Source organism: Janibacter terrae NBRC 107853, assembly GCF_001591405.1.
Classification (GTDB): domain Bacteria; phylum Actinomycetota; class Actinomycetes; order Actinomycetales; family Dermatophilaceae; genus Janibacter; species Janibacter terrae.
The window spans coordinates 449,874-491,439 of the sequence record NZ_BCUV01000002.1; the positions used below are offsets into that span (position 1 = coordinate 449,874).

Annotated in this window: 45 protein-coding genes, 3 tRNA genes and 1 other RNA gene (1 of these 49 running past the window's edge); 27 read left to right on the top strand and 22 right to left on the bottom strand. The window is 72.7% G+C overall.

What is annotated here, in order from left to right; all coding sequences use genetic code 11:
- Both smpB and ssrA read left to right on the top strand, forming a co-directional pair.
- A protein-coding gene (smpB, locus tag JT1_RS02215) for an SsrA-binding protein SmpB (RefSeq protein WP_068322283.1) crosses the window boundary here: on the top strand, positions 1–351 show its 3' portion. The gene continues 126 nt to the left of window position 1, outside the view; only the last 351 of its 477 coding nucleotides appear in the window; its start codon lies off the left edge, out of view; the stop codon is at positions 349–351.
- Positions 352–430: 79 nt separating this feature from the next.
- Positions 431–797: a transfer-messenger RNA gene (ssrA, locus tag JT1_RS02220) on the top strand.
- Positions 798–881: 84 nt separating this feature from the next.
- Here ssrA and JT1_RS02225 read toward each other — a convergent pair.
- Together JT1_RS02225 and trxA are read right to left on the bottom strand one after the other, a co-directional pair.
- Positions 882–1,052 (bottom strand): CsbD family protein, encoded by a 171-nt coding sequence (locus tag JT1_RS02225; protein ID WP_068322285.1) that lies wholly within the window; start codon positions 1,050–1,052, stop codon positions 882–884.
- A gap of 98 nt (positions 1,053–1,150) precedes the next feature.
- The gene (gene trxA / locus JT1_RS02230; RefSeq protein ID WP_068322290.1) at positions 1,151–1,525 is read right to left on the bottom strand and encodes a thioredoxin; all 375 of its coding nucleotides are present in this window, start codon (positions 1,523–1,525) and stop codon (positions 1,151–1,153) included.
- 61 nt (positions 1,526–1,586) lie between these two features.
- Between trxA and JT1_RS02235 the strand changes: the two genes are divergently transcribed.
- The 7 genes from JT1_RS02235 to JT1_RS02265 all read left to right on the top strand — a co-directional run bounded on the left by JT1_RS02235 (position 1,587) and on the right by JT1_RS02265 (position 7,886).
- Positions 1,587–1,958, top strand: coding sequence for a VanZ family protein (locus JT1_RS02235; RefSeq protein WP_255218228.1), 372 nt, complete (start codon positions 1,587–1,589; stop codon positions 1,956–1,958).
- A gap of 88 nt (positions 1,959–2,046) precedes the next feature.
- Positions 2,047–3,966 carry a DEAD/DEAH box helicase gene (locus JT1_RS02240; protein ID WP_255218229.1) on the top strand — a complete coding sequence of 640 codons (1,920 nt, stop codon included), beginning with the start codon at positions 2,047–2,049 and terminating at the stop codon, positions 3,964–3,966.
- A 9-nt stretch (positions 3,967–3,975) separates the two neighbouring features.
- Positions 3,976–4,533, top strand: coding sequence for a YqgE/AlgH family protein (locus JT1_RS02245; protein ID WP_068322293.1), 558 nt, complete (start codon positions 3,976–3,978; stop codon positions 4,531–4,533).
- 22 nt (positions 4,534–4,555) lie between these two features.
- The gene (locus tag JT1_RS02250; protein WP_068322297.1) at positions 4,556–4,864 is read left to right on the top strand and encodes a DUF3039 domain-containing protein; all 309 of its coding nucleotides are present in this window, start codon (positions 4,556–4,558) and stop codon (positions 4,862–4,864) included.
- An 8-nt stretch (positions 4,865–4,872) separates the two neighbouring features.
- Entirely contained in the window at positions 4,873–5,667 is a 795-nt protein-coding gene (locus JT1_RS02255) for a thioesterase family protein (RefSeq protein WP_068322301.1), read from the top strand.
- 73 nt (positions 5,668–5,740) lie between these two features.
- Complete coding sequence (locus JT1_RS02260) at positions 5,741–7,501, top strand: DEAD/DEAH box helicase (protein ID WP_068322304.1); 1,761 nt, start codon at positions 5,741–5,743, stop codon at positions 7,499–7,501.
- Positions 7,502–7,568: 67 nt separating this feature from the next.
- Positions 7,569–7,886 (top strand): hypothetical protein, encoded by a 318-nt coding sequence (locus tag JT1_RS02265; RefSeq protein WP_068322307.1) that lies wholly within the window; start codon positions 7,569–7,571, stop codon positions 7,884–7,886.
- A 12-nt stretch (positions 7,887–7,898) separates the two neighbouring features.
- On the opposite strand, the gene JT1_RS02270 is transcribed toward JT1_RS02265, so the two are convergent.
- Positions 7,899–8,393: an Lrp/AsnC family transcriptional regulator gene (locus JT1_RS02270; RefSeq protein ID WP_245634774.1), complete on the bottom strand. Its 495-nt coding sequence runs from the start codon at positions 8,391–8,393 to the stop codon at positions 7,899–7,901.
- Between the two features lie 108 nt (positions 8,394–8,501).
- Between JT1_RS02270 and hppD the strand changes: the two genes are divergently transcribed.
- From hppD to JT1_RS02285, 3 genes are all read left to right on the top strand, one after another.
- Positions 8,502–9,722: a 4-hydroxyphenylpyruvate dioxygenase gene (gene hppD / locus JT1_RS02275; RefSeq protein ID WP_068322309.1), complete on the top strand. Its 1,221-nt coding sequence runs from the start codon at positions 8,502–8,504 to the stop codon at positions 9,720–9,722.
- Between the two features lie 93 nt (positions 9,723–9,815).
- Positions 9,816–10,271 (top strand): DedA family protein, encoded by a 456-nt coding sequence (locus JT1_RS02280; protein WP_082807408.1) that lies wholly within the window; start codon positions 9,816–9,818, stop codon positions 10,269–10,271.
- 12 nt (positions 10,272–10,283) lie between these two features.
- The gene (locus JT1_RS02285; RefSeq protein ID WP_068322310.1) at positions 10,284–11,123 is read left to right on the top strand and encodes an RDD family protein; all 840 of its coding nucleotides are present in this window, start codon (positions 10,284–10,286) and stop codon (positions 11,121–11,123) included.
- 16 nt (positions 11,124–11,139) lie between these two features.
- Here JT1_RS02285 and JT1_RS02290 read toward each other — a convergent pair whose 3' ends face one another.
- From JT1_RS02290 to JT1_RS02345, 12 genes are all read right to left on the bottom strand, one after another.
- The gene (locus JT1_RS02290; protein WP_169701803.1) at positions 11,140–11,985 is read right to left on the bottom strand and encodes a hypothetical protein; all 846 of its coding nucleotides are present in this window, start codon (positions 11,983–11,985) and stop codon (positions 11,140–11,142) included.
- 10 nt (positions 11,986–11,995) lie between these two features.
- The gene (locus JT1_RS02295; RefSeq protein ID WP_068322315.1) at positions 11,996–12,838 is read right to left on the bottom strand and encodes a uroporphyrinogen-III synthase; all 843 of its coding nucleotides are present in this window, start codon (positions 12,836–12,838) and stop codon (positions 11,996–11,998) included.
- On the bottom strand, positions 12,835–13,431 hold the full coding sequence (locus JT1_RS02300; protein ID WP_068322317.1) for an isochorismatase family protein: 597 nt from the start codon (positions 13,429–13,431) through the stop codon (positions 12,835–12,837). The genes JT1_RS02295 and JT1_RS02300 overlap by 4 nt, the downstream gene beginning before the upstream one ends.
- A 27-nt stretch (positions 13,432–13,458) precedes the next feature.
- Positions 13,459–14,577 (bottom strand): serine hydrolase domain-containing protein, encoded by a 1,119-nt coding sequence (locus tag JT1_RS02305; protein ID WP_068322319.1) that lies wholly within the window; start codon positions 14,575–14,577, stop codon positions 13,459–13,461.
- 60 nt (positions 14,578–14,637) lie between these two features.
- The gene (locus JT1_RS02310) at positions 14,638–16,290 is read right to left on the bottom strand and encodes an HNH endonuclease signature motif containing protein (RefSeq protein ID WP_169701804.1); all 1,653 of its coding nucleotides are present in this window, start codon (positions 16,288–16,290) and stop codon (positions 14,638–14,640) included.
- A 98-nt stretch (positions 16,291–16,388) separates the two neighbouring features.
- Positions 16,389–17,498, bottom strand: coding sequence for a uroporphyrinogen-III synthase (locus JT1_RS02315; protein ID WP_068322325.1), 1,110 nt, complete (start codon positions 17,496–17,498; stop codon positions 16,389–16,391).
- Positions 17,495–17,887 (bottom strand): nitrite reductase small subunit NirD, encoded by a 393-nt coding sequence (locus JT1_RS02320; protein ID WP_068322328.1) that lies wholly within the window; start codon positions 17,885–17,887, stop codon positions 17,495–17,497. Before JT1_RS02320 ends, JT1_RS02315 begins: the two co-directional genes overlap by 4 nt.
- Positions 17,884–20,475 (bottom strand): nitrite reductase large subunit NirB, encoded by a 2,592-nt coding sequence (gene nirB / locus JT1_RS02325; protein WP_068322330.1) that lies wholly within the window; start codon positions 20,473–20,475, stop codon positions 17,884–17,886. Before nirB ends, JT1_RS02320 begins: the two co-directional genes overlap by 4 nt.
- A gap of 10 nt (positions 20,476–20,485) precedes the next feature.
- Positions 20,486–22,024, bottom strand: a complete 1,539-nt coding sequence (locus JT1_RS02330; protein ID WP_068322334.1) for an FAD-dependent oxidoreductase — start codon at positions 22,022–22,024, stop codon at positions 20,486–20,488.
- Positions 22,021–24,210 carry a molybdopterin oxidoreductase family protein gene (locus tag JT1_RS02335; RefSeq protein WP_068322337.1) on the bottom strand — a complete coding sequence of 730 codons (2,190 nt, stop codon included), beginning with the start codon at positions 24,208–24,210 and terminating at the stop codon, positions 22,021–22,023. The genes JT1_RS02330 and JT1_RS02335 overlap by 4 nt, the downstream gene beginning before the upstream one ends.
- A complete protein-coding gene (locus JT1_RS02340) occupies positions 24,210–25,565 on the bottom strand; it encodes an MFS transporter (protein WP_068322340.1) in 1,356 nt (451 codons plus the stop codon). Before JT1_RS02340 ends, JT1_RS02335 begins: the two co-directional genes overlap by 1 nt.
- 97 nt (positions 25,566–25,662) lie before the next feature.
- Entirely contained in the window at positions 25,663–26,985 is a 1,323-nt protein-coding gene (locus tag JT1_RS02345; RefSeq protein WP_068322343.1) for a nicotinate phosphoribosyltransferase, read from the bottom strand.
- A gap of 15 nt (positions 26,986–27,000) precedes the next feature.
- Here JT1_RS02345 and clpS point away from each other — a divergent pair, with 15 nt between their 5' ends.
- From clpS to rdgB, 7 genes are read left to right on the top strand one after another with little or no spacing between them, the layout of a single operon-like run.
- Positions 27,001–27,291, top strand: a complete 291-nt coding sequence (clpS, locus tag JT1_RS02350; protein WP_068322346.1) for an ATP-dependent Clp protease adapter ClpS — start codon at positions 27,001–27,003, stop codon at positions 27,289–27,291.
- A complete protein-coding gene (locus JT1_RS02355; protein WP_068322349.1) occupies positions 27,292–27,921 on the top strand; it encodes a DUF2017 domain-containing protein in 630 nt (209 codons plus the stop codon).
- Positions 27,918–28,748: a glutamate racemase gene (murI, locus tag JT1_RS02360; RefSeq protein ID WP_068322352.1), complete on the top strand. Its 831-nt coding sequence runs from the start codon at positions 27,918–27,920 to the stop codon at positions 28,746–28,748. The genes JT1_RS02355 and murI overlap by 4 nt, the downstream gene beginning before the upstream one ends.
- Positions 28,745–29,512, top strand: a complete 768-nt coding sequence (locus tag JT1_RS02365; protein ID WP_068322355.1) for an MBL fold metallo-hydrolase — start codon at positions 28,745–28,747, stop codon at positions 29,510–29,512. The genes murI and JT1_RS02365 overlap by 4 nt, the downstream gene beginning before the upstream one ends.
- Positions 29,513–29,553: 41 nt before the next feature.
- A complete protein-coding gene (locus tag JT1_RS02370) occupies positions 29,554–30,585 on the top strand; it encodes a S66 family peptidase (RefSeq protein ID WP_068322358.1) in 1,032 nt (343 codons plus the stop codon).
- Between the two features lie 60 nt (positions 30,586–30,645).
- Positions 30,646–31,404: a ribonuclease PH gene (rph, locus tag JT1_RS02375; protein WP_068322361.1), complete on the top strand. Its 759-nt coding sequence runs from the start codon at positions 30,646–30,648 to the stop codon at positions 31,402–31,404.
- A complete protein-coding gene (gene rdgB, locus JT1_RS02380; RefSeq protein WP_068322364.1) occupies positions 31,401–32,036 on the top strand; it encodes an RdgB/HAM1 family non-canonical purine NTP pyrophosphatase in 636 nt (211 codons plus the stop codon). The genes rph and rdgB overlap by 4 nt, the downstream gene beginning before the upstream one ends.
- Before the next feature lie 16 nt (positions 32,037–32,052).
- Here rdgB and JT1_RS02385 read toward each other — a convergent pair.
- Positions 32,053–32,134: transfer RNA gene (locus JT1_RS02385), tRNA-Leu, on the bottom strand.
- A gap of 20 nt (positions 32,135–32,154) precedes the next feature.
- Between JT1_RS02385 and JT1_RS02390 the strand changes: the two genes are divergently transcribed.
- Positions 32,155–32,613, top strand: a complete 459-nt coding sequence (locus JT1_RS02390) for an OsmC family protein (protein WP_068322366.1) — start codon at positions 32,155–32,157, stop codon at positions 32,611–32,613.
- Positions 32,614–32,800: 187 nt separating this feature from the next.
- Positions 32,801–33,838, top strand: coding sequence for an IS481 family transposase (locus tag JT1_RS02395; RefSeq protein WP_068321680.1), 1,038 nt, complete (start codon positions 32,801–32,803; stop codon positions 33,836–33,838).
- Between the two features lie 13 nt (positions 33,839–33,851).
- Here the strand turns inward: JT1_RS02395 and JT1_RS02400 are convergent, their stop codons facing one another.
- From JT1_RS02400 to JT1_RS02415, 4 genes are read right to left on the bottom strand one after another with little or no spacing between them, the layout of a single operon-like run.
- Positions 33,852–34,610, bottom strand: a complete 759-nt coding sequence (locus JT1_RS02400; RefSeq protein ID WP_068322370.1) for an energy-coupling factor ABC transporter ATP-binding protein — start codon at positions 34,608–34,610, stop codon at positions 33,852–33,854.
- Positions 34,607–35,371, bottom strand: a complete 765-nt coding sequence (cbiQ, locus tag JT1_RS02405) for a cobalt ECF transporter T component CbiQ (RefSeq protein ID WP_068322373.1) — start codon at positions 35,369–35,371, stop codon at positions 34,607–34,609. Before cbiQ ends, JT1_RS02400 begins: the two co-directional genes overlap by 4 nt.
- Position 35,372: 1 nt before the next feature.
- Positions 35,373–35,678, bottom strand: coding sequence for a PDGLE domain-containing protein (locus JT1_RS18195; protein ID WP_068322376.1), 306 nt, complete (start codon positions 35,676–35,678; stop codon positions 35,373–35,375).
- The gene (locus JT1_RS02415) at positions 35,675–36,409 is read right to left on the bottom strand and encodes an energy-coupling factor ABC transporter permease (RefSeq protein WP_245634853.1); all 735 of its coding nucleotides are present in this window, start codon (positions 36,407–36,409) and stop codon (positions 35,675–35,677) included. The genes JT1_RS18195 and JT1_RS02415 overlap by 4 nt, the downstream gene beginning before the upstream one ends.
- Before the next feature lie 44 nt (positions 36,410–36,453).
- Between JT1_RS02415 and bcp the strand changes: the two genes are divergently transcribed.
- The 4 genes from bcp (at position 36,454) to JT1_RS02435 (ending at position 38,686) form a co-directional block, all read left to right on the top strand.
- Positions 36,454–36,924, top strand: coding sequence for a thioredoxin-dependent thiol peroxidase (gene bcp, locus JT1_RS02420; RefSeq protein ID WP_068322382.1), 471 nt, complete (start codon positions 36,454–36,456; stop codon positions 36,922–36,924).
- 15 nt (positions 36,925–36,939) lie between these two features.
- The gene (locus tag JT1_RS02425; RefSeq protein ID WP_068322385.1) at positions 36,940–37,242 is read left to right on the top strand and encodes a DUF3618 domain-containing protein; all 303 of its coding nucleotides are present in this window, start codon (positions 36,940–36,942) and stop codon (positions 37,240–37,242) included.
- 134 nt (positions 37,243–37,376) lie between these two features.
- Positions 37,377–37,452: transfer RNA gene (locus tag JT1_RS02430), tRNA-Lys, on the top strand.
- A 100-nt stretch (positions 37,453–37,552) separates the two neighbouring features.
- Entirely contained in the window at positions 37,553–38,686 is a 1,134-nt protein-coding gene (locus tag JT1_RS02435; protein WP_068322388.1) for a glucose-1-phosphate adenylyltransferase family protein, read from the top strand.
- Between the two features lie 6 nt (positions 38,687–38,692).
- Here the strand turns inward: JT1_RS02435 and JT1_RS02440 are convergent, their stop codons facing one another.
- The gene (locus JT1_RS02440) at positions 38,693–39,538 is read right to left on the bottom strand and encodes a copper resistance CopC family protein (RefSeq protein WP_068322391.1); all 846 of its coding nucleotides are present in this window, start codon (positions 39,536–39,538) and stop codon (positions 38,693–38,695) included.
- Positions 39,539–39,646: 108 nt separating this feature from the next.
- Between JT1_RS02440 and JT1_RS02445 the strand changes: the two genes are divergently transcribed.
- A tRNA-His gene (locus JT1_RS02445) sits at positions 39,647–39,722 on the top strand.
- Between the two features lie 94 nt (positions 39,723–39,816).
- Positions 39,817–40,902 (top strand): phosphatase PAP2 family protein, encoded by a 1,086-nt coding sequence (locus JT1_RS02450; protein WP_082807422.1) that lies wholly within the window; start codon positions 39,817–39,819, stop codon positions 40,900–40,902.
- Here the strand turns inward: JT1_RS02450 and orn are convergent.
- Entirely contained in the window at positions 40,818–41,444 is a 627-nt protein-coding gene (gene orn / locus JT1_RS02455; RefSeq protein ID WP_211596861.1) for an oligoribonuclease, read from the bottom strand. The genes JT1_RS02450 and orn overlap by 85 nt on opposite strands.
- Positions 41,445–41,566 lie beyond the last annotated feature (122 nt).

Consider the following 41,566-nt stretch of genomic DNA (forward strand, 5'->3'; position numbering starts at 1 on the left):
CGCATGGGCCGCGCCAGCCTGGTCGACGGGTACGCCATCTTCTACGGGGACGAGCTCTACCTCGAGGGCGTGCACATCCCGGAGTACGTGCAGGGCACCTGGACCAACCACACCCCGCGCCGCCGGCGCAAGCTGCTGCTCCACCGCGCCGAGCTCGACAAGATCGCCGCGAAGGTGCAGGGGAGCGGGCGCACGATCGTCCCACTGTCCCTGTACTTCAAGAACGGCCGGGTCAAGGTCGAGATCGCGACCGCCACCGGCAAGAAGGCCTACGACAAGCGGCACGCGCTGCGCGAGCGGCAGGACCGGCGGGAGACCGACCGGGCCGTCTTCGGTCGCGGACGCGACTGACGGGAATGCGTTTGGCCTCTCGCGTCGTTGAGGGGATACTGAGAGAGCACAACTGAACAGCGTGACGTGTCCCTCCCATGGGGGTGATCGGTTTCGACATTGGCCGGTCCTTCAGGAGAAGCGGGTCGAGGATGCACGGTCATCTCGTCAACGCCCCGTGCAAAACCCATAGGTGCCAACTCCAAGCGCACCGACTTCGCCCTCGCCGCCTGAGCGAGCCCGAAGTCCGTTGGCCTAGGCTTGATCTCGGCCTAGATCCCAGCGTCAGCTAGAGATCTTGCTGCAGTGCCATGTCACGGGGTACTGCGGGACTCTTACGTGACTGGGCCTGTCGGGGAACGTGTGCGCGCGAGCCCCGGGGCCGAGAAAATCCATAGCGCACTGCACCCGGAGAAGTCCTGATTGTCTGCCAGTGGACGCGGGTTCGATTCCCGCCACCTCCACCACCTGGGCCACGTCACGCAGCACGCACGACGAAGGGCGGGACCATCGCGGTCCCGCCCCTCGTCATGTGCGTGGGGTTCAGCGCCTCACTTGAAGGCGTCCTTGACCTTCTCGCCGGCGGCCTTGAGGTCGCCCTTGGTCTCCTGGGCCTGGCCCTCGGCCTGCAGGTCCTCGTCGTCGGTGGCGTCGCCAGCGGCGCCCTTGGCCTTGCCCGCGAGCTGGTCCTTGGTGTTCTCGATCTTGTCGTCGATACCCATGGAGTCCTCCTGGTCGTGGTTGGTCTCTCCACCTCACCACAGGTCGCGCCGACGCGCCAGTGCTCCTCGCGGAGGACGGGTCGACGCGGTGGGGAGCGTCAGCCCGCGGAGCCCTCACGGGCCGCGACCTGGGCCTTGACCTCGTCCATGTCGACGTCCTGGACGGCGTCGAGCAGCTGCTCGAACTGGGCCTTGGGCAGGGCGCCGGCGCTCTGGTGCAGCAGGATGCCGTCGCGGAAGGCCATCAGGGTCGGGACCGACGAGACATTGGCGAGGGAGGCCAGCTCCGGGTTGTCGTCGATGTCGACCTTGGCGAAGGTGATGTCCTCGCGGTCGTCCGCGGCGGCCTCGAAGACCGGGGCGAACTGACGGCACGGGCCGCACCACGACGCCCAGAAGTCCACGACGACCGTGCCGTCGCCGGTGACGGTGGAGCGGAAGGTCTCGAGATCGAGGTCGGTGATCTTGCTCATGACATCAACTGTAGGCCGACCTGGGCGCGGGTGCTTCGGGGTGGTGTGCTGTGCTGGCCCGGTGCCCGTACCGCAGACCCGCCGTCGGCTCCTCCGGGTGGCGTTCGCGCTCGTCGTCCTCCTCCAGCTCGTGGTCCTCTACGCGCCGCAGGTGCCGGGGCCGCCGTCGCCGGTTCCCCACGGGGACAAGGTGGTCCACGCCTTCGTCTTCGGCCTGCCCGTGCTCGTCGCCGGTCTGGCCCGCCGCAGACGGTGGCCCGCCGCAGCCCTGCTGTGCGCCGTGCACGCACCTGTGAGCGAGGTCATGCAGCACGCGGTCCTCGCGCACCGCTCCGGTGACCCGTGGGACGTCCTCGCCGACCTCGTCGGTGTCGGCCTCGCAGCAATAGCGGTACCATTGGTGATTCGGCGACCGCGTCGTCGCCGCTCCTAGGAACTCGCACGATCGCTTTCGACTCTGGTGTCGCCCGCGCCCCACGTGTGCGGGTTTGCCCATTCACCAAGAGATTGAGAGCACCGACGTGCCCCCGAAGAAGAAGCCCCGCTGGACCACCTCGCAGAAGAGCTCGGCGAAGAAGAACGCTCCCGTCAAGGGACCCAAGAAGCCCCACCACCGCGGCCAGGCGCCGACCGACGCGCCCCGCGCCAAGGAGCGCTGGCGCGACCGCGACGAGTCCTCCTCCGGCGACCGGCCCAAGCGCGTGCGCCGCGACGGCACCGAGGACCGCGGCCAGCGGACGTGGGAGCGTCGCGAGGACCGCGGCCGTTTCCAGCGCCGTGACGACCGGGACGACCGTCGTGGTGGCGGTTTCCAGCGCCGCGACGACCGGGACGACCGCGGCTTCGAGCGCCGCGAGGACCGCCGGCGCGGCCCCGCCCCGCGTTTCGACCGCGAGCAGACGGGTGGCCGCCCGTCGCGCGGCCACCGCGACAACGACGACCGTCGGCGCGGTCCCGCACCCCGCTTCGAGCGCGAGCAGAACCGCCGCGGCGCCGCCCCCCGCTTCGAGCGTCCCGACCGAGCGGACCGCTTCGAGCGCACCGAGGACCCCGAGGCCCTGCGCCAGGAGGCCGACACCTGGACCTCCTCCGCCCGCACCTCGCTGAGCGGACCCGTCGACGTGGCCGAGGACAACGGCTTCGCCGCGCTCGGCGTGCCCGAGGTGCTCGTGGAGCGACTCGCGCGCGACGCCATCACCACCCCCTTCGCCATCCAGGCCGCCGCGATCCCGGACGCCCTCGCGGGCAAGGACGTGCTCGGCCGCGGCCAGACCGGCTCCGGCAAGACGCTGGCCTTCGGCCTGCCGATGCTCGCCCGTCTGGCCGGCGGCCGCGCCCGCAGCCGCAAGCCCCGCGGTCTCGTCCTCGTCCCGACCCGTGAGCTGGCCATGCAGGTGAGCGACTCCCTCGAGCCGCTCGTCCACGTCAGCGGCCTGCGGATCAAGCTCGTCGCCGGCGGCCTGTCCTACACCGGCCAGACCGCGGCGCTCGACAAGGGCGTCGACGTGCTCGTCGCGACCCCGGGTCGCCTCGTCGACCTGCTCGACCGCGGCGCGCTGACGCTCGACGAGGTCGAGGTGGCCGTCCTCGACGAGGCCGACCACATGGCCGACATGGGCTTCCTGCCCTCGGTCACGCGGATCCTCGACGACTGCCGTCCCGGTGGCCAGCGGTTGCTCTTCTCCGCGACGCTCGACCGCGGCGTCGGCGACCTCGTCGCGGCGTACATGAGCGACCCGGTGACGCACAGCACCGACGAGGCCTCCGCGAGCGTCTCGACGATGGAGCACCACCTCATGCTCATCGAGCCCAACATCAAGAAGCAGATCACCGCGCGGATCGCCTCGCGTCCCGGTCGTACCGTCGTCTTCGCGCGGACCAAGCTCGGCTGCGAGCGGATCGCCGGCGAGCTGCGGGAGGCCGGCGTCGCCGCGGCCCCGCTGCACGGTGGCCTCAGCCAGTCGCAGCGCAACAAGACGATCGGTGCCTTCCGCACCGGCTCGCTGCCGGTCCTCGTCGCCACTGACGTCGCCGCCCGCGGCATCCACGTCGACGACGTCTCGCTCGTCATGCAGGTGGACCCCCCGGGTGACCACAAGGACTACCTCCACCGCGCCGGTCGTACCGCCCGCGCGGGCGAGAAGGGCAGCGTCGTGACGCTCGTCCTCCCGCACCAGCGCAAGGAGGTCACGCGCATGGCCGCGGAGGCTGGTCTCGAGGCGCGCCCGGTGAGGACCGAGCTCGACCACGAGGTCCTCTCCGACGTCGGTGCCGTCGAGCCGAGCGGGGTGCCGATCTCCGACGCGGACTTCCGCAAGCTCGTCGACCCGCGCCCGGCGCGTCGTCACTCCGGCACCCGCGGGCCGCGCGGCGCGCGGGACCACCGTGATGGTGGCCGCGGCGGTCGTCAGGGCGGGTACCGCGGACGCCCCCGGGACTAACCTGAGGGCATGGAGACCTCGCTCGCCGGCCGCCTGCTCGTGGCGACCCCCGACCTGACGGACGATCTCTTCGCCCGCAGCGTCATCCTCGTGCTCCAGCACGACGAGCAGACCGCCGAGGGCCTCATCCTCAACCGACCGCTCGACACCCCCGTGGACCACGTGCTGCCCGGCTGGCAGGCCGGCTCCAGCCAGCCGCAGCGCGTCTTCCAGGGTGGGCCTGTCCAGCTCGACTCGGCCATCGGCCTGGCCGGGCTGCCCGGCGACGTCGAGCCGCCGCCGGGGCTCAAGCGCCTCTTCGGGGCGATCTCGCTCGTCGACCTGGACTCCCCGCAGGAGATCATCTGGCCGCAGGTGAGCGCGCTGCGCATCTTCGCCGGGTACTCCGGGTGGAGCGCCGACCAGCTGGCCGACGAGCGGGCGCGTGGCGGCTGGTACGTCGTCGACGCCGAGATCGGTGACGTCTTCGACGGCGACCCGGGCACCCTCTGGCGACGCGTCCTGCGTCGGCAGGCCGGGTCGCTCGCCTTCGTCTCGACCTACCCGGTGGACCCGGACCTGAACTAGGGCCCGATCTAGGATGGGTGGCATGAGCACGCCTGCCGACCCCACCCAGCCCGGCTCCCCGGTCACCGAACCCGGTGGCCCGTCGACGTCGACCTCGCTGCTCGAGCGCACCGAGCCGACCCCGCAGCTGGCCGAGCCCGGCGACCACGAGCGCTTCAGCCACTACGTGCGCAAGGAGAAGATCCTCGAGAGCGCGCTGTCCGGCGAGCCGGTCAAGGCCCTCTGCGGCAAGACCTGGGTGCCCGGGCGCGACCCGGAGAAGTTCCCCGTCTGCCCGATCTGCAAGGAGATCTACGACGGTCTGCGCGACCCGCAGGACGGGGAGGACTGATCCCCACGGTGGAGGCCTTCTACCGGCAGCTCGACGACGCGACCTTCGACTCCCTTCCCGCCACGGCCGGCCCATGGACCCCGCATGCCCAGCACGCCGGTCCGCCGGCGGCCCTGCTCGCGAGGGCGATGGAGCGGCACGATCCGCAGCCCGGCACGCGCCTGGCCGACGTGCGCCTGGACATCCTCGGGCCGATCCCCGTGGCTCCGCTGGCCATCGACGTCCGGGTCCTGCGAAGCGGGCGGTCGATGCAGCTGCTCGAGGCGAGCGCCGGTGTCGCCGGCCGCCCGGTGGCGGTCGCCAGGGCCTGGCGCATCGTGCGCGCCCCCGAGGACTTCCCTCGGCTGCAGGGCCGGCGCACCGGCGGTCCCGACCCGGTGCCGGAGGGTGCGGGGGACGGGCGGCTCGAGATCCCGGGCATGCACCTGGACGGCTACGTCAGCGCGATCGAGTGGCGCACCGTCGAAGGGGGAGTCGGCACCGGCGGCACGGCCGTCGCGTGGGGGCGCCAGCTCATCCCGCTGCTGCCCGACGAGGAGCCGACACCGTGGGAGCGTGCGCTCGTCCTCGCGGACTCCGGTGGTGGCATCACGATGACGCTCGACCCGCGCCGGCACACGTACATCAACTGCGACCTGCACGTGGCGCTCGACCGGGACCCCGAGGGGGAGTGGGTGCGTCTGAGCTCCCAGGCGCTCGCGACCCCCGGTCACGGCGGCACGGTGCACACGACCCTGTCCGACCGGCTCGGCGACCTCGGCACGGGCGTGCAGACCATGGTCGCGATGGACGCGAGGGCGTGAACAGGCCCCTCGCCGGTCCCATGCGCCACCGGTTTTCGGTCCTGTCGGCGCGGCGATCTACAGTGGTCCCGCGATGAGTCAGTCTGCTGCTTCCCACCTGTCACCCGCCTTCCCGAGACGGGCCGCGTGGGGCACCGCCGGCGCCCTGCGCGCTTGGCAGGCCGAGGCGCTGCAGCTCTACCTCGACTCGGGCCGCACCGACTTCCTCGCGGTCGCCACCCCCGGCGCCGGCAAGACGACCTTCGCCCTGCGGGTCGCCGCCGAGCTGCTGTCCACGGGTGAGGTCACCAACATCACCGTCGTGGCGCCGACCGAGCACCTCAAGACGCAGTGGGCCGACGCGGCGGCCCGCGTCGGGATCCACCTCGACCCGAGGTTCTCCAACACCACGGCCGTCACCTCGAGCGACTACGACGGGGTGGCGGTCACCTACGCGCAGGTGGCCTCGCGCCCCTCGGTCCACGAGCAGCGCACCCGGGCCGAGCGCACCCTCGTCATCCTCGACGAGATCCACCACGGCGGGGACAACAAGTCCTGGGGCGACGGCATCCGCCAGGCCTTCGAGCCGGCGACCCGTCGACTCTCCCTCACGGGCACGCCCTTCCGCTCCGACACCAACCCCATCCCCTTCGTCGGGTACGAGTACGGCGACGACGGGATCCTGCGCTCGAGCAGCGACTACACCTACGGGTACGCCGAGGCGCTGCGCGACGGGGTCGTGCGGCCGGTGCTCTTCATGGCCTACGGCGGCGCGATGCGCTGGCGCACCCGCGCCGGTGACGAGGTGGCCGCGCGGCTCGGCGAGCCGATGACCAAGGACCTCGTCGCCCAGGCCTGGCGCACCGCACTCGACCCGAAGGGGGAGTGGATCCCCTCGGTCCTCGCGGCCGCGGACAAGCGACTCACCGAGGTCCGTCGCGGGGTGCCGGACGCGGGGGCGATGGTCATCGCCACCAACCAGACGCAGGCCCGCGCCTACGCGCGCATCCTCACCGAGCTGACGGGGGCGAAGCCGACGGTCGTCCTGTCCGACGACAACGGTGCATCGCAGCGAATCGAGGACTTCTCCGCGAGCACCTCGCGCTGGCTCGTCGCCGTGCGCATGGTGAGCGAAGGGGTGGACGTGCCCCGACTCTGCGTCGGCGTCTACGCGACGTCGACGTCGACCCCGCTGTTCTTCGCGCAGGCCGTCGGACGCTTCGTGCGCGCCCGCGGCCGCGGCGAGACCGCGTGCGTCTTCCTGCCCAGCGTGCCGGTGGTCCTCGCCCACGCCGGTGCCCTGGAGGAGCAGCGCGACCACGCCCTCGACCGGCCCGACGCCAGCGAGGACGAGGCGCCCCTGTGGTCCGAGGAGGAGGGCATGCTCGCGGCGGCCAACCGCGAGGAGGGGACGAGTGATGACCTGCTCGGGTCCTTCGAGGCGCTCGAGTCCGACGCCCACTTCGACCACGTGCTCTACGACAAGCAGCAGTTCGGGCTGCACGCCGAGGTCGGCTCGGAGGACGAGCAGGACTACCTCGGCCTGCCGGGGCTGCTCGAGCCCGACCAGGTGCACGCCCTGCTCAGCGAGCGGCAGACGAAGCAGTCCAGGCGGACCGGCCGCACCCGTCAGGACGACGACGCGCCCATGGCCGCCCACCGGGCACTGGCCGCCCAGCGCAAGGAGCTCAACAAGCTCGTCGCGGCGTACGCGACGAAGACCGGCTCCCCGCACGCCAACATCCACATGGACCTGCGCCGTGCCTGCGGCGGACCGGAACTCGCGCAGGCCACGAGCGAGCAGGTCACCGAGCGGATCGAGCGGATCCGGCGCTGGTTCGTCGGGCGGAAGTGATGGACAACTCGCTCGCGGTCCATCCGGGTGGCCCTCATGACCAACAACGCACTGTCTGCGTGACCTGATGAGGATCAAAGACTTCGGGCGCAGTGCCTGGTCCGATGACCACAGGGGGTTCGCCTTCGTCATCGGCATGTGCATCTTCTGGCTCGGCCCCCTGATGTTCGGGGCGATGGCCGTCATGGGGCCCCGGGTGATCTGGCCGATGCTGGCGGGTGCGGTCATCACGGGTGTCGGGTGGGTCCTGGCGTGGGTGGTCATGATCCGACAGGTGCGCCGCTCGCCACCCGGGGCGAGCGTCGACCTGACGCCGACCGTACCGCTCGTCGCTCCAGCCGTCCTCATGGTCGGCGGCGTCGTGCTGAGCCTGCTCTCCTTCTGACCCTGCGTCCGATCATCCGCCGGCGGCGGCCTGCACGAGCGCGTCGGTACGCATCTCCAGGTGGGTCACCAGGCAGATCGAGGTGCTCGCGCGCACGACGTGGACGTCGTCGATGATGTCGTCGATGACCCGGCCGAGGTCGGCGTTGTCGGTGGCGACGATGCGGATGATGAGGTCGCCGACGCCGGTCGTGCTGTGGATCTCGAGCACCTCGGGGATCGCGGTCAGGTGGTCGACGACGGCCTGGTGGCCGAGGCGCTGACGGATCTCGAGGGTGCACAGCGCCGTGACCGGGTACCCGAGCGCCGCCGGGTCGACCGTCGGCGCGAAGCTGCGGATGACCCCCTTCGTCTGCAGCCGGTCGAGGCGCGCCTGCACCGTCCCCCGGGCCACGCCGAGCTCCCGGGAGGCGCCGAGGACACCGATCGACGGGCGCTCGGAGAAGAGCGCGATGAGGCGGGCGTCGAGCTCGTCGATGACCGGGCGTCGGGACCGAAGCATCTTCATGGGCACATTGTCGCCCTCGACCCGGTGGTCCGGCAACAGATTGTGCAGGGTGCGCAGGGGCCGTTGGTCCTCTTGCCCACGCCCGTGAGCCCCGGCCACGCTGGGCGCATGTCCGACACCGTTGTTGAACTCACCAGGCAGGAGCGCGAGGCCCAGCTCGACCTCGCCCAGCTCAAGCAGCTCGTCGGGCTCGTCGAGTACGACGAGAGCACCGACCCCTTCCCGGTGACGGGATGGGACGCGATCGTCTTCGTCGTCGGCAACGCGACGCAGACCGCGCACTACTACCAGTCCGCGTGGGGCATGGAGCTGGTCGGCTACTCGGGGCCGGAGCACGGCAACCGGGACCACAAGGCCTTCGTCCTGAGGTCCGGCTCGATCCGCTTCGTCGTCAAGGGCGCCGTCAGCCCCGACAGCCGCCTCATCGCGCACCACACCGCCCACGGCGACGGGGTCGTCGACATCTCGCTCGAGGTCCCCGACGTCGACAAGTGCGTCGCGCAGGCCAAGGCCGCCGGGGCCAGGGTGGTCCGCGAGCCGGAGGACGTCTCCGACGAGCACGGCACCGTCCGCATCGCCGAGATCGCGACCTACGGCGAGACGATCCACTCCCTCGTGCAGCGGACCGTCGACGGCCGGACCTACGGCGGCGTCTACCTGCCGGGGTACGTCGCCAAGGAGTCCACCTTCGTCAAGCGCGACGGTGCGCCCAAGCGGCTCTTCCAGGCGCTCGACCACATCGTCGGCAACGTGGAGCTGGGCAAGATGGACGAGTGGGTCGCCTTCTACAACCGGGTCATGGGCTTCGTGAACATGGCGGAGTTCATCGGTGACGACATCGCGACCGAGTACTCGGCGCTCATGTCCAAGGTCGTGGCCAACGGCAACCACCGGGTGAAGTTCCCCCTCAACGAGCCGGCCATCGCCAAGAAGCGCAGCCAGATCGACGAGTACCTCGACTTCTACCGCGGTCCCGGCGCGCAGCACCTCGCCCTGGCGACGAACGACATCCTGCGGACCGTCGACGAGCTGCGCACGGAGGGCGTCGAGTTCCTCGACACCCCGGACGCGTACTACGACGACCCGGAGATGCGCGCCCGCATCGGCGAGGTCCGCGTCCCGATCGAGGAGCTCAAGGCGCGCGGGATCCTCGTCGACCGCGACGAGGACGGCTACCTCCTGCAGATCTTCACCAAGCCCCTCGGGGACCGCCCGACGGTCTTCTTCGAGATCATCGAGCGGCACGGGTCGCTCGGGTTCGGCAAGGGCAACTTCAAGGCGCTCTTCGAGTCGATCGAGCGGGAGCAGGACAAGCGCGGCAACCTCTGAGTCGATGCCGAAGGGGGGCGGTCCACCGGTGGTGGGGCGCCCCCCTTCGTCATGGGCGTCGATAGACTCAGGTGACCCTCACCAAGGAGCCTCGTGACCTGGTCGCACTTCCTGCCCACCTTCGGGGGGCTCTTCGTCATCGTGATGCTGCGGGCCAACGCGACCTACTGGATCGGGCGTGGCGCGGCGGCGGGCACGCGGCGCTGGCGCGGATCAGCGTCACCGCCGTCCCGGAGCGTCACGAGGGCGCAGGACCTCGTCAACCGGTGGGGCCCGGTCGCGGTCGTGCTGTGCTTCCTGACGATCGGGATCCAGACGGCGGTCAACGCGACGGCGGGCGTCACGCGGATGCCGCTGCGCCGCTACCTGCCGGCGGTGACCGTTGGGGCGCTCCTGTGGGCGGCGATCTACGCGAGCGTCGGCCTGGCGGCCGCGCAGGCGTGGCTGGCGGCCGCCGCACGCTCGCCCGTCGGGGCGACGACCGTGACCGTGGTGCTCGTCGCCGCCGTGCTCGCGGTGGTGGTGCACCGGCGCGTCCGGGCGTCGTGAGATCGTGAGCGCATGAGCACCCCCGAGCGCGCCGGCTGGTACGACGACCCGGAGGACGAGTCCCGGTTGCGGTACTTCGACGGGATCATCTGGAGCGATCGCACGGTCCCGAAGCAGACCCGCTGGGCGCAGCCGGTGACGGACCCGGCGCAGCCGGCGACCGGACCGGCACAGCCGGGGACCGACGTCTTCGGTCGACCGACGCCGCCCGGCGGCGCCCAGCCGCCGTACGGTCAGGCACCCCACGGTCAGGCGCGCTACGGCCACGCGGCGGCTGCGACCCCCGAGGCCACGACCACCGACGGCCAGCCGCTCGCCGGCTACGGCGTCCGGGTCGCGGCGTACATCCTCGACGGGTTCATCCTCGCCATCATCAACCTGGTCGTCGCCGGCTGGGCCCTGTGGCTGTGGGTCGCCGACTACTGGGGCTTCGCGTGGGACGCGGCCGTCTCCGGCAACCAGGACGCCGTCCGCGACCTGTCCCCGGACGAGCTGTGGGGCCTGTTCGACTGGCAGTACTTCTACATCGCGCTCGGGCTGATGCTGCTCGTGCAGATGCTGTACCACGTCGGGTTCCTCGCCGCCCGCGGCGCGACCCCGGGCAAGATGGTGCTCGGCATCTCCGTGCGGCGTCTGGACCGGCCGGGCCCGATGGGCCTGGGTGTCGCCTTCATGCGGGTGCTGCTGCCCCTCACGGTCGGCGTCTTCCAGACCGTGCCACTGCTCGGCTACCTGCTCGGGCTCATCGGCGTGGTCGACCTCGTGTGGCCACTGCGGGACCGCAACCGTCAGGCGCTCCACGACAGGATCGCCGGTACCCAGGTCGTCGTGGGCAAGCGCTCACCGCGCTGACGACGGCCGGCGCCGGTCACCCGGCGAGCAGCCCGAGGTCGGTCAGTTCCCCGATCGGGTCCGTGACGTCGCAGCACCCGTAGCCGGCGAAGGCCGAGCGCACCGCCGCCACGTCGGGGCTCGACCACTCCGCGACGATCCCGGCGAGCGCCTCGGCCTCGCGCACCTCGAGCAGGTCGCGCACCGTCCGCGCATCGGCGCCACCCGCCGTGGCGTGCACCGCCACCAGGACGTTGAGCAGCCCGTGCTGCTGCTCGCTGGTGCCGTCGACGGTGTGCTCGCCGCGCACCACGTGGTGCAGGCCGCCCGTGAGGACGAAGGGGAGGTACCGCCGGGCAGTCCCGAGCAGGACGTCCGTGAGCTCCTTGGCGTCCGGCCAGGCCCACGTGGTGGTGGCCCCGGTACGGAACTTGGCGCGGACGTCGGCGATGTCGTGGGCCGCGGCGATGTCGTCGAGCGCGGCGTCGCGGTCCCGACGCCCGACCTCGAGGTGCAGCGGGAGCTCGCCGGGGTCGAGCTCGCGCCAGCCCGGGTACCAGCCGGCGTCCAGGGAGACGAGCCGGACGCGCGGGTCCGCGCGCAGGGCGCGGATGGCTCCCTTCGTCTCCTCGACGGGGATGCCGGGGCGGGCGACCAGGCCGATGCCCGGCGGGACCGGGGCCCCGGCGTCGAGGGCGGACAGCAGGTCGGTCACGGCGGGCACGCCGACGAGGAAGGGGCCGACGAGGTCGGCGTCGCGGCCCGCGCGGTGGGTGGCGTGGCGGTGCAGGGCGTCGGCCATCGGCAGCGCCGCCGGCGGGAAGAGCGCGGCGTCGTTGACCAGTGAGATGAAGAGCGCACGGTGCGCGGGGCTGCTCGGCATGGTCGGCACGCTACCGGCCGTCGGCCCCCGCCCCCGGCGAGCGGTGCTGCAGGACGGCGCGCACGAGCGCCCCCATCCGGCTGCGCTCGGGGACGAGCGGCTCGACCCCCTTCGCCCGCAGCGGTGCCGCGGTGACCGGGCCGACCGCGGCGAAGAGCACCGAGTCCGCCGCGCGGCGCACGATCTCCGCCGTGGCGCCGACGGCGTCCGCGGCCGCGAACCACGCCTCGACGGCCCCCGCGGAGGTGAAGACGACCGTGTCGATCTCGCCGGCGGCGACGGCCTGTGCCGAGGCGGTGACGGCGGCGGGGTCGGGCGCCGGTCCCCAGCGGTAGATGACGAAGGGGGAGACCCGCGCCCCGGACGCGGCGAGCGCGGCGTCGATGCCGTCCGAGCCGTTGCCGTGGTGCTGGACCGCCACGTGGGTGCCGGTGAGGTCCTCGCCCGCGAGGTGCTCGATGATCTCGGCGGCGGTCTCCGACTCGGCGACCCATGCGGGGGCCAGCCCCTGCGCGATGAGCGCGCCCTTGGCCTTGGGTCCGCGGGCGAGGATCCGGGCGCCGTCGAGCACCCGGAGGAGGTCCGCGTCGAGGCCGGCGACTTCGGCTGCCTCGATCCATCCACGCAACCCCTGCCCGGTGGTGATGACGACGATCTCGGGCGGGTCGGCGAGGAGCGCGCGCGTGTCGTCGAGGAGCCGCTCGTCGTCGGCGTGCGGGACGATCGAGATCGCCGCGGCGTGGCGGATCGTGGCCCCGCGGCGGATGAAGGCGTCGGCGAGGTCCTCGCTGCGCCGGTCGGCGGTGATGAGCACGGTGCGGCCGGCCATGACCGCGGGCAGCGGGGTGCTCACGAGAGGGTCGCCCCGGCGGCCGTCATCTCGGCGAGCGCGGCCTCGGTGGTGTCGGGTGCGACGCCCGCGATGGTGTCGGTGAGCAGCCGGACGCCAAAGCCCTCGCGGAGGGCGTCGAGCACCGTCGCCCGCACGCAGTGGTCCGTCGCGATGCCGCCGACGTCGAGGTCGGTGACGCCGCGCCGTCGCAGCCAGGTGGCCAGGTCGGTGCGGCCGTCCCCGGCAGCGACGCCTTCGAACCCGCTGTAGGCGGCCTCGGTCAGGCCCTTGCGGAAGACCTCGGCGACGTGCTCCAGCGCGGGCTGGAGGGCCGGGTGGAACTCCGCTCCCGGGGTCCCCGCCGCGCAGTGCACCGGCCAGCTCGTCGCGAAGTCGGGCTCGGCCTGCGTCGCCCAGTGCCCGCCGGGGTCGAGGTGCCAGTCCGCGGTGGCCACGACGGCGACGTACTCGCGGTGGCCGAGGTCGTGGGCCGTGGGATCGGCCAGGACGCGCTCGGCAGCGCGGGCGGCGACGGCTGCGCCGCCGACGACGGCGAGGCTCCCGCCTTCGCAGAAGTCTTGCTGGATGTCGACCAGGACGAGTGCTCTCCCCATGCCCACAGAGGATGCCACGGACGGGCGTCACCCGGCACTGGCGAGGAGGCCCCAGAACCGGTCGAAGGCGCGAGAGGTCCCGCCCGCGTCGAAGCTGACCTGCGTGGCGAGGAAGGCGGCCCGGCCCGTCGCCGGGTCCGCGTAGCCGATCGTGCCCAGCCCGCCGGCCCACCCGATCCACCCCTCGGGGCGGATCTCGACGTGCCGGCCCCAGCCGCAGCCCGGCTGGAGGAACCCGGTCGCGGTGCGTCGCTGCTCCGTCGTGAGGTGGTCGGTGCGCAGGTCGCCGAGCGACGCGGGGGAGAGGACCGCGGGGGAGGAACCGACGAGGGAGGAGAGGAAGGTCAGCTGGTCGGGCACGGTCGAGACGAGCCCGGCCGCGAGCGACTCGAAGACGGGGACGTCGACGTAGGTACCGGGCGGGACGGGGAAGGGAGCGAGCCCGGGCTCGTCCGGGCCGGGGGCCCCGTAGGCCGTGGCCATCCGGTCCGCGTCCCCGTGGAAGGCGGTGTCGGTGAGGCCGAGCGGCCCGAGGACGTGCTCGGTCAGCAGGTGCCCGACGCTTTCGTCGGTCGCGCGCGCGAGCAGGACGGAGAGGACGTCGCTGCTCGTGTGGTAGCGCCAGGCGGTCCCGGGCTGGTCGGCGAGGGGCAGGGCGGCGATCCGGGCGACGAACTCGTCGGGCGGCAGCGGCGGGCCCCAAGGGCCGGGGGCGATCTCCGGCTGGGCGGCGATGGCGTCGGCGAGGGGGCCGGGCTCGGCGACCCAGCCGAAGCCGGGGACCATGCCGAGCAGGTCCGCGACGGTGATGGCGCGGTCCGCCGGTCGGGTGTCGTCCAGGTCGGCTCCCGGTGAGGACAGCACCCGCGGTGTCACGAGCTCCGGCAGCCAGCGCGCGACCGGGTCGTCTAGGGAGAGCACCCCGATCTCCGCGAGCCGGAGCGTGAGCACCCCGGCGAAGGGCTTGGTGCTGGAGCTCAGCGCGAACTGCGTGTCCTCGCTCATCGGCGGACCACCGAGCGACCGGTGCCCACCGGTGAGGACGGTCTGGTCGTCGGCGTCGGCCAGACCGGCCACCCAGCCGGCGAGCAGGCCCTCGGCGACGAGGCGGTCGAGGTCGGTGGCGAGGTCCTCCAGCGAGGTCATCCCCCCAACCTGACAGGTCGGTGCTCCCGCGTCGAGGGGCCGACGGTGGGACGGGTGGTGTCAGACCGAGAGCGAGTGCGCGGCGTCCGGGCGGGTGACGTGGGTCCGACCGGTCGGTGCGGTCCACGTGCAGGTCCCGTCGGGCGTCATCGTCAGGCGCCAGCCCGCATGGTGCTTGAACCCGTGGTGCGTGGTGCACAGGCAGACGAGGTTGCCCACCTCGGTCGCGCCGGCCGGGTAGGGGGTCACGTGGTCGAGCTGGGCGCGCTCGGCGGGTGTGCCGCACCCGGGGAAGCGACAGGTGCCGTCCCGCCGCCGGACGCGGCTCGCGACTGTGCGGCCCGGTCGGTAGGCGTGCGTGCTGTCGGTGACGACGGTGCCCGTGAGGGGGTCGGCCCCGACGACCCGGATGCGGGTCGCCGGGTCGGCGAGCAGCGCGGTGAGGTCGTCGGGCAGGAGGGCTCCCACGCGGCGGGCGTCGACGTGACCGGGCACGAACCAGGCTCCGACCCGTGCGGCGGCTCCGTCGGGTGGCCGGCCGGGAGGAGGGGCATGACCCAGGTGGGGGTTGCCACGGACGGTGAGCTCACGCGTCAGCTGCAGGGTGAGCTCGGCCTCGAGCTGGGAGGCTCGGTGCAGGTCGACGCCGCTGACCCACCGCAGGATGATGTCGTCGCGGCCGCTGCCCCCGCGCAGCACGTCGGCGGGCGAGCGGCGCTCGCCCCTCCGGTAGGTCCCGAGGCCACCCGGCTCCACGTCGCTCTCGTCGTCGACGAGCGCGGCCACGGGGACGACGAGCTCGACGGTCGTCTCCACGGTGGCGCGGGCCAGCACGAGGTCGACGAAGGCGTCGGCCCGCGCCTGGTCCATCGTCACCGGCTCGCCGGCATCGCGCCGGGCGCGGTGGTACTCCCGCGCCAGCTCGTCGACGGCGGCCCACACCTGCCGCGAGGGCTCGGTGGGCAGCCGCAGGCGCCAGGTGGTGAGTCCCGGCAGGTCACGGTCCGGGGAGCAGGTCACCGAGCGCTTGCGCCGGGCCCGGGCCGCGGCCTCGTCGACGCACGTGCGGTCCGTGGCCACAGCGGCCCGACGAGCCCGGCGGGTGAGGTCCGCGACCGGTAGACCGAGGACGTCGTCCGCGAAGAGGCGAGCCTCGAACTCCTCGAGCTGGTGGTCGTCCAGCGGTTCGCTCGCCCGCACGATCGCGTCGGTCCGGTACGGCTCGAGGTCGCCGCGGCGCGCGCTCTCCCACGTGCCGGTCATCTCGTGGTCGACCCGGCGGGCCCGGTGGATGCGTGAGGACATCGTCCGCGGGGACACGTGCAGCAGCGGAGCCAGCGCCGCCGCCGCGAACTGCTCCTCGCCCGGGATCGGGAACCATCGCTCGCTGAACCCGACGCCCCTGGCCTGCGCCTCGGCACGCCGCGCCTCGAAGTCCCGTCGGCGCTCCTCGCGGTAGCGGTCGAGATCGCGGTCGGTCTCGTCGGCGAAGGTCGTCACGGCTGCGGTCTGCACCGCAGCGAGCGCGTTGGTGAGCCGCTGCGTCGCGGCCACGACCACCTCGGCCTCGGCGGCAGTCATCGCGACCAGGTCCTCACGCGTCAGAGCACCCAACGGCGCTGCGAGGGAGAAGGGCTCGGCCTCGAGCACGGCAGCGACATCCACCCCGACGGCACCGACTGCCGAGGTGGTGGAGACGCCCTTCGTGTCCATGACCACGACTCTAGGTGCGACCACCGACAACGCCCCGGACAACTCTGAAGAGCCGCCGGCTCAGCCCTCCGCCCAGCCGGTGTCGCAGCCCGAAGGGTTCAGGCCAGGGCCAGCCTGTAGCCGCGCTTGACGACGGTCTCGACGACGCGACGGTCACCGATGGCCTCGCGCAGCCGGGCGACGGCCACCTCGACGGCGTGACCGCTGGCGGAGTCGCCCGGCAGCACCTCGAGGACGTCGGCGCGGGTGACGACGTCCCCCTTCGCGGCGACGAGCAGGTGGAGCACGGACATGCCGCTCGGGGAGACGGCGAGCACGCGATCACCCAGGACGGCGGCGGTGCTGCGCAGCTGCAGCGGTCCGGCGACGGTCTCGACGGCCGTGGACACCATCGCCTCGTAGTGACCGACGACGGCGCGCACGAGCGACCCCAGCCGCGCCCGCTCCGGGAGCAGCGGGGCGATGCCGACGTGCTCGAGCGGACGTGCGGTGACCGGCCCGACGGCGGCGACGACGAGGCGCCCGGTGCGGGCCCGGCCGATGATCGACGGCAGGACGCCGGCGTCCTGCGCGGCGTCGAGCCAGGCCGCGGCGGCGGGGGCGGAGGTGAAGACGACGACGTCGACGTCGCCGACCGCCGCCTGCTCCACGCCGCAGGTCACCGCGGCGGTGTCCGGCGGTGGGCCCCACCGGTAGACGACGAGGGGAGTCACCGAGGCGCCGGCGGCGGCGAGGTCGACGTCGAGCTCTTCGCACCCAGCGCCATGGTGCTGGACCGCGATGCGTTGTCCGGCAACGCCTTCGGTGATGAGGAAGTCGCGGATCTCGACCGAGGTCTCCGACTCGGCGACCCAGTCGGCGTCGTGCCCGGCGGCCTGGATCGCCCCCCGGGCCTTGGGCCCGCGGGCGATGATCCGGGTGGCGTCGAGCACGTCGTGCAGCTCCTCGCCGAGCCCGGCGGCGTCGGCCGCCTCGACCCACCCGCGGAACCCGATCGCCGTCGTCACGACGACGATGTCGGGTGGCGCGGCGAGCAGTGCCCGGGTCCGCTCCACGAGCTCCGCGTCGGCGGTGTGCGGCACGATCGTCAGCGCCGGGGTGTGCACGACCCGGGCACCGCGCCGCTCGAGGGCGGCGCGCAGGTCACCGGCACGCCGGTCCCCGGTGACGAGGACGACGCACCCGGCGAGCAGCTGCGGCAGGCTCACGTGACGCTGCGGTCGAAGGGGGAGCCCGTCACCTCGTCGCCGGACGGCTCGATCCAGACCTCGCCGTCGACGACCGCCACGGGCCAGGTCCGCAGGTCGACCGGGTCGCTGCCGGCGCCGTCGAGGCAGGCGCCCGTGCGCAGGTCCCACACCTGCTTGTACATCGGCGAGATGACCGTCGGGACCCCGCCCCGCGTGCCGACGAGCCCACGGGCGATGACGTGGGCGCCGCTGTAGGGGTCGAGGTTGGCGATGCCGTGGACGAGATCGTCGTGCGTGCGGACGAGCGCGACCTGCAACCCGTCGACGAGGGCGACGGCGCCACGCTCGGGGACGAGATCGGTGAGGGCGCACAGATGCACCCGGGTCTGCGGGGGAGCAGTGGTCATGAGCGGACCTCCAGTGTCGTGCCGGCGATGAGGACGGACTCGTCCGAGCGCTCCTGCGGGGTGGCCGGGCGGGCCTGGCCGCGCTCGCCGACGTAGGCGAGCGAGTCGTCGACGGCGTCCGGGGCATTGACGAAGGACGCGAAGCGGGCCAGCTTGTCGGGGTCGGCGAGCGTGGCTGCCCACTCGTCGCGGTAGTTGCCGACGTGCGCGGCCATGGCCGCGTCGAGGTCGTCGGCGATGCCGAGGCTGTCGTCCATGACGACGGCGCGGATCGCCTCCAGACCCCCTTCGTGCTCCTCGACCCAGGGCGCGGTGCGCTGCAGGCGGTCGGCGGTGCGCACGTAGTACATGAGGAAGCGGTCGATGGTGCGCACGAGCGTCTCGGTGTCGAGGTCCTCGGCGAGCAGGCGTGCGTGCTTGGGGGTGAATCCGCCGTTGCCGCCGACGTAGACATTCCACCCGTGGTCGGTGGCGATGACCCCGACGTCCTTGCCGCGGGCCTCGGCGCACTCGCGGGCGCACCCGGAGACGCCGAGCTTGATCTTGTGCGGCGAGCGGAGCCCGCGGTAGCGCAGCTCCAGGTCGATCGCGAGTCCCACGGAGTCCTGAACGCCGAAGCGGCACCAGGTCGAGCCGACGCACGACTTCACGGTGCGCAGCGACTTGCCGTAGGCGTGCCCCGACTCGAAGCCCGCGTCGACCAGCCGCCGCCAGATGCCGGGCAGCTGGTCCATCCGGGCGCCGAAGAGGTCGATCCGCTGGCCGCCGGTGATCTTGGTGTAGAGGCCGTAGTCCTTGGCGACCTCACCGATCGCGATGAGTCCTTCGGGCGTGACCTCGCCACCGGGGATGCGCGGGACGACCGAGTAGGAGCCGTCCTTCTGCAGGTTGGCCATGACGTGGTCGTTGGTGTCCTGCAGCGCCGCCTGCTCGCCGTCGAGGATGTGGCCGGTCCCGAGCGAGGCGAGGATCGAGCCGATGACCGGCTTGCAGATGTCGCACCCTCGGCCGGTCCCGTGGCGCTCGATGATCTCGCTGAAGGTCCGCAGGCCCTGGACCCGCACGATGTCGAAGAGCTGGGCCCGCGACTGCTCGAAGTGCTCGCACAGGGCACTACTCACCTCGACGCCGGAGGCGGCGAGCTCGCTCGTCACGAGCTTCTTGACCAGCGGCAGGCAGGAGCCGCAGCTCGTGCCCGCCCTGGTGCACGCCTTGACCCCGGCGAGGTCGGTGCAGCCCCCTTCGCCGACGGCACAGCGGATCTCACCTGCGGTGACGTTGTTGCAGGAGCAGACCGCGGCCTCGTCCGGCAGGTCCCCGGCGGGTGCCGCGGCGGCCCCCTCGGGCAGGAGGTAGGCCGCGGGGTCGCCGCCGAGCTCACGGCCGACCATCGGGCGAAGGGAGGAGTAGGCGCTGGCGTCGCCGACGAGGATGCCGCCGCGCAGGGTGCGGGCGTCGTCGCTCATGACGAGCTTCTTGTAGACGCCGGCCACCGGGTCGGAGATGACGACCTCGAGCGAGCCGGGCTCCTGCGCGAAGGCATCGCCGAAGCTCGCGACGTCGACACCGAGGAGCTTGAGCTTGGTCGACAGGTCGGCCCCGGGGAAGGTCCCCGCGCCGCCGAGCAGCCGGTCGGCGACGATCTCTGCCATCGTGTAGCCGGGAGCGACCAGGCCGAGGCAGCGACCGCCGATGCAGGCGACCTCACCGATCGCGTGGATCGCGGGATCGGCTGTGGCACAAGCGTCGTCGACGACGACTCCGCCGCGCTCGCCGATCTCCAGACCGGCCTCGCGGGCGAGCTCGTCGCGCGGGCGGACACCCACGGCGAAGACGACGACGTCGACGTCGAGCGAGGGGCCCTCGCTGAACCTCATCCGGGAGACGGCTCCGCGCTCGCCGACGATCTTCGACGTCGCGGTCGAGGTGCGCACCGAGACGCCGAGGCCCTCGATGAGCCGCTTGAGGCCCTCGCCGCCCCCCTCGTCGACCTGCAGCGGCATGAGGCGCGGCGCGAACTCCACGACCGTCGTCTCGACCTCGAGCGCTCGCAGGGCCCCGGCCGCCTCGAGGCCGAGCAGGCCGCCGCCGACGACCGCGCCGCGGACCGGCCGGTCGAGCTCCTCGCGGCGGGTCTCGACGAACTCGCGCAGGTCGGCGACGTCGTCGATCGTGCGGTAGACGAAGGCCCCGCGCAGGTCCTTCCCGGGCACGGGCGGCACGGCGGCGTAGGAGCCGGTCGCGAGGACGAGGGAGTCGTAGGGCAGGACCTGGCCGGTGCTCGTCGTCACGGTCCGGGCCTCGCGGTCGATGCTCTCCGCCCGGACGCCGCGGCGGAGCGTGACGAGCGGGTCGTCCCACAGCTCCTGCCCGCCGAGGGCCAGGTCTTCGGGGTGCCGTCCGGTGAAGTAGGAGGTGAGGGCGACGCGGTCGTAGGGTGCGCGCGGCTCCTCGCACAGCAGCGTGACGGCCCACCGGCCGGCGTCGTCGCGGGCACGCAGCGCGTCGACGAGTCGGCGCGCGACCATGCCGCCGCCGACGACGACGAGCTGCTGCGGCTCGGTGGTGGGGGTGGTGGTCTCTGACATGGCGCTCAACTTAGACAGCCCTCGTTTCGGCTCGGTCTTGGTCGTGTTTCCCCGGTGTGAACCCGCCCTCACCGGGCGTGGTCGCGCGCTGTGAGGGGCCTGCGTCGGCGCCGAGCCAGTCGAGGATCCCGCACACCGCGTCGGTGCACCCACCGCAGCCGGTCGTCGCCCGGGTGCTGGCGGCCACCTGCTCCAGCGTCGTTGCGCCGGAGGCGAACTCGGTGCGGATGTCCCCCTTCGTCACGCCGTTGCAGCGGCAGATCGTCGCCCGGTCCGGGATGAGCGAAGGGGAGTCCCGTCGCGTCGTCGTGACGGCAGGCGCGATGGCCGGCAGCAGCAGGTGCGCCGGGTCTGCGGGCAGGGGAGTGCGACGGGTGTAGGTGGTGATCAGGTCGGTGCCGACGCGACCCGCGCCGACGGTCGTGGCGCCCACGAGCAGGCCGTCGCGCACGACGACCTCGAGGTGCCGTCCGGCGGCGGGGTCGCTGAGCTGCACGACGCGCAGGCCGGGGTCGTCGACCCGCCCGCTGCCGCACACACCCATCGTCACGATGTCGACACCGTGGGTCTTGGGCTTGACGACGTCGCCGACGCCGGTGGTCACGGCCCCGGGGTCGCGGCCGGTGAGCAGGTCGGCGAGACGACGGGCCTGCTCCCACCCCTGGGCGACGAGTCCGGTGGCGCCGCCGGGAGGTTGGGCGCAGTCACCGATGGCGTGCACGTGCGGGTCGCTCGTCGTCATGTCGGCGTCGACGAGGATGCCGCGGTCGACGTCGATCCCGGCCGCCTCGGCCAGCTGGGTGTTGGGCACGGTGCCGGTCGACAGCACGAGCAGGTCGGCGGCGAGCACCTCGCCGTTCGTCAGGTGCACCCGTCGCAGCCGGCCCTCCTCGATGACGACCTCCTGCGCCCCGACGCCGACGCGCTGGTCGACACCGGTGCGGCGCAGCGTCGACTCGACGACGCGGCTGGCGGCCTCGTCGAGCTGACGCTCCATGAGGGCGGGGGAGGGGTGGACGACGGTGACGGCGAGGTCGCGTCGGGCGAGCCCGCTCGCGGCCTCGAGACCGAGCACGCCGCCCCCGAGGACGATGGCGCGTCGGGCGTTGAGCGTCGCCGCGATGATCTCGCGGGCGTCGTCGATGGAGCGCAGCACGTGGACGCCGCTCGGCAGGTCACCGCCGGCTGGATCGTCACCGAGACCCGGGACCGTCGGGACCCGGGCGGCCGCCCCGGTGGCGATGACGAGCTCGTCGTAGGGGACCAGGGTGTCGTCGGCGAGCAGGACGTCGCGGCGCTCGCGGTCGATCGCCCGCACCGCGACGCCGCGCTGCACCGTGACGCGCGGGTGGTCGGGCGCGGGGAGGGCGATCGCCGAGAGCCCGCGCGTGCCCGCGACGACGTCGCTGAGCAGCACCCGGTTGTAGGGCTCGCAGGCCTCGTCGCCGAGCACCGTGACGAGGTGTTCGCCGGCGTGGTCGGCGGCCGTGAGGTCCTCGACGAATCGGGACCCGACCATCCCGTAGCCGATGACGACGATGTGGCTCATGCGCTGACCTCCAGCGGCTCGGGGACGAGATCGGTGGTGCTGGCGGCGACGTCGACGGCGCACACCTTGAACTCCGGCATCGACGAGATCGGGTCGACCGCGTCGTTGGTCGCCCGGTTGACGCTCCCGGCACCGGCGAAGTGGAAGGGCATGAAGACCGTGTCCGGCCGGACCCGGTCGGTGATCCGCGCGGGCGCGCTGACCGTGGCCCGCGCGGTGCGCAGGTCGAGCTGGTCGCCCTCCTCGATGCCCAGGCGGTGGGCGAGGAGTGGGTGCACCTCGACGAAGGGGGTCGGTTGCGCCGCGAGGAGCGCTGCCACCCGGCGGGTCTGTGCCCCCGACTGGTAGTGCTCGAGGACGCGCCCGGTGATGAGGAAGAGCGGGGCATCGCGCCGCAGGTCCTCGGCCGGGCCGACGTGGTCGACGGGCACGAGCCGGGCACGGCCGTCGGGCGTGGGGAAGTCGTCGAGGAAGGCGCGCGGTGTGCCCGGGTGAGGTGCCTCCCCTTCGCCGCTGGCGGGGCAGGGCCAGTGCAGGTCGCTCTCGCGGTCGAGGCGGGCGTGGCTCAGCCCGGAGTAGTCGGCGCGGCCGCCGACGCTCGCCCTGGCCAGCTCGTCGAAGACCTCCGACGGGACCGTCGACCACGTGCCCGGGGCATCGAGGCGAGCGGCGAGCTGCGACCACACCCACAGCTCCGAGACGACTCCCTCGGGCGGGTCGATCGCCTTGCGGCGGCGGATGATTCGGCCCTCGAGGTTGGTCATCGTGCCCTCCTCCTCGGCCCACTGCGTGACGGGCAGGACGACGTCGGCGAGGGCGACGGTCTCGGAGGGGACGACGTCGCAGACGACGAGCAGGTCGAGGGCACGCAGCCGCTCGGCGACCGCGTCGGCACGCGGCGCGCTGACGACGGGGTTGGCCCCGTGGACGAGAAGTGCCCGGGGTCCGCCGGGGGTGCCGAGGGAGCGCAGCAGCTCGACGGCCGGCAGGCCCGGGCCGGGCAGGTCGTCGGCGTCGACGCCCCAGACCGCGGCGACGTGTTCGCGGGCGGCCGGGTCGGCGATCATCCGGTAGCCGGGCAGCTGGTCCGCCTTCTGCCCGTGCTCGCGCCCACCCTGGCCGTTGCCCTGACCCGTGAGGGCGCCGTAGCCGCTCCCTTCGCGTCCGACGAGGCCGAGCGCGAGGGCGAGGTTGATCGCGGCGGTGACCGTCGCGGTGCCCTGGGTGGACTGCTCGACGCCGCGCCCGGTGAGGACGTGGACGCCCGCGCCTCCCCGTGCGGGGCTGGCCGCCGCGAGCAGCCGAGCGGTCGCCCGCAGGTCGTCAGCGGGCACCCCGCAGACCTGCTCGGCCCGCTCGGGCCACCACGCGGCGACGGAGCGGGCGACGTTGTCGAGCCCGCTCGTCCGCTCGGCGAGGTAGGCCTCGTCGGCGAGCGACTCGGCGAGGACGACGTGCAGCAGCGCCTGGAGCACGACGAGGTCGGTCCCGGGGACGGGCTGCAGGTGGACGCCCTGCCCGTCGTCGGTGAGGTCGGCCGTGGCCGAGCGGCGCGGGTCGACGACGACGAGCCCACCGGCCGCGCGAGCTCCCGCGAGGTGCCCGACGAAGGGAGGCATCGTCTCGGCGACATTGCTGCCGAGGAGCAGGATCGCGCCGGAGGTGTCCAGGTCGGTGATGGGGAAGGGCATGCCCCGGTCCATACCCAGCGAACGGTTGGCGGCGGCCGCGGCAGAGGCCATGCAGAAGCGGCCGTTGTAGTCGATGTGCTTGGTGCGCAACGCGACCCGGGCGAACTTGCCGAGCTGGTAGGCCTTCTCGTTCGTCAGCCCGCCACCGCCGAAGACGGCCACCGCGTCCGGCCCGTGCTCGGCCGCGATCGACCGCAACCGGTCGGCGAGGAGGTCGAGCACCTCGTCCCAGCCCATCGGGTGCAGCTCGCCGTCGGAGCCGCGCACCAGGGGAGTGGTGAGCCGGTCGGGTGCGCGCAGCACCTCGGCCGACGTCCACCCCTTGCGGCACATGCCGCCCCGGTTGGTCGGGAAGTCGCGGCCCTCCACCTCAATTCGCTGGTCGAGGTGGGAGGCCGTCCGCGGCCGACCCTCGAGACCTGCCGTCCCGAGACCCACCGGCTCCATCGTCATCGCGCACTGCAGCGCGCAGTAGGGGCAGTGGCTGTCGACCATCAGATGCCCTCGCCGGCCAGGCGCGCGCCGCGGCGGACGTAGACCGCCCACGTGAGCGTCGCCATGAGGACGTAGGCCGCGATGAAGACCCCGATCGCCGGCACGAGCGAGCCGAAGCCCGTCGTCGACATGGCGAAGCCACGCGGCACGAGGAAGCCGCCGACGGCACCGACCGCACCGGCGATCCCGATGCAGCCGGCGGCACTGCGGCGGGCGATCGCGAGCTCGGCCCCGTCACGCACCCCGGCCCGGAAGACGGCCGGAATCATCCGATAGGTCGCGCCGTTGCCGATGCCGGCCCCGGTGAAGAGCACGAGGAACGCGAGCAGGAAGAGGACGAAGGAGTGCGCGGAGAGGGCGAGGATCGCCAGCCCCGCGGCGAGCCCCATGACGACGAAGGCCGCGATGGTCACCCGCGCGCCGCCGAGCCGGTCGGCGACCACCCCGCCGAGCGGGCGACTCGCCGCGCCGAGGACGGCGCCGAGGAAGGCGAGCGTGGTCGGCGCCTCGGGGAACTGGGTCTGAAGGAGCGTCGGGAAGGCCACCGAGTAGCCGATGAAGGACCCGAAGGTGCCGATGTAGAGGGTCGAGATGATCCACGTGTGCGGGTGGGACGCGGCCCGGGCCCAGCTGCGGTGGTCCGAGCGGGCCGTGCTCAGGTTGTCCATCCCGCGCCAGGCGCCCACGGCCGCCAGGATCACGAGCGGCGCGAAGACCAGGCCGGCCCGTTCGAGGTGGATCCCGGCACCCATCGCCACGACCGCCGGGATGACGAGCTGGACGAGCCCGGTGCCGAGGTTGCCGCCAGCGGCGTTGAGCCCCAGCGCCTTGCCCTTCTCCGACTCCGGGAAGAAGAAGGAGATGTTGGTCATCGACGACGCGAAGTTGCCGCCGCCGAGTCCAGCGAGTGCGGCGATGCCGAGGAGTACGGCGAAGGGGGTCTCCGGCCTCCCCACGACCCACGCCAGCGAGAGCGTGGGCAGCAGGAGGAGGAGCGCCGAGACGATCGTCCAGTTGCGGCCGCCGACGAGCGGGACCATGAAGGTGTACGGCACCCGGAGGCAGGCGCCGACGAGGCTCGGCACCGCGATGAGCCAGAACTGCTGGTCGAGGGTCAGCGTGAAGCCGGCTGCGGGCAGCTGCGGCACGACGACCGACCACAGCGCCCACACGCAGAAGCCGAGGAGCTCGGCGAGCACCGACCAGCGCAGGTTGCGGGCCGCGGCGGCCCGCCCTCCGGCGGCCCAGAAGCCGGCGTCCTCCGGGTCCCAGTGGTCGATCCACCGTCCGGCCCGGCGGATCGGGCCGACCGAGGTCGCGTCGAGGGGGACGGGAGGGGCGGTCGTCGAGGTCATGCGAGGAGGCTCGCAAGACCGTGTTTCGCCGTGCCACGGTTGGTGTAAAGGCTTCGTTACCTGCCCCGCACAGGGCCGCCGGGTGAGGTGTGAGGGGCTACGGCGTCTCGGTGAGGAAGACCGTCTCCACCGCAGGTGGGCCCCCGCTCAGCTGGTGCGCCGACCGCGGCAGCTCGGCGACCGACGCCTCGTGCCGGGCGCGCGCCGCCTCGAGCGTGCAGTGCTCGCGGCCGACCACCTCGCCGCCCTCGACGAGCAGGACCATGAGGTCACGGTCGTCGCCGTCACCGACGGGCTGCTCGCCGATGCCGAGCACCTCGGCCTCCGCGACGCCGTGCTGGTTGCGGCGGCGCAGGGCGTACTTGCGTCCGCCGATCGACTGCTTGTCCTTGCTCTTCTTCGCGACGCCGATCATCCGGCCCTGGTCGTCCTCGCGGGCGACGAGCTTGTAGACCATGGACGCGGTCGGGTGACCCGACCCCGTGACGACCCGGGTGCCGACCCCGTACGTGTCGACCGGCGCGGCCGCCAGCGCGGCGATCGCGTGCTCGTCGAGGTCGGAGGTGACGACGATCCGGGTCTCCGTCGCGCCGAGCGCGTCGAGCTGCTCGCGGACCTCGCTCGCCTGGACGACCAGGTCGCCCGAGTCGAGACGCACGCCACCGAGCGAGGTGCCGGCGACCTCGATGGCCGTCCTCACCCCTTCGGTCACGTCGTAGGTGTCGACGAGGAGCGTGGTGCCGGTGCCGAGCGCGGCGACCTGCGCCTCGAAGGCCTCCCGCTCGCTCTCGTGCAGCAGGGTGAAGGCGTGCGCGGCCGTCCCGCCCGTGGGCACGCCGTGGCGCCGCCCGGCCTCGAGGTTGGATGTCGACGCGAAGCCGGCGATGTACGCCGCCCGCGCCGCCGCGACGGCGGCCTCCTCGTGGGTGCGCCGGCTGCCCATCTCGATGACGGGACGCGTCCCGGCGGCGCCGGTCATCCGCGACGCGGCGGAGGCGACTGCGGAGTCGTGGTTGAGGATCGACAGCACGACGGTCTCGAGGATCACGCCGTGCGCGAAGTCGGACTCGACGACGAGCAGGGGCGAGTACGGGAAGTAGGTCTCTCCCTCCGCGTAGCCCCACACGTCGCCGTCGAAGCGGTAATCCGCGAGGAAGTCGAGCGTCGTCGCGTCGACGACCTCCCGCGAGCGCAGGTCCTCGAGCTCGGCGTCCCCGAAGCGGAAGTCCTCGATGGCGTCGAGCACGCGGCCGACCCCGGCGAGGACGCCGTAGCGGCGCCCGGACGGCAGCCGCCGGGCGAAGGTCTCGAAGACGCACCCACGCGACGCGGCGCCGCTGCGGAGCGCGGCCTGGAGCATGGTCAGCTCGTAGTGATCGGTGAGCAGCGCGGTGCTGGGTCGGGTCGTCACGCCCGCCACTCTAGGGTGGAGGGCGTGTCCATCGCCCCAGCCGAGCAGCAGACGAGCGAGCCCGACGTCGTCGAGGCCGTCGACACCCCGTGGATCACGCTGGTGTGGAACGACCCCGTCAACCTCATGTCGTACGTGACCTGGGTCTTCCAGACGCACTTCGGCTACCCGAAGGAGCAGGCGGAGAAGCTCATGATGGACGTGCACCTCAAGGGCCGGGCGGTCGTCTCGACCGGGCCCAAGGAGCAGATGGAGACCGACACCGAGGCGCTGCAGGGCTACGGCCTGTGGGCGACCTTCCAGAAGGACGTGTAGATGGCCACCGCCTTCGCGCCCGACGGCGAGGTGCTCGTCGCCGTCCTCGACGAGCACGAGCGGGCCGTCGTGGCCGGGTTGTGCCTGCAGGTCATGGAGCTCGTCGCCCCCGCCGCGAGGACGAAGGGGGAGACCGCCGACCCCTTCGAGGCCATCGTCGCGGGGCTCGGCGACCTCGCGACGGACGTCGACCCGGGGGGCGAGGTCCCCGACCGGGCCTTCGGCCTCGACCACGACCGCGACCCCGCGCTCGACCGGCTCTTCCCGACCGGCCACCGCGAGGACGAGCAGGAGGCGGCGGAGTTCCGTCGCCTCACCGAGCAGGGGCTGCGGCAGCGCAAGCACGCGGGCCTGCGGACCACGGTCGCCACGCTCGAGTCCGCGCAGGACGACCGCTGGGTCGTGACCCGGGCCCAGGCGCCGCAGGTGCTCGTCGCCCTGACGGACGTGCGCCTCGTCATGGGGGAGCGGCTCGGCCTGCGCACCGACGAGGACGCCGACCGCCTCGAGGAGCTCGTCGCGAGCCTCGACCCGGACGACCCGGCGATCTTCGCGCTGAGCCTCTACGACTTCCTCACCTGGCTGCAGGAGTCGCTCACCCGGGCGCTCGTGGGGGAGGACGAGGAGTGACCGACGGCGACACCCGGGCCGTCGAGGCCCAGCCGATCGGCATCTTCGACTCGGGGTTCGGCGGGCTGACCGTGGCCCGCGCCGTCCTCGACCAGCTGCCCCACGAGTCGGTGGCCTACCTCGGCGACACGGCGCGAGCGCCCTACGGCCCCAGGCCGATCGCCCAGACGCGCGAGTTCGCGCTGCAGTGCCTCGACCGGCTCGTGGACCACGGCGTCAAGGTGCTCGTCATCGCGTGCAACACCGCCTCCGCGGCCGTGCTCCACGACGCCCGGGAGCGCTACGACGTGCCGGTCATCGAGGTCATCCGGCCCGCGGTGCGGCGCGCGGTGCTCGCCACCCGCAACCACCGCGTCGGGGTCATCTCGACCGAGGGCACGCACCGCTCCCGCGCCTACCTCGACGCCTTCGCGGCCGCGCCGACCACGCACGTGATCTCCCAGCCCTGCCCGCGCTTCGTCGAGCTCGTGGAGGCCGGGACGACGTCCGGGCCGGAGGTGCTCGAGGTCGCCCACCGGTACCTCGACCCCCTTCGCGCTGCCGAGGTGGACACCCTCGTCCTCGGGTGCACCCACTACCCGCTGCTCACCGGCGCGCTGTCGTACGTCATGGGCGAGGGTGTCACCCTCGTCTCATCGGCGGAGGAGACCGCCAAAGACGTCTACCGTGTCCTTGCGGACCTCGACCTGCTGCGCCCGGAGTCGCTCCCGGCCCCGACCCACGGGTTCACCACGACCGGTGACCCGGAGCAGTTCCGGTCGCTGGCCCGCCGCTTCCTCGGACCCGAGGTCGCGGATGTCTTCGGCAACATGGGGGAAGGGCGATGAGGCTCACCGTCGTCGGCTGCTCCGGTTCCTTCGCGGGACCCGACTCGCCGGCCTCGTGCTACCTGCTCACCGCGGAGCACGAGGGGCGCACCTGGCGCCTCGTCCTCGACCTGGGCAACGGCGCGCTCGGCGCCCTGCAGCGGCACACCGACCTCGCGGACCTCGACGCGGTCGCGATCTCGCACCTGCACCCGGACCACTGCATCGACCTCACGGGTCTCTACGTCACCCGCACCTACCGTCCGCAGGGCGCGCTCGCCGAGCGCCTGCCCGTCTACGGTCCGGTCGGCGCCGCCGAGCGGCTCGCGGCGGCCTACGAGGGGATCGACGAAGGGGGGATGACCGGGGTCCTGGACTTCCGTCGGATCTCCACGAGCGTGCCCACGCACATCGGGCCCTTCGTGGTGCGGCCCCACCTCGTGGAGCACCCCGTGGAGGCCTACGGGTTCCGCGTCGAGGCGGACGGCAAGGTCCTCGCGTACAGCGGCGACACCGACTCCTGCGACGCGCTCGGCCCGCTCTTCGCCGACGCCGACCTCGTCCTCGTCGACTCGGCCTTCGTCGAGGGGCGGGACGAGGTGCGCGGCATCCACCTGACCGGTCGCCGTGCGGCCGAGGCGGCCGTCGCCGCGGGCGGTGTCCAGCGGCTCATGCTCACGCACATCCCGGCATGGAATGACCCACTCGTGTGCCAGCGGGAGGCAGCGGAGGTATGGCCGGGCGAGGTCGAGCTGGCCCGGCCGGACGCCACCTACGACATCTGAGCAAGGTCGACGTGGGGGCCCGGACCTGATGGGGTGGGGGCATGCCCGCGCGCCTGCCCGCCCCCCTTCGCCCCGGTGACACGATCGCCGTCACCGCACCGAGCTCCGGGGTCTCCCCGGCGCTCCAGCCACGCCTCGACGTCGCGATCGCCGACCTGCGGCGCCGTGGGTACGAGGTCCTCGAGGGCGTCTGCCTGCGCGACGACCGCGACCACCACGTGAGCGCCTCCCGGGAGGCGCGCGCCGACGAGCTCATGGCGCTGCTCGTCGACCCGGACGTCGCCGCGGTCATCCCGCCGTGGGGCGGCGAGACGGGCATCGACGTCCTGCGCCACCTCGACCTCGACCTGCTCGCCGAGTGCGACCCGTGCTGGTACGTGGGCTTCTCCGACACGACCACGACGATGCTGCCGCTCACGCTGCGCTCCGGGTGGGCGACGCTCCACGGGCTCAACCTCATGGACTCGCCGTACGCACCGGCGCCCGGCCTGCTCCACTGGCTGGACGTCGCGACGAGCGAAGGGGGCGAGCTCACCCAGACCGCCGCGACCCACCGGCGTGCGGGCGGCTGGGACGACTACGTCGCCGACCCGGGCGTGGACGAGCTGACCCTCGCCGAGCCGACCCGGTGGTCCTTGCTCGACGGGGGGACGGCGTCCTTCGCCGGTCCGCTGATCGGCGGTTGCCTCGAGGTCGTCTCGCCGCTCTCCGGGAGCCCGTACGGGGACGTACCGGGGTGGGCCCGGCAGCAGGACCGGCCGCCGGTGCTGCTGCTCGAGGCGGCCGAGGGCAACGCGTTCGAGACCGCTCGGGTCCTGCACGGGCTGCGCCTGTCGGGGTGGTTGGACCGGTGCGCCGGCGTGCTCGTCGGGCGCACGCCCGCACCCGACGCGCCCTCGCTCACCCAGCACGAGGCCGTCCGAGACGCCCTCGGCGACCTCGACGTACCGGTCGTGCTCGACGTCGACTTCGGTCACCAGCAGCCGATGATGCCGCTCGTGCTCGGGGCCGAGGCCAGGGTGGAGGTCGGGCCGCAGGGCCAGCGGATCACGCAGGACCTGCGGCGTCCCTGACCCGGAGCCGTCCCCACGGCGGTGCGCCGACGGCGCGGTCGCCTCGTTAGCCTGAGCCCCATGACTGACACCACCCCCCGCCACGACGGCCGTACCCCCGAGCAGCTGCGCGAGGTGCGCATCACCCGCAACTGGCTCGACCACGCCGAGGGCTCGGTCCTCGTGGAGTTCGGCCGCACGCGGGTCCTCGTCGCCGCGTCCTTCGAGGCCGGGGTCCCGCGCTGGCTCAAGGGCCAGGGCACCGGCTGGGTCACCGCCGAGTACGAGATGCTCCCGCGCAGCACCAACACCCGCAGCGGCCGCGAGTCCCGCAAGGGCAAGGTCGGCGGTCGCACCCACGAGATCTCGCGCCTGATCGGCCGCAGCCTGCGCGCCATCATCGACACCAAGGCGCTGGGGGAGAACACGATCGTGCTCGACTGCGACGTGCTCCAGGCCGACGGCGGCACCCGCACGGCCGCGATCACCGGCGCGTACGTCGCGCTCGCCGACGCCATCGACGACGCCCGCGCGCGCGGGCTCATCGCCGCGAGTGCCCAGCCGCTCACCGGGTCGATCGCGGCCGTCTCCGTCGGCGTCGTCGGCGGTCGGGCGGTCTGCGACCTGGACTACCCCGAGGACTCGACCGCCGAGACGGACATGAATGTCGTCATGACCGGCGCGGGCGACTTCGTCGAGGTGCAGGGCACGGCCGAGGGTGCCCCCTTCGACCGCGCGCTCCTGGGGGAGCTGCTCGACCTCGCGACCACGGGCTGCCACGAGCTGACCACCAGGCAGCAGGCGGCGCTCGCCGAGACGCCGCGGGAGCGCGTGCTGTGACCCGCCGGGTCGTGCTCGCGACGCACAACGAGCACAAGGTGCACGAGCTGCAGCAGATCCTCGGCGAGGTCGGCGTCGCCGACGACCTCGAGATCCTCTCGATGGCCGCCTTCCCCGAGGTCGGGGAGATCCCCGAGACGTCAGTGACCTTCGTCGGCAACGCCCGGCTCAAGGCCGAGCACGTCGCCCGGCGCACCGCCCTGCCGGCGCTCGCCGACGACTCCGGTCTGGCCGTCGAGGTCCTCGGGGGCAGCCCCGGGATCTTCTCCGCGCGCTGGTCGGGACTGCACGCGGGCGAGGACCTGTCCCGCGCGGACCGGGACCGCCGCAACCTGCAGCTCCTCCTCGACCAGCTCGCGGACATCCCGGACGAGCACCGGCAGGCGGCCTTCCGGTGCGCCGCGGTCCTCGCCGTGCCCGGGGGCGCGACGGTCGACGTCGAAGGGGAGGTCCCCGGCGTCATCGCCCGGGAACCCTCGGGGGACAACGGCTTCGGCTACGACCCGATCTTCGTCCCGGACGGCGGCACCCGCACGATGGCGCAGTACACGGACGTCGAGAAGAACGCCATCAGCCACCGCGGCCGCGCCTTCCGCGCCATGGCGCCGCTCCTGCGCGCGCACCTCGCCTGACCGGCGAGGGTGGGGGTGCCGAAGGCGGGACTTGAACCCGCACGCCCGTGGGCACGTGGACCTAAACCACGCGCGTCTGCCAATTCCGCCACTTCGGCTCGGCTGGCAGTCTAGGCGGGTGAGCGCGCACACCTTCACGACCTCCCTGGGCTGGAGCGGGTCGACCGCCCTCGGGTACGACGCCTACGACCGTGAGCACGAGCTGACGGTGGCCGGTCGCGGACTGCGGGCGAGCAGCGCCGGGGCCTTCCTCGGCGACCCCTCGCTGGCCAACCCGGAGCAGCTCCTCGTCGCGGCGGCGAGCAGCTGCCAGCTGCTGTCCTTCCTCGCGGTCGCCGCGCGGGCCCGGCTCGACGTCACCGACTACGCCGACGAGGCGAGCGGCGAGATGCCCGAGGGCAACCACCCGATGTGGGTGACGCGCATCGTCCTGCGGCCGCGCATCACGCTCGCGGGCGACCCACCGCGGGCCAAGGTCGAGCGACTCGTCGAGGTCGCGCACCGCGAGTGCTTCGTCGCGGCGAGCCTGCGCAGCGAGATCGTGCTCGAGCCGACCCTCGTCGGCGTCGCGGGCTGACCCCGGGCACGACCGTTCGTCTGCATTCCCCTAGGGGAATGCAGACTTCGGGCTGCATTGCCCTAGGTGTTGCGGGGCATGAGGTTGGTGACACGAGGAGGGGCGTAACAGGGCGGGCAGGTCCCCGTGGCGACAGGATGAGGGTGTCAAAGCCGTTCATCACGAGCCAGCCAAAGGAACCTGCCCTGTGTCCCACGCTAATGCCCCGATGACCCCTGGTGGTCGCCTACGTCTGATCGAGCGAGTGCTGGGTCAGGCCAATGATGAGGCCGGCCCGCGGCCGATCGCGCACGTCGCAGCCGAGGCCGCGATCTCACGCCAGTGCCTGTCCAAATGGGTAGCCCGCTACCGCGAGCACGGCGAGGAAGGGCTGCACGACCGCTCCAGCCGGCCACAACGCTCCCCGAGCGCGACTGCCGAACCGGTGGTCGAGCGGATCATCGAGCTGCGGCGCCGTAAGTGGTCCGCGCGGCGCATCCATCTGGCGCTGGCCGATGAGGGCACGAATGTGGCGGTGTGCACCATCGCCCGGATCCTGCGCCGCGAGGGCTTGAACCGGCTGCGGGACCTGGACGTCGACGGGCAGCCCCTGCGCCAGCAGCCCGCCGGCAAGATCATCGCGCGCTACCCCGGGCACATGATCCACCTGGACGTGAAGAAGGTCGGACGCATCCCGCCCGGGGGCGGGTGGCGCGTCCACGGCCGCGGCTCGGACGCTGACCGGGCCCGCGGCCTGCGAGGACACCACCGCGGCGCCAAGGTGGGCTACACCTACCTGCACTCGGCCGTGGACGGCTTCACCCGGATGGTCTACACCGAGGCCCACGACGACGAGAGCGCCGCGACCGCGATCGCGTTCCTGGCCCGCGCCCGGGTCTTCTTCGCCGCGCACGGCATCACCCGCATCACCCGCATCGTCACCGACAACGGGTCCTGTTACCGCGCCAAGAACTTCACCCGCTCGGTGCTCTCCTTCGCCTCGAAACACAAGCGGATCAAGCCCTACACGCCCAAGCACAACGGCAAGGTCGAGCGCTACCAGCAGACCATGGCCCGCGAGGTCCTCTACGCCGACGCCTACCCCTCCGAAGAAGCCCGCCGACGACAGCTACAGATCTGGGTGACCCACTACAACTACCATCGCCCACACAGCGCCATCGGGGACCAACCCCCAGCCAGCCGCGCCAAGACCCGTGTCACCAAGGTCATGCCCAGTTACACCTAGGGGAATGCAGACGTCAGCGGCGCGTGCGGGCCGGCACCGACCGCGGGTCGAACCCGTAGGGGAGCTCGAGGCGGTGGGTGTGCATGAGCTCCTCGTCCGCCAGGACCTCCGGCGTCGCGCCGTCCGCGACGACCCGCCCGCCGGAGAGGACCACCGACCGCTCGCACAGCTGGAGGGCGTACGGCAGGTCGTGGGTCACCATGAGCACCGTGATGTCCAGCCCGTCGACGATCTCGGCGAGCTCGCGGCGCGAGGCGGGGTCGAGGTTGCTGCTCGGCTCGTCGAGCACGAGGATCTCCGGTCGCATCGCGAGGACGGTGGCGACGGCGACGCGGCGCTTCTGCCCGAAGCTCAGGTGGTGCGGCGGCCGGTCCGCGACCTCGCTCATGCCGACGGCACCGAGGGCCTCGGCGACCCGCCGGTCGACCTCGTCCGCGGGCAGCCCGAGGTTGCGTGGCCCGAAGGCCACGTCCTGCGCGACCGTCGTCATGAAGAGCTGGTCGTCGGGGTCCTGGAAGACGATGCCGACCCGGCGGCGCACGTCGAGCAGGTGCTCACGCGTCACCGGGAGCCCGGAGACCGTGACGTCCCCGCTCGTCGGGACGAGGATCCCGTTGAGGTGCAGCACGAGCGTCGTCTTGCCGGCGCCGTTGGGGCCGAGCAGGGCCACCCGCTCGCCGGGGTGGATGTGCAGGTCGACGCCGTCGAGGGCGGAGTGCCCGTCCGGGTAGGTGTGCCGCACCCCGCGCAGCTGGATGACCGGTGTGCTCATCCGAGCATCCTCGCCGACAGGGCGATGACGGCCGCCGCCAGGGGGACGGACATCGTCGCGGTGAGCACGCGCGGCGCGACGGGGGCGGTGGGCCCGGCGTGCACCCGGCCGTCGTGCCCGCGGGCGAGCATGGCCAGGTGGACCCGCTCGCCGCGCTCGTAGGAGCGGATGAACAGGGCCCCGGCCGTGCCGGCGAGGACCGGCCACGAGCGCAGCCCGCCACCGCGGAACCCCCGGGACTCCCGGGCCACCCGCATCGAGCGCAGCTGTGCGGTGACGACCTCGGTGTAGCGGACCATGAACCCCAGGATCATCACCAGCTGGCTCGGCAGCCGCAGCCGGGCGAGCCCCGAGACGATGTCGGCCGGCTCCGTGGTCGCGGCGAGCAGGAGCGATGCGCCGACCCCGAGCGTGGCCTTGGCGAGCAGCGTCCAGGCGCCCCACAGGCCCGCCTCCGAGAGCGTGAGCGGTCCGACCTCGACCCGTGGGCCGGTGGCGACGAAGGGCATGAGCGCGGCGAAGAGGAGGAAGGGCACCTCGACGAGCAGCCGTGGGGCCAGGTGCCGCACGGGCACCCGCGTCACGACGAGCACCGTGAGCAGCACGAGCGCGTGGGCGCCGAAGGCCCAGAAGGCCTCCCGCGGCGTCGCCACGACGAGCACGACGAAGAGGAAGGTCGCGAGGATCTTCAGGTGCGCCGGCGCCCGGTGCGCGGGGGAGTGGCCGTGGTGGCTCAGCGCATGACCGTGCGGACCGCCCACCTCAGTCGCGCCGGCGGGCGAGGAAGCGCAGCACGAGCCACATCACCGCGCCCGTGAGGACGACGCCGACGACCCCGGCCAGCCCACCGGAGAGGAAGCCGTCGTCGACCCCCTTCGTCCCGTAGTCGGCGAAGGGGGAGTCCGCGGACCCGTGCTCGTCGGCCGACCCCGAGAATCCGAGGGTCTCGGCGACGTGCTCGAGCCCGTCGGGGTGCGCGGAGGCGTAGTAGCTCGCGACGCCCGCGAGGAGCAGGCAGAGGACGAGCCCGGTCACGACGAGCGTGCGTGTGGAGATGCGGGACCTCACGGGGCGACCTCCTGCGGGGCGGCGGCGGGGGCCGGCGACAGGCCCCGCGCCCCGTGGACGAGGTCGGGGCGGACGGAGACGACCGCGGAGACGACGAGGAAGGTGATGACCGTCTCGCCGATGCCGATGAGCAGGTGCCAGGAGAGCATCGCGGTGAGCAGTGCACCCGCGTCGACCGGGGCGGTGCCGCCGACGACGAAGAGCCCGGCGAAGACCGCGGCGACGGCCGGCACCGAGACGAAGGCCCCCACGGCGGCGGCCGCGGGCACGCTCGCCGGGCGCGAGGGCAGGACCCGTCGCGCGAGGGCGAAGAGGACCCAGCCGACCCACACGCCCACGATCGCCATGAGCGTGACGTTGGTGCCGAGGGCCGTGAGCCCGCCGTCGGCGAACACGAGGGCCTGCACGAGCAGGACGACGGTGACGCAGAGGGTCGCCGTCCACGGCCCGACGAGGACCGCGGCGAGGGCACCGCCGAGCAGGTGGCCGGAGGTGCCGCCTGCCACGGGGAAGTTGATCATCTGGGCGGCGAAGACGAAGGTCGCGACGAGCCCGGCGAGCGGGGCGACCCGGTCGTCGAGGTCACCACGGCTGCGACGCAGCGCCAGTGCGACGCCACCGACCGCGACCGCGGCGGTCGCCACGGAGGTCGGGGCGTCGAGGAAGCCATCGGGCACGTGCATCTGGTGCTCCTCGGGGGGCAGGTCGCTGGGATAGGTTGGTGCAGACATCCGACCTTATTGCATCTCATGTGCAACTGGATTGCGAGGTACTCGTGGGCGAGCGACTCACACCGGGCGACCGGGCACCAGACTTCACCCTCACCGACGACACCGGCGCAGAGGTCTCGTTGAGCGACTTCCGCGGCAAGCGCGTCATCGTCTACTTCTACCCGGCGGCGATGACCCCGGGCTGCACCACGCAGGCGTGCGACTTCAGCGACTCGCTCGAGGCTCTGCGCGCGGCGGACACCGAGGTGGTCGGCATCTCGCCGGACGCCCCGGACAAGCTCGCGAGGTTCCGCGAGCGCGATGGGCTGACGATCACACTGCTCTCCGACGCCGACAAGGCGGTCATGACCGCCTGGGGCGCCTATGGTGAGAAGAAGTTGTACGGCAAGGTCGTCGAGGGAGTGATCCGCTCGACGGTCGTCGTCGGAGCAGACGGCGTGGTCACCCACGCCCAGTACAACGTCAAGGCGACGGGCCACGTGGCCCGCATCCGCCGCGACCTCGGCATCGAGTAAGGACGGAATCCTCACGTGAGCAATGACAACCCGAGCACGACCAGGCTCGAGAACGACATCATCACGACCCGTGACCGGCTCGCGCAGACGATCGACGAGCTGTCGGTGCGGGCGGCCCCGAAGAACGTCATCGAGCGGCAGAAGGCGCAGGCCAAGGCCTCCTTCGCCCACGCCACGCGGACGGAGTCCGGTGAGCTGCGCATGGACCGCGTCGCCATCGCGGCGGCCGCGGTCGTGGGCCTCGTCGTCCTCCGGGCGATCGCGGCCAGCCGCAAGCACAGGAAGTGGGAGAAGCAGCGCGCCAAGCGCTCTTGGTGACCCCTCACCACGACGGCGAAGGGCGGTGCTCCAGCGGGGGTCCCGCCCTTCGTCATGTGCCGGACACGTCCCGGCAGCCCTGTCGCGGAGTCGATTTCATCTCGCCGCATCGTGGTGCTAATGTTTCTCCTCGCGCGCCAATAGCTCAATTGGCAGAGCAGCTGACTCTTAATCAGCGGGTTCGGGGTTCGAGTCCCTGTTGGCGCACCACCCTCGAAGGACCTCACCGGTTGATCCGGTGGGGTCCTTCTTCGTCCCGGGTCGCAGCAGCGGTGCTACCTTCGCTGGCAGTCGAGCAGAGGGAGACGACATGCAAGGTCCGAGGGTGCTGGCCGTCATCCTGGCCGGGGGCAAGGGGTCCCGGCTGGGCGCGCTCACCGAGCACCGGGTCAAGCCCGCGCTGCGCTTCGCGGGCACCTACCGGCTCATCGACGTCGCGCTGTCCAACCTGGCCAACAGCGGCATCACCGACGTGTGGATCGTCGAGCAGTACCTGCCGCACTCGCTCAACGAGCACCTGGCCAACGGTCGGCCCTGGGACCTCGACCGCAACCGGGGTGGCCTGCAGATCCTGGCGCCCTTCAGCGGCGCGACGGGCGAGGGCTTCGCCGAGGGCAACAGCGACTCGCTGTGGCGCCACCGCAGGCGCATCGCCGCGAGCGGGGCCGAGGTCGTCCTTGTCCTGAGCGCCGACCACCTCTACACGGCCGACCTCAGGGCGGTCGTCGACGAGCACGTCGCGACGGGCGCCGACCTGACGGTCGTCACCACGCGCACCGCGGGGGACGCGAGCCAGCACGCCGTCGTCGAGTCCGACGACGACAGGGTGGTGACCGGCTTCGACTACAAGCCCGACGAGCCGAGCACCGACGTCGTGGCCACCGAGATCTTCTGCTTCACGACGGACGAGCTCACGGGGGCTCTCGAGCGCCTGCATGACGAGCTCGGCGGGCTCGGCGACTACGGCGAGGACCTCGTCCCGTGGTTCGTCGAACACCGCTCCACGCGCGCGGTCGCGTTCGAGGGCTACTGGACCGACATGGGTACCTTGGCGTCGTACTGGCGCGCGCACATGGAGCTGGTCGACGGCACGGGGGTGGAGCTGGACGACCCCGACCGACCGATCCACTCGGCCCAGCCGCAGCTCGTGCCCGCCCGGGTGGCCGCCACCGGTCAGGCCGTCGAGAGCCTCCTGTCGCCGGGGTGCCGGGTCGCCGGCACGGTCCGGCACAGCGTCATCGGTCCCGAGGTGGTGGTCGAGGAGGGCGCCGAGGTGCTCGACTGCGTCCTGCTCGACCGCGTGCACGTCACGAGCGGCGTGCGCCTGACGGGCTGCGTCGTCGACGTCGGTGCCCGGCTCGAGGGGGCCGACCTGGGTGACGCGTCGAGCGTCACGCTCGTCGACGCCGACGCCTCGGTGGGGGCGGTCGAGGACCGCCCCTGACGGGCGTCAGCCGCGCCACTCCTCGAGGTGGATGTCCTCGTCGTCGCCGTCGTCGCCGCGCCGACGGGCGAGCAGCCCGACGACGGCGCCCACGACGAGCAGGCCGCCGATGATCGCGGCCCACACCCACGTGGGGACGCCACCGTCGTCGCTCGTGTCGTCCTGGGCCGGGACGGCGGCCGTCGTCGAGGACGAGGTGGGGCGCTGCGAGGGCTCGGTCTCGCCGTCACCGGTGGTGGAGGAGGAGCTGGAGCTCGTCGTCGAGCTCGGCTCCGAGGTGCTCGACGACGTCGGCTCGCTGGTCGACGAGGACGGCGCGGTGGCGGAGGTCGTGCTCGGCGCGGACGTGCTGGCCGTCGGCGCGCTCGTCGAGGACGAGCTGCTGGTGGTGGTGCTCGTCGCGGGTGGGGTGCCCTCGCCGCCCGGCTCCTCGACCGGTCCTTCGTCACCGCCGGGCGGGGCGTAGCGGAAGGACAGCGACCCGCTGATCGGGTGCCCGTCGGCGCTCACGACCTTGTAGGAGACCTTGTAGGTGCCGGCGGGCAGCGAGGACTTCAACGGCTGGTAGACCGTCGCACCGTCGACCTCGAGCTCCCCTTCCGTCGCGTCCGTCGACCCGGACGTGACCGTCACCTGGTTGAGACCGCTCTTGATCGGCTCGTTGAACCGCAGCATCACCTCGGGTGGGGTAGCGGTGAGGGTCGAGCCGTCGCGCGGGCTGGAGTTGTCCAGGCGCGCGTGCGCTGAGGCCGGCCCGGCCGTGGCGACCAGTGCGGCGAGCATCGCTGCGAGAGCGAGGATCGCGGTGATGACGGGGACGAAGGGGGGAGCGGAGCGGTGCGGTGTGGTCACCGGCCCATCGTGCCTGATCGGCCTGCGTGCGTCCGGGAGGTGGGTGGTCACGAGCACCCTTCAGGAACAGGTACGATGGTCCGCGCTGCCTGAGACAGGCAGAACTTGGTGGGTATAGCTCAGCTGGTAGAGCATCGCGTTGTGGTCGCGAGGGTCGCGGGTTCAAGTCCCGTTACTCACCCCAAGGGCGAAGGGCCCCCGGTGCGCCGGGGGCCCTTCGTCGTCCTCTCGACGCCTGGATTTAACCTTGTCGTCCATTTCAGGCCATAGTGGTCGTGATGCAGACCGTGCGCTCGTGGCCCTACTCCGTCGCCGTGGTCGTCTCGGTCCTCGTCGGGGCGGCCGCGGTGGCCGGCACCTCCTCGCTCGGGATCCCCCTGAAGGACCCGGAGGGCTTCCTGGGCCCCGCCTACGTGCGCCTGCCCCTGCTGGCACTCGTCCTCTTCGGCATCGGCCTGGTCTTCGCCGGGCTCCGGCGCCGCGGGGTGCGACAGCTGTGGCTCGGCATGGGCGAGGTCGTGCGCCACGAGTGGAGCCTGCGTCGCCTGGCCTACGTCGGCACCGGTCTGGTCACCTTCTACGTCTGCTACGTCGCCTACCGCAACCTCAAGAGCGTGCTGCCCGTCCACCGGGAGGGAGTCCTCTACGACCACCAGCTGCACGCCGTCGACCAGTGGTTCCTCGGCGGCAGCGACCCGGCCGTGGTCCTCCACTCGGTCCTCGGGGTGGACTGGACGGCAGGTCTGCTCTCCTTCGTCTACCTGCTCTACCTGCCGTTGGTCCCGGTGAGCCTCATGGCGGTCCTCGTCCTGAGCCGTGACGTGGCGGTGGGGGCGTGGTACGCGACGGCGCTGAGCCTCAACTGGGTCCTCGGCACGCTCAGCTACTACGTCCTCCCGGCGCTCGGCCCGGTCTACGCCAGGCCCAGCCTGTACGCGGGGCTGCCGCGCACCGAGGTGGCCGACCTGCAGCAGGCCCTGCTGAGCAACCGGGTGGAGTTCCTCGCCGACCCGCTCACGAGCGACGCCATCCAGGGGGTCGCGGCCTTCGCGTCGTTGCACGTGTCGGTGACCTTCGCCCTGGCGCTCTTCCTCCACCGCACCAGCCCGGCCCGCTACCTGCGCCTGGCCGCGTGGACCTTCTTCGGCCTGACCTTCGTCGCGACCCTCTACTTCGGTTGGCACTACGTGCTCGACAACCTCGCCGGGGTGCTCGTCGGTTACCTCGCCGTGGTGATCGGTGCCCGGGCCACCGGCCAGCACCGCCGGGCGCGGAGGTCTCAGCGCACCTGGTGGCGCGCGGCGATCTCCTTCAGCTCGGCGCTCTCCAGCCCGGGCTGCGGCCGGAAGACCGCCTCGCGGTAGTAGCGCAGCTCGGCGATCGACTCGACGATGTCGGCGAGCGCGCGGTGGCCGCCGTTCTTGTCCGGCGAGGCGAAGTAGGCCCGCGGGTACCAGCGGCGGGAGAGCTCCTTGATCGAGGAGACGTCGATCATCCGGTAGTGGAGGTGGGCCTCGAGGGTCGGCATGTCCCGCACGAGGAAGGCGCGGTCGGTCGCCACGCTGTTGCCGCCGAGCGGCGCCTTGGCGGCGTCGGGCACGTACTCCTTGATGTGTGCGAGCACGGCCTCCTCCGCGTCGGCCATCGTCGTGCCCTCGGCGAGGACGTCGAGCAGGCCGGAGCTCGTGTGCATGTCGCGCACGAAGTCGTTCATCTGCGCCAGCGCCGCCTCCGGCGGACGGATGACGATGTCGATGCCTTCGTCGAGCTGGTTGAGCTCGTAGTCGGTGATGACGGCGGCGACCTCGATGAGCGCGTCGCGCTCGAGGGAGAGTCCCGTCATCTCGCAGTCGATCCACACGATGCGGTCGGACGAGGCCTGGGTCGAAGAAGTCACGGCGATCACCCTAGCGACCCGCCGGGCGTCGTCCCCGTCACGGGGAGTCCTACCCGCCGACAGGGCCCCCCGGCCGGGTTAGCGTGTCGCCCATGAGCGCGACGCCCCCTCCGCCCCCGCCCGGCCGGCCG

Bases quoted from the DNA above. Each gene is read 5' to 3' on its own strand.
- JT1_RS02450 (WP_082807422.1), top strand. From the start codon at position 39,817: ATGCAGACCGTGCGCTCGTGGCCCTACTCCGTCGCCGTGGTCGTCTCG.
- JT1_RS02305 (WP_068322319.1), bottom strand. From the start codon at position 14,577: ATGACCTCGCTGGAGGACCTCGCCACCGACCTCGACCGCCTCGTCGCC.
- JT1_RS02340 (WP_068322340.1), bottom strand. From the start codon at position 25,565: ATGACCTCGACGACCGCCCCTCCCGTCCCCCTCGACGCGACCTCGGTC.
- JT1_RS02225 (WP_068322285.1), bottom strand. From the start codon at position 1,052: ATGGGTATCGACGACAAGATCGAGAACACCAAGGACCAGCTCGCGGGC.
- JT1_RS02310 (WP_169701804.1), bottom strand. From the start codon at position 16,290: ATGGACACGAAGGGCGTCTCCACCACCTCGGCAGTCGGTGCCGTCGGG.
- JT1_RS02320 (WP_068322328.1), bottom strand. From the start codon at position 17,887: ATGACCACTGCTCCCCCGCAGACCCGGGTGCATCTGTGCGCCCTCACC.
- JT1_RS02370 (WP_068322358.1), top strand. From the start codon at position 29,554: ATGCCCGCGCGCCTGCCCGCCCCCCTTCGCCCCGGTGACACGATCGCC.
- JT1_RS02435 (WP_068322388.1), top strand. From the start codon at position 37,553: ATGCAAGGTCCGAGGGTGCTGGCCGTCATCCTGGCCGGGGGCAAGGGG.
- JT1_RS02330 (WP_068322334.1), bottom strand. From the start codon at position 22,024: ATGAGCCACATCGTCGTCATCGGCTACGGGATGGTCGGGTCCCGATTC.
- JT1_RS02415 (WP_245634853.1), bottom strand. From the start codon at position 36,409: ATGTCTGCACCAACCTATCCCAGCGACCTGCCCCCCGAGGAGCACCAG.
- JT1_RS02400 (WP_068322370.1), bottom strand. From the start codon at position 34,610: ATGAGCACACCGGTCATCCAGCTGCGCGGGGTGCGGCACACCTACCCG.
- JT1_RS02335 (WP_068322337.1), bottom strand. From the start codon at position 24,210: ATGGTCGACAGCCACTGCCCCTACTGCGCGCTGCAGTGCGCGATGACG.
- hppD (WP_068322309.1), top strand. From the start codon at position 8,502: ATGTCCGACACCGTTGTTGAACTCACCAGGCAGGAGCGCGAGGCCCAG.
- rph (WP_068322361.1), top strand. From the start codon at position 30,646: ATGACTGACACCACCCCCCGCCACGACGGCCGTACCCCCGAGCAGCTG.
- JT1_RS02265 (WP_068322307.1), top strand. From the start codon at position 7,569: ATGAGGATCAAAGACTTCGGGCGCAGTGCCTGGTCCGATGACCACAGG.
- JT1_RS02365 (WP_068322355.1), top strand. From the start codon at position 28,745: ATGAGGCTCACCGTCGTCGGCTGCTCCGGTTCCTTCGCGGGACCCGAC.
- JT1_RS02250 (WP_068322297.1), top strand. From the start codon at position 4,556: ATGAGCACGCCTGCCGACCCCACCCAGCCCGGCTCCCCGGTCACCGAA.
- nirB (WP_068322330.1), bottom strand. From the start codon at position 20,475: ATGTCAGAGACCACCACCCCCACCACCGAGCCGCAGCAGCTCGTCGTC.
- JT1_RS02300 (WP_068322317.1), bottom strand. From the start codon at position 13,431: ATGGGGAGAGCACTCGTCCTGGTCGACATCCAGCAAGACTTCTGCGAA.
- JT1_RS02285 (WP_068322310.1), top strand. From the start codon at position 10,284: ATGAGCACCCCCGAGCGCGCCGGCTGGTACGACGACCCGGAGGACGAG.
- JT1_RS02260 (WP_068322304.1), top strand. From the start codon at position 5,741: ATGAGTCAGTCTGCTGCTTCCCACCTGTCACCCGCCTTCCCGAGACGG.
- JT1_RS02290 (WP_169701803.1), bottom strand. From the start codon at position 11,985: ATGCCGAGCAGCCCCGCGCACCGTGCGCTCTTCATCTCACTGGTCAAC.
- JT1_RS02355 (WP_068322349.1), top strand. From the start codon at position 27,292: ATGGCCACCGCCTTCGCGCCCGACGGCGAGGTGCTCGTCGCCGTCCTC.
- trxA (WP_068322290.1), bottom strand. From the start codon at position 1,525: ATGAGCAAGATCACCGACCTCGATCTCGAGACCTTCCGCTCCACCGTC.
- JT1_RS02245 (WP_068322293.1), top strand. From the start codon at position 3,976: ATGGAGACCTCGCTCGCCGGCCGCCTGCTCGTGGCGACCCCCGACCTG.
- JT1_RS02270 (WP_245634774.1), bottom strand. From the start codon at position 8,393: ATGAAGATGCTTCGGTCCCGACGCCCGGTCATCGACGAGCTCGACGCC.